51 protein-coding genes and 1 riboswitch (2 of these 52 cut by a window edge) are annotated in these 57,671 nt (G+C 61.8%); of the genes, 14 read left to right on the forward strand and 37 right to left on the reverse strand.

The window, feature by feature from the left end; genetic code table 11:
• From LPA34_RS06860 to LPA34_RS06875, 4 genes are all read right to left on the reverse strand, one after another.
• Positions 1-126 carry the 5' end (the start) of an ABC transporter permease subunit gene (locus LPA34_RS06860; protein WP_228976318.1) on the reverse strand. The gene continues 693 nt to the left of window position 1, outside the view, so only the first 126 of its 819 coding nucleotides appear in the window; its start codon is at positions 124-126; the stop codon falls past the left edge of the window.
• Positions 126-1,055 carry an ABC transporter permease subunit gene (locus LPA34_RS06865; RefSeq protein ID WP_228976320.1) on the reverse strand — a complete coding sequence of 310 codons (930 nt, stop codon included), beginning with the start codon at positions 1,053-1,055 and terminating at the stop codon, positions 126-128. Before LPA34_RS06865 ends, LPA34_RS06860 begins: the two co-directional genes overlap by 1 nt.
• Positions 1,052-2,215: an ABC transporter ATP-binding protein gene (locus LPA34_RS06870; protein WP_228976322.1), complete on the reverse strand. Its 1,164-nt coding sequence runs from the start codon at positions 2,213-2,215 to the stop codon at positions 1,052-1,054. The genes LPA34_RS06865 and LPA34_RS06870 overlap by 4 nt, the downstream gene beginning before the upstream one ends.
• 94 nt (positions 2,216-2,309) lie before the next feature.
• Positions 2,310-3,410 carry a polyamine ABC transporter substrate-binding protein gene (locus LPA34_RS06875; RefSeq protein WP_228976324.1) on the reverse strand — a complete coding sequence of 367 codons (1,101 nt, stop codon included), beginning with the start codon at positions 3,408-3,410 and terminating at the stop codon, positions 2,310-2,312.
• Between the two features lie 564 nt (positions 3,411-3,974).
• Between LPA34_RS06875 and LPA34_RS06880 the strand changes: the two genes are divergently transcribed.
• The 3 genes from LPA34_RS06880 (at position 3,975) to LPA34_RS06890 (ending at position 7,244) form a co-directional block, all read left to right on the forward strand.
• A complete protein-coding gene (locus LPA34_RS06880; RefSeq protein ID WP_228976326.1) occupies positions 3,975-5,300 on the forward strand; it encodes an Nramp family divalent metal transporter in 1,326 nt (441 codons plus the stop codon).
• Between the two features lie 195 nt (positions 5,301-5,495).
• Positions 5,496-6,863, forward strand: a complete 1,368-nt coding sequence (locus tag LPA34_RS06885; protein ID WP_411178835.1) for a phospholipase A — start codon at positions 5,496-5,498, stop codon at positions 6,861-6,863.
• A 177-nt stretch (positions 6,864-7,040) separates the two neighbouring features.
• Positions 7,041-7,244 (forward strand): DUF1289 domain-containing protein, encoded by a 204-nt coding sequence (locus LPA34_RS06890; protein WP_228882784.1) that lies wholly within the window; start codon positions 7,041-7,043, stop codon positions 7,242-7,244.
• Positions 7,245-7,322: 78 nt separating this feature from the next.
• Here the strand turns inward: LPA34_RS06890 and LPA34_RS06895 are convergent, their stop codons facing one another.
• The 4 genes from LPA34_RS06895 to LPA34_RS06910 all read right to left on the reverse strand — a co-directional run bounded on the left by LPA34_RS06895 (position 7,323) and on the right by LPA34_RS06910 (position 12,114).
• Positions 7,323-7,979 (reverse strand): OmpW/AlkL family protein, encoded by a 657-nt coding sequence (locus LPA34_RS06895; protein ID WP_267478028.1) that lies wholly within the window; start codon positions 7,977-7,979, stop codon positions 7,323-7,325.
• Between the two features lie 69 nt (positions 7,980-8,048).
• On the reverse strand, positions 8,049-9,239 hold the full coding sequence (locus LPA34_RS06900) for an NAD(P)H-dependent flavin oxidoreductase (RefSeq protein WP_228976329.1): 1,191 nt from the start codon (positions 9,237-9,239) through the stop codon (positions 8,049-8,051).
• Positions 9,240-9,487: 248 nt separating this feature from the next.
• Positions 9,488-11,080, reverse strand: a complete 1,593-nt coding sequence (locus LPA34_RS06905; RefSeq protein WP_228976332.1) for an ABC-F family ATPase — start codon at positions 11,078-11,080, stop codon at positions 9,488-9,490.
• 92 nt (positions 11,081-11,172) lie between these two features.
• On the reverse strand, positions 11,173-12,114 hold the full coding sequence (locus LPA34_RS06910; RefSeq protein ID WP_228976334.1) for an NAD(P)-dependent oxidoreductase: 942 nt from the start codon (positions 12,112-12,114) through the stop codon (positions 11,173-11,175).
• A gap of 151 nt (positions 12,115-12,265) precedes the next feature.
• Between LPA34_RS06910 and LPA34_RS06915 the strand changes: the two genes are divergently transcribed.
• Positions 12,266-12,475 carry a dodecin gene (locus LPA34_RS06915; protein WP_228976336.1) on the forward strand — a complete coding sequence of 70 codons (210 nt, stop codon included), beginning with the start codon at positions 12,266-12,268 and terminating at the stop codon, positions 12,473-12,475.
• Positions 12,476-12,636: 161 nt separating this feature from the next.
• Here the strand turns inward: LPA34_RS06915 and LPA34_RS06920 are convergent, their stop codons facing one another.
• From LPA34_RS06920 to LPA34_RS06935, 4 genes are all read right to left on the reverse strand, one after another.
• Positions 12,637-13,728 (reverse strand): BMP family ABC transporter substrate-binding protein, encoded by a 1,092-nt coding sequence (locus LPA34_RS06920; protein WP_228976338.1) that lies wholly within the window; start codon positions 13,726-13,728, stop codon positions 12,637-12,639.
• Between the two features lie 68 nt (positions 13,729-13,796).
• Entirely contained in the window at positions 13,797-14,726 is a 930-nt protein-coding gene (locus tag LPA34_RS06925; RefSeq protein WP_228976340.1) for an ABC transporter permease, read from the reverse strand.
• Between the two features lie 26 nt (positions 14,727-14,752).
• Positions 14,753-15,859 carry an ABC transporter permease gene (locus tag LPA34_RS06930; protein ID WP_228976342.1) on the reverse strand — a complete coding sequence of 369 codons (1,107 nt, stop codon included), beginning with the start codon at positions 15,857-15,859 and terminating at the stop codon, positions 14,753-14,755.
• A gap of 70 nt (positions 15,860-15,929) precedes the next feature.
• Positions 15,930-17,558 carry an ABC transporter ATP-binding protein gene (locus tag LPA34_RS06935; protein ID WP_228976344.1) on the reverse strand — a complete coding sequence of 543 codons (1,629 nt, stop codon included), beginning with the start codon at positions 17,556-17,558 and terminating at the stop codon, positions 15,930-15,932.
• A 255-nt stretch (positions 17,559-17,813) separates the two neighbouring features.
• Here LPA34_RS06935 and LPA34_RS06940 point away from each other — a divergent pair, with 255 nt between their 5' ends.
• Positions 17,814-18,746, forward strand: a complete 933-nt coding sequence (locus LPA34_RS06940; RefSeq protein ID WP_228976346.1) for a LysR substrate-binding domain-containing protein — start codon at positions 17,814-17,816, stop codon at positions 18,744-18,746.
• Positions 18,747-18,833: 87 nt separating this feature from the next.
• Here LPA34_RS06940 and LPA34_RS06945 read toward each other — a convergent pair whose 3' ends face one another.
• Positions 18,834-20,240: an 8-oxoguanine deaminase gene (locus tag LPA34_RS06945; RefSeq protein ID WP_228976347.1), complete on the reverse strand. Its 1,407-nt coding sequence runs from the start codon at positions 20,238-20,240 to the stop codon at positions 18,834-18,836.
• 497 nt (positions 20,241-20,737) lie between these two features.
• Between LPA34_RS06945 and uraH the strand changes: the two genes are divergently transcribed.
• The 4 genes from uraH to LPA34_RS06965 all read left to right on the forward strand — a co-directional run bounded on the left by uraH (position 20,738) and on the right by LPA34_RS06965 (position 24,399).
• Positions 20,738-21,091 carry a hydroxyisourate hydrolase gene (gene uraH / locus LPA34_RS06950; RefSeq protein ID WP_228976350.1) on the forward strand — a complete coding sequence of 118 codons (354 nt, stop codon included), beginning with the start codon at positions 20,738-20,740 and terminating at the stop codon, positions 21,089-21,091.
• 235 nt (positions 21,092-21,326) lie between these two features.
• Positions 21,327-22,520, forward strand: coding sequence for a urate hydroxylase PuuD (locus LPA34_RS06955; protein WP_228976352.1), 1,194 nt, complete (start codon positions 21,327-21,329; stop codon positions 22,518-22,520).
• 254 nt (positions 22,521-22,774) lie between these two features.
• Positions 22,775-23,044 (forward strand): helix-turn-helix domain-containing protein, encoded by a 270-nt coding sequence (locus tag LPA34_RS06960; RefSeq protein WP_228976356.1) that lies wholly within the window; start codon positions 22,775-22,777, stop codon positions 23,042-23,044.
• Complete coding sequence (locus LPA34_RS06965) at positions 23,041-24,399, forward strand: type II toxin-antitoxin system HipA family toxin (RefSeq protein ID WP_228976358.1); 1,359 nt, start codon at positions 23,041-23,043, stop codon at positions 24,397-24,399. Before LPA34_RS06960 ends, LPA34_RS06965 begins: the two co-directional genes overlap by 4 nt.
• 72 nt (positions 24,400-24,471) lie before the next feature.
• Here the strand turns inward: LPA34_RS06965 and LPA34_RS06970 are convergent, their stop codons facing one another.
• The 10 genes from LPA34_RS06970 to LPA34_RS07015 form a co-directional block, all read right to left on the reverse strand.
• A complete protein-coding gene (locus LPA34_RS06970) occupies positions 24,472-24,984 on the reverse strand; it encodes an ureidoglycolate lyase (protein WP_228976363.1) in 513 nt (170 codons plus the stop codon).
• On the reverse strand, positions 24,981-25,994 hold the full coding sequence (alc, locus tag LPA34_RS06975; RefSeq protein ID WP_228976365.1) for an allantoicase: 1,014 nt from the start codon (positions 25,992-25,994) through the stop codon (positions 24,981-24,983). The genes LPA34_RS06970 and alc overlap by 4 nt, the downstream gene beginning before the upstream one ends.
• A gap of 85 nt (positions 25,995-26,079) precedes the next feature.
• Positions 26,080-26,601, reverse strand: coding sequence for a 2-oxo-4-hydroxy-4-carboxy-5-ureidoimidazoline decarboxylase (gene uraD / locus LPA34_RS06980; protein WP_228976367.1), 522 nt, complete (start codon positions 26,599-26,601; stop codon positions 26,080-26,082).
• Positions 26,598-27,548 carry an allantoinase PuuE gene (gene puuE / locus LPA34_RS06985; protein WP_228976369.1) on the reverse strand — a complete coding sequence of 317 codons (951 nt, stop codon included), beginning with the start codon at positions 27,546-27,548 and terminating at the stop codon, positions 26,598-26,600. The genes uraD and puuE overlap by 4 nt, the downstream gene beginning before the upstream one ends.
• Positions 27,549-27,705: 157 nt before the next feature.
• A complete protein-coding gene (locus LPA34_RS06990; RefSeq protein WP_228976372.1) occupies positions 27,706-28,533 on the reverse strand; it encodes an aspartate/glutamate racemase family protein in 828 nt (275 codons plus the stop codon).
• A 24-nt stretch (positions 28,534-28,557) separates the two neighbouring features.
• Complete coding sequence (locus tag LPA34_RS06995) at positions 28,558-30,042, reverse strand: NCS1 family nucleobase:cation symporter-1 (protein WP_228976374.1); 1,485 nt, start codon at positions 30,040-30,042, stop codon at positions 28,558-28,560.
• Positions 30,043-30,345: 303 nt separating this feature from the next.
• Positions 30,346-31,056, reverse strand: a complete 711-nt coding sequence (locus LPA34_RS07000; RefSeq protein ID WP_228976375.1) for a GntR family transcriptional regulator — start codon at positions 31,054-31,056, stop codon at positions 30,346-30,348.
• Between the two features lie 319 nt (positions 31,057-31,375).
• Entirely contained in the window at positions 31,376-32,302 is a 927-nt protein-coding gene (gene ldcA / locus LPA34_RS07005) for a muramoyltetrapeptide carboxypeptidase (RefSeq protein ID WP_228976377.1), read from the reverse strand.
• A gap of 39 nt (positions 32,303-32,341) precedes the next feature.
• On the reverse strand, positions 32,342-32,911 hold the full coding sequence (gene tadA, locus LPA34_RS07010) for a tRNA adenosine(34) deaminase TadA (RefSeq protein ID WP_267478865.1): 570 nt from the start codon (positions 32,909-32,911) through the stop codon (positions 32,342-32,344).
• Positions 32,908-33,309, reverse strand: a complete 402-nt coding sequence (locus LPA34_RS07015; RefSeq protein WP_228976380.1) for a DnaJ family domain-containing protein — start codon at positions 33,307-33,309, stop codon at positions 32,908-32,910. Before LPA34_RS07015 ends, tadA begins: the two co-directional genes overlap by 4 nt.
• Positions 33,310-33,589: 280 nt before the next feature.
• Between LPA34_RS07015 and LPA34_RS07020 the strand changes: the two genes are divergently transcribed.
• Positions 33,590-33,748, forward strand: coding sequence for a hypothetical protein (locus LPA34_RS07020; RefSeq protein WP_228976382.1), 159 nt, complete (start codon positions 33,590-33,592; stop codon positions 33,746-33,748).
• Positions 33,749-34,031: 283 nt separating this feature from the next.
• On the opposite strand, the gene LPA34_RS07025 is transcribed toward LPA34_RS07020, so the two are convergent.
• Entirely contained in the window at positions 34,032-34,856 is an 825-nt protein-coding gene (locus LPA34_RS07025) for an isocitrate lyase/PEP mutase family protein (protein WP_228976384.1), read from the reverse strand.
• A 510-nt stretch (positions 34,857-35,366) separates the two neighbouring features.
• On the opposite strand from LPA34_RS07025, the gene LPA34_RS07030 reads away from it, so the two are divergent.
• The 4 genes from LPA34_RS07030 to LPA34_RS07045 all read left to right on the forward strand — a co-directional run bounded on the left by LPA34_RS07030 (position 35,367) and on the right by LPA34_RS07045 (position 39,839).
• The gene (locus tag LPA34_RS07030) at positions 35,367-36,395 is read left to right on the forward strand and encodes an ABC transporter permease (RefSeq protein ID WP_228976386.1); all 1,029 of its coding nucleotides are present in this window, start codon (positions 35,367-35,369) and stop codon (positions 36,393-36,395) included.
• A gap of 109 nt (positions 36,396-36,504) precedes the next feature.
• Positions 36,505-37,503 carry an ABC transporter substrate-binding protein gene (locus tag LPA34_RS07035; protein ID WP_228976388.1) on the forward strand — a complete coding sequence of 333 codons (999 nt, stop codon included), beginning with the start codon at positions 36,505-36,507 and terminating at the stop codon, positions 37,501-37,503.
• 10 nt (positions 37,504-37,513) lie between these two features.
• Positions 37,514-38,293, forward strand: coding sequence for an ABC transporter ATP-binding protein (locus LPA34_RS07040; protein WP_228976390.1), 780 nt, complete (start codon positions 37,514-37,516; stop codon positions 38,291-38,293).
• Positions 38,294-38,538: 245 nt separating this feature from the next.
• Positions 38,539-38,725, forward strand: a riboswitch (cobalamin riboswitch).
• Positions 38,726-38,777: 52 nt separating this feature from the next.
• Positions 38,778-39,839 (forward strand): HoxN/HupN/NixA family nickel/cobalt transporter, encoded by a 1,062-nt coding sequence (locus LPA34_RS07045; protein WP_228976391.1) that lies wholly within the window; start codon positions 38,778-38,780, stop codon positions 39,837-39,839.
• Between the two features lie 357 nt (positions 39,840-40,196).
• Here LPA34_RS07045 and LPA34_RS07050 read toward each other — a convergent pair whose 3' ends face one another.
• The 13 genes from LPA34_RS07050 to LPA34_RS07110 form a co-directional block, all read right to left on the reverse strand.
• Positions 40,197-41,444, reverse strand: coding sequence for a Wadjet anti-phage system protein JetD domain-containing protein (locus LPA34_RS07050; protein ID WP_228976393.1), 1,248 nt, complete (start codon positions 41,442-41,444; stop codon positions 40,197-40,199).
• Positions 41,441-44,818: an ATP-binding protein gene (locus tag LPA34_RS07055; protein WP_228976395.1), complete on the reverse strand. Its 3,378-nt coding sequence runs from the start codon at positions 44,816-44,818 to the stop codon at positions 41,441-41,443. Before LPA34_RS07055 ends, LPA34_RS07050 begins: the two co-directional genes overlap by 4 nt.
• On the reverse strand, positions 44,811-45,452 hold the full coding sequence (locus LPA34_RS07060; protein WP_228976397.1) for a DUF4194 domain-containing protein: 642 nt from the start codon (positions 45,450-45,452) through the stop codon (positions 44,811-44,813). The genes LPA34_RS07055 and LPA34_RS07060 overlap by 8 nt, the downstream gene beginning before the upstream one ends.
• A gap of 2 nt (positions 45,453-45,454) precedes the next feature.
• Positions 45,455-46,909: a DUF3375 domain-containing protein gene (locus LPA34_RS07065; protein WP_228976398.1), complete on the reverse strand. Its 1,455-nt coding sequence runs from the start codon at positions 46,907-46,909 to the stop codon at positions 45,455-45,457.
• A 743-nt stretch (positions 46,910-47,652) separates the two neighbouring features.
• Complete coding sequence (locus LPA34_RS07070) at positions 47,653-47,910, reverse strand: hypothetical protein (RefSeq protein ID WP_228976400.1); 258 nt, start codon at positions 47,908-47,910, stop codon at positions 47,653-47,655.
• 68 nt (positions 47,911-47,978) lie between these two features.
• A complete protein-coding gene (gene qatD / locus LPA34_RS07075) occupies positions 47,979-48,773 on the reverse strand; it encodes a Qat anti-phage system TatD family nuclease QatD (RefSeq protein WP_228976402.1) in 795 nt (264 codons plus the stop codon).
• On the reverse strand, positions 48,773-50,140 hold the full coding sequence (gene qatC, locus LPA34_RS07080; RefSeq protein ID WP_228976403.1) for a Qat anti-phage system QueC-like protein QatC: 1,368 nt from the start codon (positions 50,138-50,140) through the stop codon (positions 48,773-48,775). Before qatC ends, qatD begins: the two co-directional genes overlap by 1 nt.
• On the reverse strand, positions 50,137-51,027 hold the full coding sequence (gene qatB, locus LPA34_RS26950; RefSeq protein ID WP_324251712.1) for a Qat anti-phage system associated protein QatB: 891 nt from the start codon (positions 51,025-51,027) through the stop codon (positions 50,137-50,139). The genes qatC and qatB overlap by 4 nt, the downstream gene beginning before the upstream one ends.
• Positions 51,027-52,988, reverse strand: a complete 1,962-nt coding sequence (qatA, locus tag LPA34_RS07090) for a Qat anti-phage system ATPase QatA (protein ID WP_228976408.1) — start codon at positions 52,986-52,988, stop codon at positions 51,027-51,029. Before qatA ends, qatB begins: the two co-directional genes overlap by 1 nt.
• A gap of 48 nt (positions 52,989-53,036) precedes the next feature.
• Positions 53,037-55,079 (reverse strand): helicase HerA-like domain-containing protein, encoded by a 2,043-nt coding sequence (locus tag LPA34_RS07095; RefSeq protein ID WP_228976410.1) that lies wholly within the window; start codon positions 55,077-55,079, stop codon positions 53,037-53,039.
• Positions 55,076-56,368, reverse strand: coding sequence for an SIR2 family NAD-dependent protein deacylase (locus LPA34_RS07100; RefSeq protein WP_228976412.1), 1,293 nt, complete (start codon positions 56,366-56,368; stop codon positions 55,076-55,078). The genes LPA34_RS07095 and LPA34_RS07100 overlap by 4 nt, the downstream gene beginning before the upstream one ends.
• A 516-nt stretch (positions 56,369-56,884) precedes the next feature.
• A complete protein-coding gene (locus LPA34_RS07105; RefSeq protein WP_228976413.1) occupies positions 56,885-57,148 on the reverse strand; it encodes a DUF2274 domain-containing protein in 264 nt (87 codons plus the stop codon).
• On the reverse strand, positions 57,145-57,671 hold the end of the coding sequence (locus LPA34_RS07110; RefSeq protein ID WP_228976416.1) for a TraB/TrbI/VirB10 family type IV secretion system protein. The gene runs 766 nt beyond the window's last position; only the last 527 of its 1,293 coding nucleotides appear in the window; the start codon falls outside the window, past its right edge; it ends in the stop codon at positions 57,145-57,147. Before LPA34_RS07110 ends, LPA34_RS07105 begins: the two co-directional genes overlap by 4 nt.

Here is a 57,671-nt window from a genome sequence, read left to right on the forward strand (position 1 = left end):
CTTCGTCCACACGGTCACCAGCTGCGATTCGTTGAACGAATACACCACCAGGCTCACAATCGGTATGTACAGAAACAGAAATCCGATACCCAGCGCGACGATCTGCAAAAAACGATTCGGCTTCATCAGTGGCTGTCCTCCAGCTCCTTCGCCTGCGCATACTGAAAGAGCGCCATCGGCACCAGCAGCAGCACAACCATCGCACACGTCACCGCGGACGCCATCGGCCAGTCGGCATTGTCGAAGAACTCATTCCACATCACGCGACCGATCATCAGCGTATTCGCCCCACCCAGCAGTTCCGGAATCACATACTCGCCAACCGCCGGAATGAACACCAGCAGGCAGCCCGCAATAATCCCGTTCTTCGACAGTGGCAGTGTGATCTGCACAAACGCTTTCCACGGCTTTGCGCCAAGATCATATGCGGCCTCTAGCAGCGTCAGATCCATCTTCACCAGATGCGCGTACAGCGGCATCACGAGGAACGGCAGGTACGAATACACCATGCCGATATATACGGCCGTGTTCGTGTGATAAAGCTCGATCGGCGCGTGAATCACGCCAATCGACATCAGAAAATTATTGAGCAACCCGTTGTTCTTCAGAATCCCGATCCACGCGTACACGCGAATCAGAAACGACGTCCAGAACGGCAGCATCACAGCCATCAACAGGATATTGCGCGTCGACGGATTCGATCGCGCAATGTAATACGCCATCGGATAACCCAGCAGCAGGCACAACAGTGTCGAAATCGCCGCCACCACCACCGAATTCACGTAAGTCGCGAAATACAGGCTGTCGGTGACGAGAAACACGTAGTGCGACAGATCCAGCGCGATATGAAGCACGCCGTCCTTCATCGACGTCAGTTCGGTATACGGTGGAATGCCCATCCGAAGATCCGCAAAGCTGATCTTCACCACCAGCACGAACGGCACGAGGAAAAACAGCAGCAGCCACAGGAACGGCCCGGCCACGACCGCGGTGCGCCCGGTCAGGCCAAAGCGGCGCACGGGCCACGAGGCGAACGAACTCATCGACCGCTTCATGACGTCAGCACCACGCCGGCGGACGCGCTCCAGCGCACATAGATCTCGTCGCCCCACGTCGGTGTCTCGATCTCGGAGATCGCGAGGCTCGACACGTTTGCAATCACAGTCTTGCCGCCGTCGAGTTTGACGTGATAAAGCGAGTAGCCGCCCATGTACGCAATGTTCGTGATGACGCCCTTGCCCCAGTTGTACGCGCCCTCAGGCGGCTTGCGCGTAAGCGCGATGCGCTCGGGCCGCACGGAAATGGTCACCGGCATCCCGAGCGGACCGGTAATGCCGTGGTTCACGTACATACGGCACGGCAGATCCGGCGTTTCGATGAACACGTGATCCGGCTCGTCCTCGACGACGTTGCCATCGAACAGGTTCGTCGAGCCGATGAATTCCGCCGAGAACCGGCTGTTCGGATATTCGTAGACTTCATGCGGCGTGCCGAGCTGCACGATCTCGCCTTCGCTCATCACGGCGAGACGCCCCGCCATCGTCATCGCTTCTTCCTGATCGTGCGTCACCATGATGCACGTCACGCCGACCGTGTCGAGAATGTTGACGAGTTCGATCTGCGTGCGCTGCCGGATCTGCTTGTCGAGCGCCGACATCGGTTCGTCGAGCAGCAGAAGTTTCGGCCGTTTGACGAGGCTGCGTGCCAGTGCGACACGCTGCTGCTGGCCACCCGATAGCTGATGCGGCTTGCGCTTCGCAAAGCGGCCCATCTGCACGAGCTCGAGCACGGTCTGCACACGATCGCGCAGTTCGGCCTTCGGCACGCCTTCCTGCTTCAGACCAAACGCGATGTTCGATTCAACGTTCATGTGCGGAAAAAGCGCATACGACTGGAACATCATGTTCACCGGCCGGCGATACGGCGGCATCTGCGCGAGGTCTTCGCCGTCGATCAGAATCCTGCCCGACGTCACGGTCTCGAGACCCGCCAGCATGCGCAGGAGCGTTGACTTTCCGCAGCCGGAACTACCGAGCAACGCAAACAGCTCGCCTTTTTCGACGTTCAGGTTCACGCCCTTGACCGCGACGGTTTCGCCGAACTTCTTGACGACGTCGACGATCTGCACGAAGTTTTCCGTTGCATCGTTTGCGACGAAGGAATTGCCTTGGGGCAGCGTGCCGGCCCCTGCCGACACGCCTGACTGGTCACTCATGATCTGCTGCTTCGCTCCTGCGTTTGACGAACAAAGCCCCCGGTGAACACCGGGGGCTTCTTGTTGATGCACTACCGCATGTGTCGGCCCGGCATCAGCGGCCGGACTTGAACTCGGTCCACAATCGCGTCTGCAGACGCTGGATTTCCGGCGGCAGCGGCTTCAGCAGGAACAGCGTCTTGATGACGTCAGCCGGCGGGTACACGGCGGGATCGTTCGCGACGTCCTTGTCCACGTACTTGCGCGCCTCGAGGTTCGCGCTCGGATAGTAGACCTCGTTCGTAATCGCGGCGTGGACCTGCGGCGTCTCGATATAGTTGATCCATTCGAGCGCGGCTTCCTGGTTTTTCGCATCTTTGGGAATCACCATCACGTCGAACCAGACCGGTGCACCACCCTTCGGAATGTAATACTCGATCTTGTACGGCTTCTTCGCTTCGACAGCGCGATGCTTCGCAATCACGACGTCGCCGGACCAGCCATACGCGAAGCACACGTCACCGCCCACCAGGTCGTTGATATAGCCCGACGAATTGAACTGCGTGATGTACGGACGGATCTTCTTCATCATCGCGAGCGCGGCGCGGTAGTCGTCCGGGTTCGTGCTCATCGGATCCTTGCCGATGTAATGCAGCGCGGCGGCGAACATCTGGTCGGGCGCGTCGAGCACCGAGACGCCGCACGCTTTCAGCTTCGAGATGTTCCCGGGCTTGAAGAGTACGTCCCAGCTGTCGAGCGGCACGGACTTGCCGAGAATCTGCTGGGCCTTCGTGACGTTGTAGGCAAGGCCGGTCGTGCCGTATGCCCAGGGTACCGCGTACTTGTTGCCCGGATCGGCGCCGGCGACGAGCGCCATCAGTGCCGGGTCGAGATACTTGAGATTGGGGAGCTTCGATTTGTCGAGCGGCGCGAAGATGCCTGCGGCAATCTGCTTGCCCGCGTAGTTGCTGGTCGGCACGACGATGTCATAGCCCGAATTGCCCGTGAGGAGCTTGGCCTGAAGCGTGTCGTCGCTGTCGTAGTTGTCGTATCTGACCTTGATGCCGGTCTGTTTCGTGAAATTCGGGATCGTATCCTTGGCAATGTAATCCGACCAGTTATACACATTCAACTGCGTATCCTTCGCCGCGGCCGCGACCCACGGCGCCGCGCACAGCACAAGCGCCGCCAGCCGGCCCATTACCCGTTTATTCATCCCGTTCTCCGATCCTGACCGGCTCTGTCCGGCCTTTGCCCCGCTCACACCGCAACGCGTCGCGCGCGGCTCCCCTGAAAAACCCGAAAACTACCACTAAATACTGCACGCTCCAAAAAAAACGGCGCGCTGTCGTGCAAAGGGTACAACCAGAAAACCACCCTGCAACCGGCCCCGCCTTCGTGGGGGCGATGCCAGCATTGCAAAATTGGGCGCAATTTTATCGGGTTATCGGCGCATGTCCACCCGAAAAAAACCCCATCGTCTATGTTTTGACGAAGGACGCTCATTTCGGAACATGACGGCCCGCGGCCTGGCGGCGAAGCACGCAAGGCGATTGACAGGAAAGGCGGAGCGCGCTGCCCACCGGCATAAGGCGACCATATTCGCTTCGCGCGAGTTGCCCGCCCCCGATACTGGCCGCCCTCGCCCGGGCCTGTGCGATGGGCCCCGGGCACGACGTTTGCGCCCTGCTTGCCCTTCGTGGGCGATTGATGCGTCGTTTGCCTGTCCTGTCGGTGGCAATGTGCGTGCGCACCCTGCGCTGATTTTTTGATGATCGCGATGAACCCAAACCTGTTCGCCATGCGTCACCACCGACGCCGCCCGCGCACCGCCGCCGGCGGCGGACCGCAACGCCCCGCGCCCGGACGGCCCGCGCACTGGTCCTCGTTCGTCGGTCCCGGCGCGCTGATCGCGGTCGGCTATATGGATCCCGGTAACTGGGCAACAGCGCTCGCGGGCGGCGCAAGCTTCGGCTACCGGTTGCTCAGCGTCGTGCTCATGTCGAGTCTGATGGCGATGTTGCTGCAATGGATTTCGTCGCGGCTTGGCGTCGTCACGGGACGCGACCTCGCGCAGCTGTGCCGCGAGCGCTTCAGCAGGCGCACTGCGTACTTCCTGTGGCTCACGAGCGAGGTTGCCATCATTGCCTGCGACGTCGCGGAGGTCGTTGGCAGTGCGGTCGCGCTGCAATTGCTGCTCGGTGTATCGCTGACGGTCGGCGTGCTGCTCTCAGCGGTCGGCACGCTGGCGATACTCGCGCTCCAGCGACGCGGGCGACGCACGCTCGAAGCGAGCGTCGTCGGGCTGATCGTGTTCGTGGGATTGTGCTTCGTCATCGAACTGGCGCTCGCGCGGCCCGACTGGCATGCGGCCCTCGCCGGCGTCGCGCCAGGCGCCGACCTGCTGCGCAATGCGGGCATGGTGTGGCTCGCGGCCGGCATCCTCGGCGCGACGGTGATGCCGCACAACCTGTATCTGCACTCGGCGCTCGTCAGAAACCACGCACCCGACCACGACGACGCAGCTATCGCGAACGCGTTACGCGGCGTCAATTACGACACGTTCGGCTCGCTGTCGTTTGCGTTCGTCATCAACGCGGCGCTTCTGATCCTGGCAGCGGCTGTGTTTCACGCGAGCGGTCATCGCGACATCACCGATCTCGCCGATGCCCATCGTCTGATCGCGCCGATCGTCGGCACGCACTGGGCCGCCATCCTTTTCGCGGCGGCCCTGCTCGCCTGCGGCCTGAGCGCAACCGTGACGGGCACGCTCGCCGGCCAGGCGGTCATGGAAGGTTTCCTTGCGCTGCGCCTGCCGCGCTGGCAACGCGCGCTCCTGACGCGCTCGCTGGCGATGGGTCCGGCGCTTCTTGCCGTCTCGATGTTCGGGCAGCACGGTTCCAACCAGTTGCTCGTTGCAAGCCAGGTTGTGCTCAGCCTGCAGTTGCCGCTCGCCGTCGTGCCGTTGATCCGTTTCGCGTCGTGCCGGTCGCTGATGGGCCACTGGCGCGTGCACGGCTTGCCGCTCGCGCTGGCGTGGCTGTCAGCGACAGCCATTCTGACGCTCAACGGCGCGCTGCTATGGCAACTTGCGTCCACGCTCTGAGGTGATCCGCGGCACAGTGAAATGCCGTGCGGCGCCCGTCGCCTGCCTTACGGTTTATCAAGCTGTCTTTTACAATGTGGATGCACTTTGCCTGGTGCGCCTGAAAACCGGCGCGGTGTGACTGTGTCGTGTGTCTGTGTCTCGTGGCCCCGTATCCAAGCTCCTTATCCCGGCCTTTTATCTGGACGACCGCCCATGCGCTTCGATGCCTCGCCTGTCTGTCACGCTTCTCCCCGCCATACCGCTTTTGCCGATGATCCGCAGCCGCTGCCCCGTTTCTGTCTGCTTCTGTTGCTATCACGTGCCGCCCTTCGGCTGCGGGCGTCGCGTACGGGGTGGCTGGCCCTCCTTGCCGTCGCGGGTCAGGCACACGCGGCCGTCGCGATGCTGCAGCCACCGCGCGAGGCCGCGGTGCGCGATCCGCTGCAGATCACACTCCTCTATTCCGACGACGACACCACGCCGCTCACTGTCACGGTGCCATCGACTCTCCGCGTCACGCTGACGAATGGCGACCTCGCACCGCAGCCGGTCGATCTCGTGCGCGATCCCGGCGTACAGGACACGTTGAAGCTGCAGCCCGGCCAGTATCGCAAGGTGACGTTTTCGGCGCCGTGGCCGAAATCGGCACGCGGCGTGATGCGGATCGATCCGGTCGGGTTCGACGCTTCGCCGGCGCTTGTCGCCATCAACCGCGGTGCGGATCAGGAGACGATCGCCACGGCCGAACGCAGCGAAGCGCAGGCGACGACACCCGCCCAGGTCGCGGCGGCATCTTCGGCCGTCAACAACCCGGAAGACGCGATCGACGCGCCGCTCGATTCGCTTGCCACGACAGGCCGCAGCGCGCTCGCGAGGCTCTCGTATTTCGAGCCGATGTATATCGGTTTCGGCAAGAACGGCGATGCGTCGGCGCGCTTCCAGCTGAGTTTCAAGTACCGCATCATGATGCCCGACGACCTGCGCTCGAAGGCCTTTCTCGACAACCTGTATTTCGCCTACACGCAGACCGTGCTGTGGGACCTGAGCGCCGATTCGCGGCCATTCCGCGATTCGAGCTACATGCCGCAGCTGTTCTACTACGTCGCCGACACGGGCTGGCGCAGTTCGTGGTTCACGCGCATGGGATTCTCGGGCGGTATCGGACACGAATCGAACGGCAAGAGCGGCGACGATTCGCGCGCGATCAACATCGCGTTCGTGCGCCCGACGTGGGAATTCGGCAACCTGGACGGCAACCACCTGACGGTATCGCCGAAAATCTACTACTACCTCAGCAAGAGCGGCAACGAAGATATCGCCGACTATCGCGGCTACGTCGATCTGCTCGTGAAGTACGGCAGTCCCGACGGCTGGCAACTCGCCACCACGCTGCGCAAGGGCACGAAGCACTGGTACGGCAGTATCGATTCGCAGCTGACTTACCCGCTGTCGAAACTGTTCGGCAGCGCGTGGGGCGGTTACGTGTGGGTGGGCTACTTCAACGGCTACGGCGAAGACATTCTCGATTACAACAATCGCCAGCACTGGGTCGCGCGCATCGGCTACAGCATCGCGCGATGAAAGGCACATTCGCATGCGCACGGCGAGGTTGACGTTCGCATGCGGGTGACGCGGTCATGACTGCCATCGCATCCGGCCAGGTCGATCGACCTGGCGCGTCACCCGGATCGGGAATCCGGCGGATCGGTTAACATGTCGAACGGTTTCCGTTCACCCTTCCTTCGCCCGGGCGTTTTCATGGCTTCAAATCTTCACGATCTTCCCGACAGCCCCTGCATCGGTGTCTGCTCGACGCTTTTCGATGAAGTCTGCAAGGGCTGCGGTCGCACCGCCGGCGAAGTGTCGAACTGGGTGTTCCTGAGCGACGACGAAAAGCTCGCGATCTGGGAGCGCATCAAACGCGAAGGCACCGCGATGCGATTCCAGAACGATCACCTCTGAGCAGCCACGTCCGCGCGCGGACGTCAGCAGCGCAACCTGACACGCGGCACCAGGTGCGCCCGGGAACGAAAGCAAACGCTAGAACTTCATCCCGACGCCGATGCCGACCACCAGCGGATCGATATGCAGCGTGCCGAGCGAGGCACCGCCAAGCGACGCATCAGTGTGCATCCAGATCTTCTTGATGTCCGCGTTGACGAAGAGATTTTTCGCCACCTGCACGTCGACGCCTGCCTGTAACGCCGGTCCGAAACTGTGATTGCTGATTGAGACCGGCTGGCCGCCTGCACTCAGGCCATTGTTGTAGAACAACGTGTAGTTGAGGCCGGCACCGACATAAGGCCGCACCGTCCCCTGATGGTTGAAGTGATATTGCAGCAGCAACGTGGGCGGCAACACGTTCACACCACCCAGACCGCCCAGATTCGATGTCAACTGATGCCGTGACGTACCCAGGATCAGCTCAACGCCGATGTTGTCGCGGATCATGTACGTGAAGTCGAGTTCCGGCACCGTGGCGTTGTTGACGTCGACATTGAGCGCCGACAACGTATTGCTCGTGCTGACTTGCGGCAAGATGCTGATGGCGCGCAGACGCACGAGTACATCACCTGCGTGAATCCCGCCCATGGCTGCCGCCTGAACAGCTTCCTCTGCCGCAGCAGCCTGGCTTGCCGGCATGCACATGCTCAGCGCGCATACCGCCGCGCCTACCCCGTTGGTCCATCTGTTCATCTTTCTTTCCTCGTTGTCGTAAAGCCCCTACATTTTCCAGGGACTTACGACCGGTCGTGTTGACCGGTATCAACGAAGCGAAAACGCACCGTGACGTGCAACCGCCGGTCGCGCTGTGCCTGTCAGCAGCAGCTCAAGCAGATCGCGCACGCTGCGGATCGCGTGGCCGAACGGCAGCGCTTCACGACCGCGAAAGAACAGGCCGTTCGCGACATCGCCGCGCAGCGCGGCCGCGAGGCGCGTGTCGATGCAGAAGTGACCGAACTTCTCGATGCCGTCACGCAATCCGCATGCACTCAGACACTCAAGCGCTGTCGGACACGCCTGCCTGAGCGCGCCGATTTTTGTACGGATACGTTCCTCGTGACGCAGATAGCGTGTGAGCCATGGCGTGCGGACGGCACGCGCCGGCAGCCCCGTCACGCTGACGAATTCAACGATGTCCTCGGGCGTCGCCTCGGCCAGTACGCGCTTGAAATCCGGATGCGCATCGCCCTCCTCGGTGACGGCGAACGGCGTACCGAGCTGCACGCCGCTCGCACCCGCTGCAAGGCACATGCGCACCGCGTCGTGACTGTTGATGCCGCCCGCGACGATCAACGGCACGTCGTTACGACCTAAGCCTAGCGACGCGAACACCGCCTGCATCTCGTCGAGCACGCGCGCGAATTCGAAGCGGCCGTCGTGCATTTCAGTGAGGTTCGTCACGCCAAGGTGGCCGCCCGCGTGCGCGGGATGCTCGATCACGATAGCGTCCGGCAGGCGCCCCTTCTTCATCCACTTCTTCAGTACAAGCGTCGCGCCGCGGCTATCCGACAGGATGGGAATGAGTGCGACATCGAACGCATGCGTCATGTCAGGCAGGTCGAGCGGCAGGCCCGCGCCCATGACGATCGCGTCGGCGCCGTTTTCGCAGGCAACCCGCACGTAATCGGCATGTGCGCTGACGGCTTTCATCACGTTGACGGCGATCATGCCGCGTCCTTCCGAGAGCACACGCGCAGCCCTGATTTCGCGGGCGAGCGCCGTGAGGTTCGCGCGTTCGAGCGTCTCGCGATCAGGATGCGTGCGACATGTCTCGACGAGATCCGCGTGGTGATGCCGCAGGTCGATGCTGGCGATCGTGCCCATCGCGCCTTCGCGGGCGACACTGCCGGCAAGCCGGTGCGCCGATATGCCGACGCCCATCCCACCCTGCACGACCGGCAACAGCGAGCGGCCACGAATCACGAGTGGGGGAAAAGAATGCGCTGGAAACATGAGAGGCCCGCTTCGTCGACATGAAACGTCCATGGTCGCGAATGGGCCAGACCTCGCATTGCGTGAGGTCAAACAAAAGGCGCGTGGACCGGTATCGGCACACCGCTTCCTGATTCAGATCAGCGGCGATGCAAATAGCTTCGCCTGTATTGCGCCCAACGCTGCATCACCGTGGCCGCGTCGCGCGATGAAAAAACCCGCTTCGAGTGAGGAAGCGGGCTCTTGTACCTCGGACCTGCATTGAAACGTTACTGCACGCCCTGGCTCAGCAGGAAGTCTTCGTAATTGCCGCCGAAGTCGTTCAGCGTGCCGTCCGTGCGCACTTCGACGATGCGGTTCGCCAGACCGCTCACGAACTCACGGTCGTGCGAGACGAAAATCAGCGTGCCTTCGTACTTCTCCAGCGCGATCTGCAGCGATTCGATCGATTCCATGTCCATGTGGTTCGTCGGCTCGTCCATCAGCAGCACGTTGTGGCGGCCGAGCATCAGCTTGCCCCAGATCATGCGGCCTTTCTCGCCGCCCGAAAGCACCTTCACCGACTTGCGGATATCGTCCGCGTTGAAAAGCAGCCGGCCCAGCGTGCCGCGCACCGACTGCTCGTCGTCACCTTCCTGACGATAGTTGTCGATCCAGTCCATCAGCGTGATGTCGTCCGGAAACTCTTCGTACGTGTCCTGCGGCATGTAACCGATGTTCGCGTTTTCCGCCCACTTCACCGTGCCGTGATCGAGTTTGATATTGCCGCGCAGCGAACGCAGCAGCGTGGTCTTGCCCGCGCCGTTCTCGCCGATGATCGCAATACGCTCGCCCGGCTGCACGCTCAGGTTGAAGTTCTGGAAGATCGTACGGTCGTACTTCTTCGTAATCGTGTCCGCCACCACCGCGATGTTGTGCAGCTTCTTTTCGTACTCGAAGCGAATGAACGGATTCTGCCGCGACGACGGCTTGAATTCCTCGATCTTGATCTTCTCGATCTGCTTCGCGCGGCTCGTGGCCTGACGCGCCTTCGACTTGTTCGCCGAGAAGCGGCGCACGAAGTCCTGCAGATCGGCGACACGTTCCTTCGCCTTCGCGTTGGCGGTCTGCTGACGCTCGCGTGCCTGCGTGCTGGCGAGCATGTAGTCGTCGTAGTTGCCCGGATAGACCTTCAGCGTGCCGTAATCCATGTCGGCCATGTGCGTGCAGACCTGGTTCAGGAAATGTCGATCGTGCGAGATGATGATCATCGTCGAGTTGTACTGGTTGAGCACGTCTTCCAGCCAGCGGATCGAGTTGATATCCAGGTTGTTGGTCGGTTCGTCCAGCAGCAGCACGTCCGGCTTCGAGAACAGTGCCTGCGCGAGCAGCACGCGCAGCTTCCAGCCCGGCGCCACGTTGCTCATCGGGCCGTTGTGGTCGGCGATCGCGATGCCGATGCCAAGCAGCAGTTCGCCCGCACGTGCTTCGGCCGTGTAGCCGTCGTACTCCGCGAATTTCGCTTCGAGTTCGGCGGCGTGCATGTAGTCGTCGTCGGTGGCGTCGGGGTTCGCGTAGATCGCGTCGCGCTCGGTCATCGCGCCCCACATCTCCGTGTGACCCATCATGACGACGTCGAGCACGCGCACGTCTTCGTACGCAAACTGGTCCTGACGCAATTTACCGAGGCGCACATTCGGTTCGAGCATCACGGTGCCCGAACTCGATTCGAGGTCGCCGCCGAGGATTTTCATGAACGTCGACTTGCCGCAACCGTTCGCTCCGATCAGGCCATAGCGGTTGCCTTCCCCGAATTTGACCGAAATGTTCTCGAAGAGGGGCTTCGGCCCGAATTGCATGGTGATGTTGGCGGTAGACAGCACGGTGCGTCCTTTGAATGTGTTGACTGCGAAAAACCCAACATTTTAGCAGGTTATTGAAACGGGACGCCCTGCCCGGCGCCCCCTCATCGCCGTTACGATCCGGCCCGCTTTGTTCCGCCGTCGCCGCGCGGCGCCTGACGGCGCTCTGGCTGCAATACGTCGATAAATGCCGTGAAATCGGCATCCGCGAGACCTGCCGCGACCGCCAGCCGCAGCAGTTGCTGGACGGTGCCCGAGACCGGCATCGGCGTGCCGGTCTCGACAGCCGTGGCGGCGACCGTCTCGACGTCTTTCTGGAACGTCCTGAAGGCGCCGAGCGGCGCGAAGCCGGTTTGCGTCATGCGCGGCACGAACGTCTGCAACAGCACGGAATCGGCCCAGCCGCCAGCAAGCGCTTCCGTCAGGCGCGAAGCGTCGATGCCGCTGCGTTCGGCAAGGGTGACCGCCTCGGCGATCGCCGCGATGGTCGACGTGACGATCGCCTGGTTGCACAGCTTGGTGGTCTGGCCCGCGCCGGCCGTGCCCATGTGCGTGACGCGCGACGCGTACGCCTTGATCAGCGGCGTGACGGCTTCGACATCGGCGGCCTCACCGCCCGCCATCACGGCCAGCGTGCCGGCTACGGCGCCCGTCGTGCCACCCGAAACCGGCGCGTCGATCCAGCCCACGCCGGCCGCCGCGGCGCGCGCCGCGAGGCTGCGTGTCACGCCCGGCGGAATGCTCGAATGATCGACGATCCAGCGCAATTTCCCTTTTGTGCGATCTCGACCATGAGCGTGCGCATCCGGACCCAGCACGCCGTGTTCGTCGAACACGACCGCTTCGACCGCCGCGGCGTCGGCGACGCATAGCACGATGGCTTCGGCGCACGCCGCGAGTTCACGCGGCGTATCGACGACCGTTGCACCGTCGCCCTGCAACGCCTCGGATTTCGCACGCGTGCGGTTCCAGACATGCACGACATGGCCCGCGCGCAGCAGATGCCTGATCATCGGCGCGCCCATCAGGCCGGGGCCACAGAATCCGGTTTCCACGTTGTTTTCCTTACTGGTCTGGTGTTGAAGTCCTGGCCATGATACCGCCCGCCAGTTGCTGCCGGACGTACCGCGCCGCGCCGGGCACGCTCCGCGCGGGCCGCTAACGGCCTTGTCATTGCCTATACTTTCTTCAACCCAAGGAGGGCTCATGAAAGACCACGTCTACAAGCACATCGAACTGACCGGATCGTCGACGAAATCGAGCGATGACGCCGTGCGTACAGCCATCGAAAAAGCGGCGAAGACGCTGCGAAACCTGCACTGGTTCCAGGTCACGGAGACACGCGGACAGATCGAGAACGACAAGGTCGTCCACTGGCAGGTAACGCTCAAGGTCGGCCTGCGTATCGACGACTAGTACATGCAGTTGCGCCACGAGCGCGCCCGCGATGGTGCGTGCGCGGCGCAACGGAAAAGGGCCATGCCGGTTCGGGCACAGCCCCTGAAAGCGGCGGCCCTGCAAGGTCGCCGTCTGGTCGAAAGTGAACAGCCCGCGGGTGCCGCGGGCTGTTGTCTGCATTACTTCGGCAGCGAGCCGTCGACGCCTTCCACATACCAGTTGAGGCGTTGCAGTTCCGGATCGGACAGCGTCTTGCCGGCAGGCACCTTCACGCTGCCTGACTGGTCCTTGATCGGGCCGGTAAACACGTCCCACTTGCCGCCAGCAAGTTGGGTGCGTTTCGCTTCGACGTCCTTCTGTGCGTCAGCCGGAATCGCGCCCGTGTTCAGGTCCTCGAGGTTGACGGCCTTTTGCGGGATGCCCCACCACACCGGATCGTTCTTCCACTTGCCGTCCAGCACCTGCTGGATCGCCGCGTTGTAATACACGCCCCAGTGCGCGACCACCGAACCGAGGTGCGCGTCAGGACCGAACTTCTTCATGTCCGAATCCCAGCCGAACGCGTGCACGTGCTTTTCCGAAGCCGTCGCGAGCGTCGCGCTCGAATCGGTGTTCTGCAGCAGCACGTCGGCGCCCTGCCCGATCAGCGTTTCCGCCGCCTGCTTTTCCTTGCCCGGATCGAACCAGCTGTTGATCCAGATAACCTTCGTGTGGATCTTCGGATTCACCGAACGCGCACCAAGTGTGTACGCGTTGATGTTGCGCACCACTTCCGGAATCGGTACCGACGCTACGAAGCCCAGCGTGTTCGTCTTCGTCACGTGGCCCGCGACGACGCCCGCCAGATACGCACCCTGGTACATCCGCACGTCGTACGTGCCGAAGTTCGCGGCCTTCTTGTAGCCTGTCGCGTGCAGGAACACGGTGTCCGGGAAGTCTTTGGCGACCTTCAGTTCGAAGTCCTGGAAGCCGAAGCTCGAACCGATGATGATCTTGTTGCCCTTGTTCGCCAGATCGCGGAACACGCGTTCCGAGTCGGCCGATTCAGGCACGTTTTCGACGCGCGTGATCTTGATCCGGTTGCCGAACTTCGCCTCGACTTCCTTCGAACCCTGATCGTGCGCGAACGTCCAGCCTGCGTCGCCCGGGTTGCCGAGATAGACAAACGCGACGCCCGGCGCATCGGCCGCGCGCGCGGTCTGGGTCAGCGCGGCACCGAGACCCAGCGCGGCGGCGGTCAGCGCGAGCGCGCCCAGTAGTTTTCTTTTCATCGTGGTTTCTCCTGTCGTGTGATTGAAATACTCGAAACAGTTTTGTAATGCGCGGGCTCGCGTCGCCGTCAGCCCGCGGCGAAGAACGGCTTGCCAAGCGAAGCCGGCGCGTTCAGCCGGATCGTGTTCGGATTGCGCGAAATCAGCACCAGCACGACGACGGTCGCGATATAAGGCGTCATCGCGAGGAATTGTGTCGGCACCGGCACGCCGATCGCCTGCGCGTAGAACTGCAGGCCCGTCACCGCGCCGAACAGCAGCGCGCCGATCAGGAGGCGCCCCGGACGCCACGTCGAGAACACGACGAGCGCAAGCGCGATCCAGCCGCGGCCGGACGTCAGCTGCTCCTGCCACAGGTGCAGGTTGACGATCGAGTAGTAGCCGCCCGCGAGACCCGCCATGCCGCCGCCGAACAGCGTCGCGCCGTAGCGCACGCCGATCACTGGAAAGCCGACCGAGTGCGCGACCGCGGGCGATTCGCCGACCGAGCGCAGCACGAGCCCGGCGCGCGTGCGATACAGAAACCAGCCGATCACGGCGAACATCGCGAACGCGAGGTAATCGAGCGGCGTGAGGCTGAAAAACGCAGGCCCGATGACGGGAATCTTCGACAGACCGGGGATCGTCCATGTGTCGATCGTCGCGCGCACGGCGGCCGATGTATACGGCTTGCCGACATAGGCCGACAGGCCGATGCCGAAGATCGTCAGCGAGAGGCCGGTGGCAACCTGGTTGGCGAGCATCGTCAGCGTGAGGAACGCGAACAGCAGCGCCATCGCAAGACCCGCGCCTATCGCCGCCACGACGCCGAGCCACGGGCTGCCAGTGACGGCGGTCACGGCGTAGCCGGTGACGGCGCCCATCAGCATCATGCCTTCGACGCCCAGGTTGAGTACGCCCGACTTCTCGGTGACGAGTTCGCCCGCGCCCGCGAACATCAGCGGAATGGCGGCGGTGACGGCGCTCGAGGTCAGCGCGCTGGCTTGTTGAATGTCCATGGGGATCGCCGGGAAATCAGTGGGTCTTAATGCGTCTGGGAGGCCACGGTGTGGCGGCGCACGCGGTAGTTCACAAACACGTCGGCACCCAGCAGGCAGAACAGCAGCAGCCCCTGGAACACGCCGGAGAGCGCCTGCGGCAACTGCATCGAGGTCTGCACCGCTTCGCCGCCGAGGTACAGCAGCGCCATCAGCAGGCTCGCGAGCACAATGCCGACCGGATGCAGCCGTCCGACGAACACGACGATGATCGCGGTGAAGCCGTAGCCCGGCGACCACGTCGCCTGCAACTGGCCGATCGGGCCGGCGATCTCACCCATACCGGCGAGACCGGCAAGCGCGCCGCCGATCAGAAGCGACGTCCAGATGGCCTTCTTTTCGGAGAAGCCCGCGTAGCGCGCGGCAAGCGGCGCGAGACCGCCGACGTTCATCCGGTAGCCCGCGAAGCTCTTCTTCATGAACACCCACACCAGCGGAATCGCGATCAGCGTAACGATGACCGACGCGTTCAAACGCGTGCCGTGCAGGAATTTCCAGTGCCAGTCGCCGGCGAACGTCGGATAGAGCGCGTCGCCGCTGAACATCTCCGAAAGCGGGAAATTCATGCCCTGCGGATCGCGCCACGGGCCGCTCACGAGCCAGATCAGCAACTGCGTCGCGACGTAGGTGAACATCAGGCTCGTCAGGATTTCGTTGGTGTTGAAGCGGCTTTTCAGGAGCGCGGGAATCGCCGCCCACGCCATGCCGGCCAGCATGCCGGCGATCATCATCAGGAACAGGATCCACCAGCCCGACGCCTGATCGAAATAAATCGCGACGCCGCTCGCGCCGATGCCGCCGAGAATCATCTGCCCTTCGGCGCCGATGTTCCACACGTTCGCGCGATATCCGACCGCGAGCCCAAGGCCGATCAGGCACAGCGGCGAGGCTTTCAGCAGCAGTTCAGACCAGCCGTTGACGCTCGACAGCGGTTCGATGAAGAACGCGTGCATCGCCTCCAGCGGATCACGGCCGACGAGGCCGAAAATGAGAAAGCCGATCGCGAGCGTGAGTAGCGCGGCGATCAATGGCACAGCGAGCCGCATCGTGCGGGAGGGCATCGTGCGCGCTTCGAGTCGGTACGGAAAAATCATGGGTAGCCGTGGTTAGCGTGTTGTTATGTATTCGATCGCAGGGGTTCGGTCTCAGGCTGCGGCCGTGCGTTCAGGCGTGCGCCGGCTCGCCCGCCGGTGGTGGCGGCGTGCCGCCGGCGCCGCCGTTGCGCTCGCCGAAGAGGCCCGCCATCCAGCGGCCGATTTCCTCCGCGTTCGTATCGCCCGTCGCCCGAACCGGCGACAGGCGGCCGCGCGCGAGCACCGCGAGGCGGTCGCAGATGTCGAACAGCTCTTCGAGCTCCTCGGAGATCACCAGGATCGCGACGCCGCTCGCCGACAGGTCGAGCAGCTGCTGACGGATGAACGCCGCCGCGCCGACATCGACGCCCCACGTGGGTTGCGCGACCACCAGCACCTTCGGCGCCTGGAGAATTTCCCGGCCGACGATGTACTTCTGCAGATTGCCGCCCGACAGGCTTTGCGCGATCGCGTCGGGGCCGCCGCAGCGTACGTCGAACGATGCGATGCAACGGTCCGCGAACGCGCGCATCGCCTTCGTGCTGATCCAGCCGGAACTCACCATCTTCTGCCGGTGCGCGGTCAGGAGTGCGTTGTCGGAGAGCGACATCGCCGGCACCGCGCCCCGCCCGAGCCGCTCTTCCGGCACGAACGCAAAGCCGAGCGAACGCCGGCCGCCCGCGCCGAGCCTGCCCGCGGCCTTGCCGCAGATCGTGACCGCTTCGGCCCGGTTGCCGCGCTGCTCGCCGGAGAGGGCCGCCAGCAGTTCTGCCTGACCGTTGCCCGAGACACCCGCAATGCCGAACACTTCGCCCGCGTGAACCGAGAACGACACATCGTCGAGCGATGTGCCGAACGGATCCTCGCTCGCCACGGAGAGATGCTTCACGTCGAGTAGCACATTGCCCGGCGTGTGCGTGCGGCGCTCGTAGTCCGGCAGCGAATGCCCGACCATCAGCTGCGCGAGCGACGCGTGCGTTTCCTCGCGCGGCTTCACGTGGCCCGTCACGCGGCCGCCGCGCATCACCGTCGCGGTGTCGCAGAGTTCCTGGATTTCGTCGAGTTTGTGGCTGATGTAGAGAATGCTGCAGCCTTCGGACGCGAGGCGCTTCAGCGTCGCGAAGAGCTTGCGCACGGCCTGCGGCGTGAGCACCGAGGTCGGCTCGTCCATGATGAGCAGACGCGGATTCTGCAGCAGGCAACGCACGATCTCGACGCGTTGCCGCTCGCCCACCGTCAGGCTGTGCACGTGGCGCTGCGGATCGATGTCGAGGCCGTAATCGGCCGATACTTCGCGGATGCGCCGGGAGAGTGTCTTGAGGTCGAACGGATCGTCGAGCGCGAGCGCGATGTTTTCGCCGACGGTCAGCGTCTCGAAGAGCGAAAAGTGCTGGAACACCATGCCGATACCGAGCTTGCGCGCGGCCGCCGGGCTCGCGATCTCGACGGCTTGCCCTTCCCAGCGGATCTCGCCCGCGTCGGGCCGCACCGAGCCGTAGATGATCTTCATCAGCGTGCTCTTGCCCGCGCCGTTTTCGCCGAGGACCGCGTGGATTTCGCCGGGCTCGACGACAAGCGTCACGTCGTCGTTGGCGCGCACGGCCGGATATTGTTTGCTGATGCCCGACAGTGCGAGACGTGGCGCGGCCGCGGCTTTCGCCGGCGATGTACCCGCGGGCCGTTCGGCGGCGTCGCCGCCAGAGGTGGAAATGTCGACCATGTAATTCCGTTGTTCGCAGTGACTGCCCTTTCGCAACGTGGCCGTCCGAAGCCGTGCGAAGCGCGCTGGACGACGTTGCAGCCGGGTGACAATACCTAATTCGACACAGCCCGTCGAGCCATCAAAATTCCCGGAAACCCGCGTCGCAACAAGGCGTTGCGGGTAAGCCTCCCTTGACGGCTCTTTCTGTCCATACTAAAACGCATATACCCCAAAGCCCATTCGATCAGCCAGAACATATATTCCGGAGAAGTCATGAGTCAGCAACGCGAGGCGATCGATACTTACTTACTACGCGTCTTGCACACGCTGTTGATGGAACGCAGCGTGACCCGCGCGGCGGTCAAGCTCAACCAGTCACAACCCGCCATCAGCGCGGCACTGCGTCGCCTGCGCGACATCACCGGCGACCCGCTGCTGGTGCGCGGCAAGTCGGGCATGGTGCCGACCGAGTATGGGCTGCGTCTGCTCGAACCCGTGCAGAACGCACTGCGCGAAATCGAGCGCATCAAGTTCCAGCAGCACAATTTCGATCCTGCCACGTCCATTCGCTGCTACCGCATCGGTTGCCCGGATTACCTCAACGTGCTGTTCGTGCCGACGGTCGTCGAACGCTTCCGTCAGGCTGCGCCGAACGCGACGCTCGAGTTTCATTCGCTCGGCCCCTCCTTCGACTACGAGCTCGCGCTCGAGGACGGCAAGCTCGATACCGTCGTCGGCAACTGGCCGGAACCGCCTGAGCAACTGCATCTGTCGAATCTGTTCGTCGACCAGATCGTATGCCTGATGAGCAACACGCATCCGTTCGCCAAACGCGGCGGCCTGACGCTCGACCAGTACCTGAACGCCCCGCATCTCGCACCGACGCCGTATTCGGTGGGCCAGCGCGGCGCGATCGACGTTCACCTCGCGCGTGAACGTCTCAAACGCCATGTCGTCGTGACACTGCCTTACTTCAACCTCGCGCCGTATGTGCTGGTCAAGTCCGATCTGATCTTCACCACGACGCGTCTTTTCGCCGATCACTACGCGAAGTTCCTGCCGCTCACCGTCGTGCCCGCGCCGCTCGATTTTCCGCCGATGCAGTACTACCAGTTGTGGCACGAGCGCTGCCATTACTCCGATGAAGTGCGCTGGCTCAGAAGCCTCGTCTCCGAAGCGACCCGCACGCTGATCGACAAGCCTTAAGCGTTCTCTTCGACGTTCACACCAGCGCGCGGAACGCGTGGCCGGTGCGAATGTCTTTCTTCTTGCGTCCTTCGTCCTGCGTGCAGCTCAGGCCGCGGCTTCGTACAGACTTTTCGCCAGACGGTTGTGCTGCTCGATCACCGTGCCCAGCTCGACCGTCGTCAAAACGCCGTCCTTCACCACGATCTTTCCGCCAATCACGCTGTGCGCAACCTGTGACGGCGCGCAGAACACAAGCGCGGCAACCGGGTCGTGCAACGCGCCGGCGAACAACGGCTGACGCAGGTCGAACGCGACAAAATCCGCTGCCATGCCGGGCGCCAGCGCGCCGATATCGTCGCGATTGAGCACCTTCGCGCCACCGAGCGTCGCGATTTCGAGCGCTTCGCGCGCAGTCATCGCCTCGGGACCGAACCCGACGCGCTGAAGCAGCAGCGCCTGACGCACTTCGGCGACCATCTGCGCGCCGTCGTTCGACGCGGAACCATCGACACCGAGACCCACCGGCACGCCCGCGAGCCGCATCTTTTTCACCGGCGCGATTCCGGACGCAAGCCGCATGTTCGAACACGGACAATGCGCGACGCCGGTTCCGGTCCGTGCGAAGAGTGCGATGCCTTCGTCGTCGAGCTGCACACAGTGCGCGTGCCACACGTCATGCCCGACCCAGCCGAGATCTTCCGCGTACTGCGCCGGCGTCATGCCGAACTTCTCGCGGCTGTACGCGATGTCGTTGACGTTCTCCGCCAGATGCGTGTGCAGCGACACGCCATACTGCCGCGCGAGCGCCGCCGATTCGCGCATCAGGTCGCGGCTCACCGAAAACGGCGAGCAGGGCGCGACGACCATCCGCAGCATCGCGTAGCGACCGTCGTCGTGATACGTCTCGATCAGCCGCTGCGTGTCCTTCAGGATGTCCGCTTCCTTTTCGACGACCGGATCCGGCGGCAATCCGCCATCCTTCTGCCCGACGCTCATGCTGCCGCGGCTCGCATGAAAACGCATGCCGATGCGCTGCGCGGCCACGATGCTGTCGTCGAGCCGGCTGCCGTTCAGATAGATGTACAGATGGTCGCTCGACGTCGTGCAGCCGGAAAGCAGCAGTTCGGCCATCGCGGTCAGCGTCGACACTTCGATCATCTCCGGCGTGAGGTTCGCCCACACCTTGTACAGATTCGTCAGCCAGCCGAAAAGCTCCGCATCCTGCGCGGCGGGAATGGCCCGCGTCAGGCTTTGATACATGTGGTGATGGGTGTTGACGAGCCCCGGAATCACGAGGTGTCCGCGCATGTCGAGCACTTCGTCGGCGCTTTCTGGCAGTTCGTGGGTCGGGCCCGCCGCGACGATCCGGTTGTCTTCGATATAGAGGCCGCCGTCGCGTATTTCGCGCCGCGTGGCATCCATGGTGACCAGCACGTCGGCGTGCTTCACCAGCATCGTCCGGCCGCGCCTTGGTGTCTGTGATATCTGCGATGTTTGTGTCTGCATCGTCATTCGTGTCTCCCGGTTCCCGCGAGGTTGATACCGTCCGAACGCGATGCGGCGAGCACGCTCCGGCGCCGCCGCGTCCATTCGAACGCCGTTGGCCCGGTTACCCAGCGTACAGCGCCGTCTTCGGGATGCACAGCACGCTGCGCATTGGCGTAACCTTCAGCGGCCAAAATTGCGCTGGCAATTCACCCAGTCGCCATACTTGTCTTCACAAACCCGATATACCGGTCCTTTTCTGACGTCGGCAGGATCGGTCCAGGTTTCGGCGTGCCTGGGAAAACCCGTATCCAGCGGACGTGAAACGCGTATATATATGCGCCAGGTATTATCTTTCCTATCGGGCACGCGCGGACGCAACATCCTTTTTACAATGGCTCCCACGGCGCTCGCTTCAATTCGCCGACGGGTATGTAGCCACTGACGTGGAGCCTCGATCCGCCGCAACGTATTCTGGATCGGGCCGCCGCTGAAACTCGCAATTTACACAAGGAAAACTGCGAATGGGCAAGCTCACTACCCACGTGCTCGACACCGCGAACGGCCGTCCCGGCGCCGGCATCAAGGTCGAACTCTTCGCGCTCTCCGGCGACACGCGCCGCGCGATCAAAACCACCACCACCAATCACGACGGCCGTTGCGATGCGCCCCTGCTCGAAGGCGACGCACTCGTTACCGGCGAATACGAACTCGTGTTCCATGCAGGCGACTACTTTGCCGGGACCGGCACGCAAGCACCCGAACCGCGCTTCGTCGATCGTGTCGTGCTGCGTTTTGGCGTCGCCGATGCGGGCGCGCACTGGCATGTGCCGCTGCTGGTGTCGCCGTGGTCATGGAGCACGTATCGCGGCAGTTAGGGCGGCAGCGGTTGTCTCGATGCATGCAAGGAACAGACGGTCAGCGGATATGAACCGGCAGCCCTGGTGAAAACCGCACACCCGCGCACCGCGCTCACTCCGACACAACCCGACTGGATAGCAACGACCCGCAATACCGCCGCGTTTTGCAGATGCCAGGAGACGCACCTGCAAAACGCCGTCGAATCGAATAGCAAGGCGCTACGCGCCAACGAATGAGAAGTGGAGGCGTTTCATGGAAGGCTTTATCACCGACTGGCTGAATCTCGCGATTCGCTGGTTTCACGTTATCGCTGCGATCGCCTGGATCGGCGAATCGTTTTATTTCGTCGCGCTCGACAACAGCCTGAAACCACCGACTGACCCGAACCAGCGTCGCCGGGGGGTCTTCGGCGAGCTGTGGCATGTGCACGGCGGCGGCTTCTACAACATGCAGAAGTACACCGTCGCGCCGCCGGAAATGCCGGAAGACCTGCACTGGTCCAAGTGGCCGTCGTACACGACGTGGCTCTCGGGCTTCGGCCTTTTCACCGTGCTGTATCTGTTTGCACCGAACACCTACCTGATCGACAAGAACGTGCTCGACATGGGCCCCGTCGTCGCGATCTTTTCGGCGCTTGGGTTCCTGATGGCCGGCTGGATTGTCTATGACTCGCTGTGCCGTCTGCTGGGCAACAAGGACCGCGTGCTCGGCATCTGCGTCGGCATCTATGTGCTGATCGCGGCATGGCTTGCCTGCCACATCTTCGCGGGCCGCGCCGCGTATCTGATCATGGGCGCGATGCTCGCGACGATCATGTCGGCGAACGTGTTCTTCGTGATCATCCCGGGTCAGCGCAAGATGGTCGACGCAATGCTCAAGGGCGAAGTGCCGAATCCGGTCTACGGCAAGCGCGGCAAGCAGCGCTCGGTACACAACACGTATTTCACGCTGCCGGTCGTGTTCGCGATGCTCTCGAACCACTACGCGATGACGTACACGCATCCGTACAACTGGGCCGTGCTCGTCGTGATCATGCTGGCGGGCGCGCTGATCCGCCAGTTCTTCGTGATGCGCCATCGCGGCCAGGTGCTGTGGTATCTGCCGCTGGTCGGGATTGCGTTGATGTTCGTCGCCGTGGCCTCTACGATGCCCAAGCCTGTGGTCGCGCAGGCACAGGCCGCGAACGCGCCCGTCCTCAAGATCGCCGACATCCAGCCGGTGTTGCAGCAGCGGTGCGTCGCCTGCCACTCCGCGCACCCGACGATGATGGGTAGCGCGCCGGCCGGCGTGCTGTTCGATACGCCCGACGAAATTTCGCGGAACGCGCAGCGGATTTATCAGCAGGCGGTGACGCTGAAAGCAATGCCGCTTGGCAACGTCACGCACATGACCGACGACGAGCGGCAGAAAATCGCCGCGTGGTTCCAGGGCGGTGCGATCAAATAGCGCTACTTATCGGGTGCTACGGGACATCGGGCTTCCAGTTTCCCTGTTACGGTGCATCAGAACGGGCCTTTGCGGAAGCAAAGGCCCGTTTTCATCTGAAGCCCGGAATAGTTATGTCTGTATCTCTTGGGCTACATTTTTGGCGCTATTAGCTATTTATGCAGCCTTTGGGCTACAAGTTAGCGTGGAAAGTTTGTATCCTGTGGGCTACAATAAATTGCATAAACCCGCCTATTGATGCCCAAGGGCTACATATGACCACGCTCGCAGACGTCTCGGACATGCTAAAGGATGTCCGCCATGAAACCGCCCTTTCACAGGGCGAACTGGCTCGACGCGCCGGTGTCGCGCGCACGACAGTCGCCCGTATGGAAACGCTGGCGAGAGGCGACATGAGCGTGTCGGTTCTTGTCCGCCTGCTGGAGGCCGCCGGTTACGATCTGAAAGTTGTTGCTCACGGGCACGGTCGCACGCTTGAGGACATCCTCGCCGAGCAGCGTGCATCGAACGGGCCGGCGCAATGAGGCTTGATGTTCATGTGCAAGGCCGCAAGGTCGCCTCGCTGTTTCGTGAGCGCGACGACTACGTGCTCAAGTATGGGCGTGACGTCGCGGCAACCGATTTCATCAGCCTCGCGATGCCGGTGCGCGAAGAAGCGTGGCGCTGGCCGCGCGACCTGCATCCTTTCTTTCGCCAGAACCTCCCCGAAGGTTATCTGCTGGGCCTGATCCGCGAGCAGTTCGGGCCTTTGCTCGACGGCACCGACCTGTCGCTCCTTGCCGTGGTCGGCGCTATGGGAATTGGCCGTGTCACGGTGACCCCGGAAGGCGTCGCGCCCGGAACGGAACTGCAGGCGCTCGACGTCAAGGAAATTCTTCAGGGCGACAACACGGCCGATCACTTCGCCCAGCTGGTTCGCCAATACGCGCGGGCGGCTATCTCCGGCGCTGTTCCGAAGTTCATCGCGCCGGAAAGCGATACCGCCAGCCAGGCAACGCCGCCACTGCCGCTCGGCAAATCGACGATCAAGACGAGCCGGTATATCGTCAAAGGCTCGGACGAGAACACGCCGTTTCTCGGCTTCAACGAGTTCTACTCGATGCGCGTACTAGACAAGCTCGACGTCGCGCCTGTTGCACGCACGCAGATGTCCGACGATGGCCGCGCGCTCGTTGTCGAACGTTTCGACGTGAACGAAGCAGGATTGCCGGTGCATGGCGTCGAGGACATGTGCGGCCTGCTCGGTCTGCCGCCGCACGAAAAGTACAACTCGACGACCGAGAAAATGGTCAACGCAGCAAAAGCGTATCTGCTTCAGCGGGACAGTCTGCGCCTGCAGCTCGAACAGCTCGCGTGGCACCTGCTGACGAACTACGTTGTCCGCAACGCCGACTGTCACACGAAGAACGTGGCGCTCTTCTACACGTCCGTCGACGATATCGCGTTCACGCCCGCGTACGACATCGTAACGACCCAGGCTTATCCGCGCTTCGCGGCGAACCCGCCGGGGCTACCCGTCGATGGCCGCAAGACATGGGCGGCCGGAAAGACACTCGAACGTTTCTTCAACACGCGAGCCGGTATTGCGCCGCGTGTTTATGCGACGATGGTCGAAGCACTCTGCGACTCAGCGGTATCCGTGGGTCACGAGGTGATCGCGGCGGCCAATAACGAGCCGCAGTGGCGCACCGTGGCCAAACAGATGCTGCACGCGTGGAACGAAGGAATGGAATCGTTGCGCAGCCCCAGAAAGAGCGTGCACTTCAAGGGGCTGACATCTGCGATAGAAGCCGCTGGATTCTCGGATCCGGAGCCGGCCGAACCCCCGCGAAAAGTCGTCGGACGCTCGCCGCTACTGGGCAAACGCGGCGGAATTTAGGCCCCGACTGCCCCGGCAAACAAAAAACCCACGGATGCCGTGGGTTTTTTTCGCATCGAACCGTCCATGCAGTCAGGCCGACACTGCGCTCAATGCATCTTCGGTAAGCCAGAGCGATTCGGCCAGATCCTGCTCGTTGAGATTCAGCCCGTCGCCGCCACGATCGACGACGACAAAATCGCTTACCTCGCCGAGCGCGATCAACGGATGGTGCCAGACGCCCTTCGCGTAGTTCACGCCCTGCCAGCCACTCGTGACGAACGCGCGAATCTCCGCCGCATCCAGATCGCCCGTCGGTGCCACGACCACCAGATACGGCTTGTCGTTGAGCGGCACGAACGACTGGCTTCCCAACGGATGCCGCTCGAGCATTTTCACCTCGAACGGCAGCACGCGCGGCTGTCCGCGAAACAGGTTGACGAGCGTGCGGCCGCCCTCGTCCGTCACATCGACTTTCGCGAGATCGTGAAAGCGGATCGTCGTGCCGAGATTGATCGGAATCTGCTTCGCGCCTTCGAGTTCGATCACGTCGCCGAACGGGGCGAACGCTTCGCGCGTCAACGGTTCGATGGCGAGCGTTTTCATGATGCGAGCGTGCCCCACAGACGCAGACGCGACACACCACCGTCCGGAATGATGTTAAAGCGCACGTGCGTGACCGGCCCGAGCGCCGCAAGCTCGCTTTCGAAGTCATGCTGCTTGTCCATCTGCAGTTTCTGTTCGCCGAGCAGCACCGGCCAGAACATCGCCTGCGTGACGAGCGAGCTGTCCGTGCCGCCCGTCACGTACGCAGCCTGGATCGAGCAGCGGTCCGGGAAGTTGCCCTTGAAATGGGCCGTGTCGACTTCGATCTTCCTGATGACGCCCGGTTGCGCCAGCGCCACGATCGCCCAGTCGTTACCCGGCTCGCGACGACGGCGCGTTTCCCAGCCGTCACCCATGTTCACACCGCGGCCCGGCATCAGGATCGTCGATGCGGCACCGAAGTGCTGGTTGTTCGCAGCCACGAGATACGCACCGTTTTCCATCGCGGCCAGATCGAACTGTTCGGTGCGGCTCGCGCCCGCCCAGTCGACCTGCGGCTGACCATACACGCGCAGGCGCGCAATGCCGCCGTCCGGATAGATATTGACGCGCAGATGCGTGAACGCGTTCGCATCTGCGACGTCGACGTAGTGATGGCTGTTGCCCTGCAACGTCATCGAAGGAACGATTTCGGTCCATTGCGTCGACGGGTTCGGCGCGCCATCCACTACACGCGCCGCTTCAACCGAAGCCGCCGGCGGAAAATTGCCGGTGAAGTGGCTCGTGTCGATATCGAGACCCTTGATCACACCCGGGCGCGCGAGCTTCACGATGCACCAGTCGTAGCCGCTGACGCGCTTGCGACGCGTCTCCCAGCCGTCCATCCACTTGCCGTGTTCGTCGTATTTGCCCGGAATGAAGACCGCCGGCTCGGGATTCAGCATGCGTTCTTTCGGCGCGAAGAAATCGTCGCTGGTTTCGAGCGCCTGTGCGCCCAGACGCGGATCCGCCAGGTTCACATAACGGCGCGTGAAGTCGGGGGCGTTGGGATCGAGAGTCGGGAGTGCCATCGTTGTCTTCCTTTGTGTCTGTTAATGCAAAAAGCGCTTCGATTTCGGTTCGGCCTGCGTGATGCGTCCGGCGCACCGGACGCACTTACGCGTCGATCAGGTCGTCGAGTCTGAAGCGTGCGATGCGATAGATCTGGTCGAGGCTCGCGCGCAACTCGTCCGCACGGCTATTGTTCACGCGCGCCTCGAAGTTCGCGATGATGCCGTGGCGGTCATAGCCGCGCACCGCGAGAACGAACGGGAAGCCGAACTTCTCGCGATAAGCCTGGTTCAGGTGCAGCAGCCTGTCGAACTCTTCCTGCGTGCACTGCGAGAGGCCCGCGCCGCTCTGCTCGCGCGTCGACTCGGCGGTCAGTTCGCCGCGCACCGCGGCTTTCCCGGCGAGCTCCGGGTGAGCGTTGATGAGCGCCAGCTGTTTCGCTTCACCGGCTGTTTCGACCGCGTGCGACATCGTGCGATGCAACGCGTCGATATCGACGTAAGGCCGTTGCGAAGCGGCGATTTCCGCGACCCACGGCGAGTGCTCGAAAATGCCTGACAACGCCGCGACGAACGCGTCGGTCGAGGTGTGATTGAGCTGGTCGAGGGTATATTGCATGGCCTTCATACCGCTGCCCCGTGGTGATTGTTCTGGTAAGGATGATGTTCGCGCCAGTGACGCGCGATATCGACGCGCCGTGTTACCCAGACGCGATCGTGCTGCTCGATATGATCGAGAAAACGCTGCAATGCCCGGAAGCGGCCCGGACGGCCCAGCAGCCGGCAATGCATGCCGATCGACAGCATCTTCGGTGCTTCGCCGCCCTCTTCGTAAAGCACGTCGAACGCATCGCGCAGATACGTGAAAAAGTGATCGGCGGTGTTAAAGCCCTGCGGGCTTGCGAAACGCATGTCGTTGGTGTCGAGCGTGTAGGGCACGATCAGTTGCGGTTTCGTTTCGCCGCCCGTCACTTCGACGTCCATCCAGAACGGCAGGTCGTCGCCGTAATAATCCGAGTCGTACAGAAAGCCGCCGTATTCGGCGACGAGACGATGGGTGTTCGGACTGTCGCGACCGGTGTACCAGCCGAGCGGACGCTCGCCCGTGATGCGTTCGATCGCTTCCATACCAAGACGCATGTGCTCTGCTTCTTTCTCCGGCGACATGTCCTGATAGTGAATCCAGCGATACCCGTGGCATGCGATCTCATGACCGAGCTCGACAAATGCGCGCGCGAGGTCCGGATTACGTTCGACCGCCATGCCCACGCCAAACACGGTCAGCGGCAGCCGGCGCTTTTCGAATTCGCGCAGGATGCGCCACACGCCGGCGCGCGAGCCATATTCGTAGATCGACTCCATGCTCATGTGTCGGGACGGATAGGCCGCCGCACCGACGATTTCCGACAGGAACTGCTCCGAGCCCGGATCGCCATGCAGCACGCAATTCTCGCCGCCTTCTTCGTAGTTGAGCACGAACTGCACGGCGACGCGGGCGCGACCGGGCCAGTTCGCCTGCACCGGATGCCGGCCGTAGCCGATCAGATCGCGTGGGTAGTTCGAATCGAATGACATGATTTTGACGAAAACAGGGTAATGACGTTGCGACGGGAATTCGCGGGGGCGACAGGCGCGAAACGGCGAAAAGCCGTATCGCTATCCTGCCACCAGGACGAAGTCAGTGTAGCGAAAACACCCGGATGCGCCCATACATCCGGACAGATAGTGCGGGTCAGACGGAATGTATGTGCGTCGGCGCCGTGGGCGCGGCTTCGCCCGCCGAACCGCTCGTGTTTACCCCTGGTGCAGCTGCATCTGTCGCATCGCCCGTCGGGCTGAAGCGCGCGAACTCGCCGTCGTAGCGCTTTGCCAGCGGCCGCGCATAATCGCCGCGCTTGGCTGTACCCAGACGCAGCGACACCAGGGCCTCCACCCATTTGACCGCCGCCGTGACGCCTTCGATAACCGGCGCACCCAGCGCATCCTCGATTTCCGCGCACAGTTCGGCCATGCCCGCGCAACCGAGCACGATCGCGTCCGAACCGTCTTCGTCGAGCGCCCGGCGGCATTCGTCGAGGATGATGCGACGCGCCGCCGACCCCGGACGGTCGAGTTCGAGCACGGCGACGTCTGTCGCGCGCACGTTGCGGCAGAAACGCTTCATGCCGTAGCGCTCAGCGAGATGCCATGCCATGCCGCAGGTGCGCGACAGCGTCGTCACGACGGAGAAGCCCGGTGCCAGCACGCTCGCCGCGTGCATCGCGGCTTCGGCAATGCCGATCACCGGTCCACGCGCCAGTTCGCGTGCCGCGTACAACCCCGGATCGCCGAAACACGCGATCACGTAGCCGTCGAAGCCCTCCCGCTCGCCCGCCGCGATCTCGGCCAGCAGGCCCGGCGTGGCCAGCGCTTCGTCGTAATAGCCTTCGATGGACGGCGGTCCCATCTTCGGGCTGACCGCAACGAGCTCGGTGCCGGGCGCGACGACATCACGGGCACAGCGGCCCATCGCGTCCGTCATCCGTTGCGTTGTGTTGGGATTGATGAGCTTGATACGCATGTCGACTCCTTGCGGCAACGTCACTTACTTGCGCGCGAGTGCGCGATAGAACACGGCGCCGAGCAGCGCCCCGATGAACCACGAGAAATTCGCCATGCCATTGATGCCCGGTACGAGCACGCAGGCAACCGCGATTGCAGCTGCCGGCAGTAACGCAAGGACAGCGGTGTAGTTCACGCCGTTGCGATACCAGTACGCGCCCTTTTCCGACATCGAGTACAGATCGTGCAGTTCGATCTTCTGACGCTTCACGAGATAGAAGTCGACGATCAGCACGCCGTACAAAGGGCCAATAAAACTGCCCAGGACGTCGAGCGTGTAGTGGATTACCGTCGGGTTGTTGAAGAGATTCCACGGCGTGATGAAAATCGACGCTACCGCCGCCAGCATCCCACCCGCGCGCCAGCTGATAAGACGCGGCGCCACGTTCGAGAAGTCGAACGCCGGCGAGACAAAATTCGCCACGATGTTGATGCCGATCGTCGCGATCGTGAAGGTCAGCGCGCCAAGCACGACTGCCATCGGATAGTCGATGCGGCCCACCGTTTCGACCGGATCGGTAATCAGTTGGCCGAACACCGGCAGCGTGGCGGCCGTCGTGATCACCGTGACCAGCGAGAACGCAAGGAAGTTGACCGGCAAGCCCCAGAAATTGCCGCGTTTCACGCTGCGAAAGCTCTTGCCGTAGCGCGAGAAGTCGCCGAAGTTCAGCATCGGTCCGGAGAAGTACGACACCACCAGCGAGATTGCCGTGATCATTACCGGCACGACTTCCATGCCGTGATACTTCACGCCGCCCAGGTTGATGCCGATGTTCTGCCAGCCCGCGCGCCACACCATGTAGCCGGCCAGAATGAACATCACGATATACACGGCCGGGCCGGCGAAGTCGATGAACTTCTTGATCGTTTCCATGCCGTTCCAGAACACGAATGCCTGAAGTACCCAGAGCACCATGAAGCCGGCCCAACCCACCGTCGACAGGCCCATGAAACCGTGATGGTGCACGTCGGCATAAGGCAGCATTTGCGGGAAGAACTTGAGCACGACGATCACGAGCGCGCTCGACGCGAGATACGTCTGGATGCCATACCACGCCACCGCGATCAGGCCGCGAATCACAGCCGGCACGTTCGCGCCGAGCACGCCGAACGTCGAACGACACGCGACCGGATACGGCACACCGTTCAGCTGGCTTGGCTTCGCGATCAGGTTGCACAGCAGGTTGACGATCGCGATGCCGACCAGCAGCGCGATCAGCACCTGCCAGCTTGTCAGACCGAGTGCGAAGAGACTTCCCGCGAACACATAACCGCCGACGCTATGCACGTCCGACATCCAGAACGCGAAGATGTTGTATGCGCTCCACGTCTGATGTTTCAGCGGCGCAAGATCTTCGTTGTACAGACGTTCGCTGTAGCCCGCGGGCATGGATGGATTGCCGTCGCCGGCGCCCTCTTCGAACGTGGGAATGGCGGGATTACCCGGTGCTGCACTGAACTGAACCATGACTCCTCCTTGGAATGAGATCAGCTGAACACTGATCGTGGGGCACTCTCGTCCGCCTGCGTCGCGCGCCGTTTTTCATTCCGGCAAGTTGCGTTTGCATGCGGGCGCCGCGGTTGTGTCCGTACTTACGTACTTGTTTTTATGGTTTGAAACGGGCCGCGAACCCGTCCTCAAACGTCTCCTGGAGCACGACACACGTTGCGTACCAGCGCAGCGCGGTCACCGTGCATTTATTCGATTCGCTTCAGTTCACATTCAGTGCAGCGCAGCCGCTCCCGGGCGCGCCGTGGTCATGCCAGTGGCTTACAGATGCCGGCCTGCGCGCGGGCCAAATATTTCGTGCAGATCCGCCGCGCTGTTCGCCGGGCGGTCGAGCATCTTCAGTTCCACGCTCTGCAGATGGCGCGACATCAGGGCCGCGGCTTCCGTTGCATTGCCGGCGTCGAGCGCGACGAGAATCGCTTCGTGATCTTCGAACGAACACGGGCTGCGACCCAGCGATTCGTACAGTGCCGAGATCAGTGTCGAACGCGCGACGAGGCCGTTCAGACAGTCACACAGCACCGTGTTGCCTGTCAGCGACGCAAGCTCGGTATGGAACTCGCCGGACAGACGGATCCACGCGGGAAAATCACGCGTTTCGAACGCCTTGCGTTCGCGGCCGATCATGCCGCCGATGCCTTTCAACCGGCGCGCCCCGTGCCCGGTGCAAATTTTCTCGACTACCGCGAGTTCGACGATGCGACGCATCTCGAAGACCTCGTGGACCTCCTGCAGCGAAGGGCTTGCGACGAACGCACCGCGATTCGGTTCGAGATCGACGAGGTGGTCGGTCGCGAGGAGCGCAAGCGCCTGACGGATCGGTCCACGCTTCACGTTAAACACTTCGCAGAGCTGCGCCTCGGTCAGCTTGGCGCCTGGCGAAAGCCGATGCTCGAGGATCGCAGCGCGAATGCGCTCGGCGATCACTTCGGGTTTCGTGCCTGCGGAAGCTGCGGATATGTTTTCAGACATGATGTGCGTCTCGGTATGTTGGGTATCTTAGGATGGACATTAAGATTGTCAACAATTTTTAGATAAAATTAGCGACAATCCCCGGGTCAAATAATCACTGCCAGATTACTCCGCGCGGGCAAATGCATTGTATCAAGGCGCCTACGCCGATTTAACGGTGAAACGGACGAACGTTTTCTGGCTGACTTTTTGTCAACAAACCTTTCTTTTCCCGGCATCATCTGTGCATGTGGGAACGTTGGAATAACTGACGGTTAGTTGCGTTTCTGCGTGAAAATAAAGCGGGCAGCGCCCGCTTTCCCCTGCTGCAAAACGAACCTCAGGTGAGATAGGGGTATCCGGAGACCGTCAACGTAAAGCCATGGGTGTCCGCCTTGAGTTGCGCGTCGGCACCGACAGGCAGCGTCAACATATCCTCGACGTGGCCAAACTGAAGGCCCGTAATCACCGGAATACCAATCACTGAGCGGATCTGCCCGACCATCGCATTCAGGTCGTAACCATTGTCATAATCGAACGGCCGGCCGCCGGAAAAATCGCCGAGCACGAGCGCCTGCTGCTGCGCAAGAATTCCCGATAGATGCAACTGGTAGATCATCCGTTCGATCCGGAACGGCTGCTCGTTGACGTCTTCGAGAAAAAGAATGCCGTGCTCGACGGGCGGCATATACGGCGTGCCGACGAGCGACGTCAGCACCGCCAGATTGCCCCCCCACAGCGTGCCGCTGACTTCGACAGGCTGAACCTGCGGAACGTGGCTCGTGACCGTGAAGGACGGTTTCGACAGCGTTTCCCAGAAATGCTGCATCGTGAAGTTGCTGACTTTCTCGGCCCCGAAATCGCTCATCAGCATCGGGCCGCCGAAGGTCGTCAGGCCGGCGCGCGCCAGCAGCGCCATCTGGATGGCCGTGAAATCGCTGTGACCGACGAATGCAACGGGCTGATCCGTGAGGCGTCGCTGCAGGCCTTCATAGTCGAGGCCGTGCAGAATGCGCACCGCGCCGTAGCCGCCACGCACGGCCAGCACGATGTCGGGCAGCTTGCGCGACGCATCCGCGAGGCGGTTGAGTTCCGCGGCGCGCTCGCCGTCCGTTCCCGCGAACCGCTGAAAGCGGCGCTCGGTTGCCTGCACACCCACGACGTGATGCCCTTGATGACGAAGCCGGCCGAGGGCGCGATGAACGACCGCCGGATCATGTGGATAGCCCGAGGGCGCGATTAGTTCGATGGTGCGAGGCGCGATCATAGGTGAAATGGGTAAACGCTCTGATGGGGACGATTCAGATTAACGCGTTTCGGCCGGCGTGGATGCGTTGCTGGCTACAGATGCGGATTCTGTCGCGCGGGCCGAACGGGCTTCACGGCTCGCGCACCGCCGGTCCGCGAAGAAGGATTTGAGCGCCGCACCACACGCGTCCTCGAGCACGCCGCCGACGACTGTCGTGTGATGATTGAGCTGCGGATTCGCGAATGCATCGACGACGCTGCCGCATGCACCTGTTTTCGGATCGCGCGCACCGAATACGACGCGCGCGATGCGCGCATGCATGATGGCACCGGCGCACATCAGGCAGGGTTCAAGCGTGACAAACAGCTCGCAGCCCGGCAGCCGGTAGTTCTGGAGCGCTGCCGCCGCCGCGCGCAGCGCGGCCATTTCGGCATGCGCGGACGGATCGTGTCCGCCGATCGGATGATTGAAGCCCGTCGCGATGACTTCGTCGCCCCGCACGAGGACCGCGCCGACCGGCACCTCACCGGCCGCCCGAGCCGCTTCGGCCGCTGCCTGGGCGAGCGACATGAAATGGCGGTCACGTTCGTTCGACGCGCAATCCGAAGCCGGCGCATCGTCGCTCACGATGAAACCACCTCGCCGGACTCGTCGATCAGGACACGTTCCGACAACCTTTCGGCGATACGCCGGCAGTATTCGTGCGGCACGACCATAGGGCCGCCGCGCAGGGATTCGAGCGCCATGTCGAGCGCGAGCATTTTTGCCTGGAGACGGCCATGCATGGCGCCGTCGCCGACCGCATTCAGTTCGTTCCGGAGATCACACAGCGCCCGCAACTGTTCGACAGCCGGCGGCGCGAAGCCCGCGTTCTTCAGAATCCGGTTCGCCATGCGCACTTCCGTGGGGACGAGGGCGTCGTCATCGAGCGTCGGCGGAAGGCCGGCGTCGGGCAAGTCGTCGAACTCGCCACGCGCGGCCGCGGCGGCAATACGTTGTTCGACCAGTGCATCAAGCAATCTCATCAGCAATCCAGCACGTTGAGGCTCTGGCATTCTATCAGGGTGCTCAAAGGAAGTTCTGGCGCCGCGCTGGCGACCGCCAGACCGGCTCGCGGCGATTCGACTCCAACGGTCGGTCACCCCCGATCGCGACGCTGATGATAGCCGCCCCGGCCACCATCAAACGACCTGCGGCGGATGACCACGCCGGCCGCGCGATTTTCTTCTGGCCTTTGATTAGGGAAAACCCTATAATTACATCCAAGGGAAAACCCTCTCACCAGCATTCAACAAAGGAATCGTCATGAGCTATCTTTTCGCACTCTTTCAAAAGGTTAGCGATCTTTTTGCGTCGCACCATCTGCCCCTGGATTCGGACTACTCGTACGCCGCGCGTCACCGCGAAGCGGAGCGCATTCGCCAGTCGCAGGCCACGCTGTTCGGCATTCGTCTGACAGACTAATCCGCTTCACGTTATATCGCCGGTACCGTTTGTGCTTTTCTCCTGACGGGGTAACGCACTGAACGGGACGACTGACATTCACCGGTCTGAGTTCGCGACGGCGATGTGCGCATCTCGCCGCCGCTCTATTTCGCGGCTGCCGCGACAAGCCCGGTCGCAATGGCTCCCGGCGACGCCAGTTCGTTTCCGCGGCCTAATGGAATGACTCCATCGGCGTCGGCTGCGCCGTCACTCTCCTCTCCGATCTTCATCTGCTTGCCTGCCCTGAGGACGTTCAGTGTCCTCACGCGTCGTCGCGAAACAGCCCGTTGAGCGTCGCGCCCGGCGCAGCGTTCGCAAAACCATCAAAACGCCCTTCGGCCAGCCGCTGCGCGGCATGCATGAGTCCACCCCAGGCGGCGCGAGCCAGTCCACCGCCCACGCTGATGCGTCGCACGCCAAGGCGGGCGACATCCTGCACGGTCAGATCCGAGGTCGATCCAATCAACAGGTTCACCGGCTTCGGTGCGACTGCCGCCACCACCGCTTCGATCTGTTCCCGCGTTTGAATGCCCGGTGCGTAGAGGCAGTCCGCGCCGGCCGCCGCGTATGCCTTGAGACGCGCGATCGCGTCGTCGAGATCCGGCACGCCCGCGACGAAATTTTCCGCACGGCCGACGAGCAGCGTATCGCCGCCACGCGCGTCGATGGCGCGACGCGCGGCCTTGATCCGCTTCACGGCGACATCGATGGCGAATAGCGGCGCATCGGCGTCGCCAGTCGAGTCTTCGACCGAGAGGCCCGCGACGCCTGTTTCAACCGCCAGCCCGACGCTCTGCGCAACCTCCTCCTCATTCATGCCGAAGCCGTTCTCGAAGTCGGCGTTGACGGGCAAGTCGGTCGCATCGACGAGCGCGCGCAGATGAGCGAGGATCGCCTCGCGCGGCGAACTGTTGTCCGCCTTGCCCATCGACCACGCGAATCCGGAACTGGTCGTCGCCAGCGCCTTGAAGCCGAGGCTTTGCAGATAGCGGGCACTTCCGATATCCCACGGATTGGGTAGCACGAAGCAACCCGATGTGTGCAGATCACGAAAAATTGCGCGTTTTTCGGCGGCGGTGCGAGGCATGGCGTATCTCCTGAATCGGGAAGCCGGGGGCTCCTGAGGGTGTTATGCGGGTAGACGGTGCGTCAGGCGTGGGGTTCAGCGACGGGCAAGCGCAACGACATTACGCCGGGCGTGACGGTTAGTCAAAGTGAGTCAAAGTGGCAGCTGGCGGCGCCATCGCCAACCTTCGGAGTCTGAGCGAAAGGATGGATCGACGCCGACGCCCCGGATACAAAGCACTACTGAGGTTATCTGCAATTCCATCAAACCCGGATGAACCCGGAACGGATACACCAGATCGAACAGCAAGTTCGCGATGCTGCCGCGCAGCGCCCTTCCCGGCTTCTGCGTATCCAACAAACAACCTGGGCCCTGCGGGCCGGCAGCGCGTGGCCAGCCTTCCCCGCAATAGCCGCGACGCCCGAATGCGCTTTGAGGACTACCTCGAATATCGGCAAGTGTTTAGACCATATTGCGCTAAGCACTTTTAGGCCTGTTCTATCAAGAATTCAATCTATCACGGCGTGATGGTTGTTCGGTAAAGTTGCGGTGCTGCGCATCCATGGCAAGTGCATGGAAGGCAACAGCACGTTCAATCCCGGGCACCCCAATACGACCGGAATCGCTGCATGGCGTGAATTGCCTGATACGGGCACGCCGGATGGCACATCCACGTACACGTCGTTAGATCATCTGGAGGATCGCATGGCCGAAAGGCAGCTGGAGCAGACAGGCCATTTTGCTACGAGGCCCGCTTTCAACGCGTTTGATTCTGGAATCGAGAAGGTCCGCCATCTGAAGATATGGGCCTTTCTCAATCGATACGGTGTGCTGATCCTGTTCTTCGCGCTATGGCAGACTGGCAGTTCTCGCGGATGGCTCAATCCAGCGGTGATTCCGCCTGTCGACGCTATCGTGCGCGCACTGTTTGCCGCGCTGGTCAATGGCGTGCTGCTCGGCGACCTGTTCATCAGCCTGCAGCGGGCTGGCATCGCGTTCGGCGCAGCCGTCGTCGTGTCGATCCCACTGGGTCTCGTCATGGGTACGTTCTCGCGGTTCGAGAACGCGATTGATCCGATCTTGCAGATGTTCCGCCAGACGTCCGCGCTCGCCGTCTACCCGATTTTCATTCTGCTGATGGGTCTTGGGGAAACGTCGAAGGTGTTCGTGATTTTCTGGGCAACGGTGTTTCCGCTGCTGATGAATACGATGACGGGCGTCAAGCAGGTCGACCGGCGTCTGATCGAGATGGCGAGCATGTTTGGTGCGTCGAAACTGCAGACTTTCCGCCGCGTGACCCTGCCCGGCGCGATTCCGTCGATTTTCGTCGGGCTGCGCCTGAGCGCCGGGACGGCTTTGCTGATGCTGGTGGCGTCGGAAATGATCGGGGCCAATCAGGGGCTCGGTTTCAAGGTCATGCAGGCCCAGTACAACTTTCAGATCCCGCTCATGTTTGGCGCGATCGTTCTTCTCGCCGGCCTCGGTTTGCTCAGTAACTACTCGTTGATCTTCCTGCAAAGAAAAATATGCAAATGGGTCGATCCGAGAGATATCGGATGAATCCGGCTCCAGCAGCCGCACCGTTGTCCCCTCGCGTTTCTCTTGACTTCATCCGCACAAAAAATACTGGAGTGGCAAACCGATGGTCCATGGGTTCAGAAATCTGGTTTTGAATAAGCTCGGACTACTGGCGGCGGGACTCGTCCTTCTCGCCAGTGCTCACGCTGCAGAATCGGTACCGCCCGCGGCGGGCACGCAGAAAGTCACCGTGATCCGCTATCTGAGCAATGCCGGTTCGATCAATGCCAGCGAGATTGCCGCCGCGAAGGGGTGGTTGCAGGCCGACGGTGTCGTGCTGGAATCGAAAGGCTTTTCGCAAGGCGGCCCGGAGAGTCTCTTCGCGATAGCGTCGGGTTCGGTCGATGTGGCGGGTGCCGCGACCGCGGCGGTGCTCAACGCGATCTCCAACGGCAACGACATCATTGCGGTCAAGCCGGGCGGCGGCCTCAGCAAGACGGTGAAGAGCAACTTCTACGTACTCTCCAAAAGCCCGATTACCAAACCGGCTGACCTGATCGGCAAAACCATCGCCGTGAATACGCTGGGCGCGCATCTCGACTATACGGTGCGCGAGTATCTGCGGATTCACAACATCCCGCAGAATGCGGTGAGGCTCATCGTGGTCCCCGGGCCGCAACTGGAACAGACGCTTCGATCGGGTCAGGTCGACGTGGCGGCTGTCGGAGCGTGGCAGGCAGTATTTGCCGGCAAGCTCGAGGCCGATGGCGGAGTGCGCGTGCTGTTCGACGACTATCAGGTCCTCGGCGACATCACATTGGGCTACGACGTCATGCGTAAAACGTTTCTCGAAGCCCACCCCGCCGCCGCGCGCGCCTTCGTGACCGATTCCGCGAGAGCGGCGGACTGGGCCGCCGAACATCCGGACGACGCGAGGAAACTGATCGCGCAACTGCTTGCGAAACGCGGTGAAAATCCGGCGCTCGCCGGCTATTGGCCTGGTTTCGGACTCAGGCAGCATGCGCTTTTCACCGATCACGATGCGCAGTTCTGGCTCGACGTTTTTGAACGGGAAGGAAAGTTGCGCAAGGGACAGCTGCCGGTCAATGCCGTGCAGACGAACCGGTTTAACAGTTACGCGTCTCAATAGGAGAGCCGGTATGGTGTCGGTTAGCGGGTCACCGCACAAGCTGCAGATCAACCGTCTGAGCAAGTCGTTCAGGATCAACGGATCCGTCGTGCCTGTTCTCAAGGACGTCGAACTCGATATCGCGGCGGGTGAATTCGTCGTCATCGTCGGCGCTAGCGGTTCCGGCAAGACAACGCTGTTGCGCATTCTCGCCGGACTGGAAAAAGGCGATCGCGGAACCGTGAAGGTGGATGGCGAGATCGTGACCGGCGTCAGCAGCGAGCGGGCGATGGTCTTTCAGGAGCCGCGCCTGCTGCCGTGGCTGACGGTCGAAGCGAATATCGCTTTCGGGCTGGAATTGCAGAAATACACCGGTGAGGAACTGCGCCAGAGGATTGGCGAATATCTGCACCTCGTGGGACTGGAGAATTTCCGTACCGCTTACCCGAGCCAGTTATCCGGCGGCATGGCGCAGCGCGTGGGCATCGCGCGGGCGCTCGCCATCAACCCTGACATTCTGCTGCTCGACGAACCGCTCGGCGCGCTGGATGCGATGAAGAAGATGGCCATGCAGCAGGAACTGGAGCGCATCTGGCTGGAAGAACAGGTCACCATGGTGATGGTGACGCACGATATCGAAGAAGCGGTCTACCTGGCGGACAAGATCGTGGTGATGTCGGGCGCCGGAGCGGATACGCCGTTCAGGATCGTTCCGGTGGATTTGCCGCGTCCGCGGGATCGGGGCAGTCCGGCGTTCGTTCGCTTGCGGGAATCGTTGCTGCAGGAGTTCCAGTTCGATATTCGCAATTGACGGGATGTCGCCCGGCGGGCGCAACCCGCGGCTGCCGGGCGCACGCGCCCTTCTGAAGACAATGGGTCATGCCCCGGCCTCTACGGCCCCCCCTGTTCCCCAGACCCGCGTTCAGCGAAGTCTTTTTATCGCCGCTGCCGTTGCCGATACCGTCGGCGACCTTCCCCGCAGGCGCCTCGATGCGCGCCATTACGCGCCTGATTCCCGGACTTCCAGATCGAAAGCCATCCGCTCGGTTTGTACGCGATAATTGCCCTCGCGACGGCTGCCGCAAGGCATTAATAGGGAATATGGTGAGGCAAACGCCAGGACCATAGCTGTGCCCGCAACTGTAAGCGCGAAGTCCGATGTCATCAGGCCACTGGGCAACCGGGAAGGCGGCGTCGGGCGCTAACGCGCAAGCCAGGAGACCTGCCGCGCCCGGACGCAATCGCGTCCGGCACACCCGCCCATGCGGGCGCTTCACCAGCATGCGAGGACATTCATGCGACAGTCTTACCTTTCCCATCTGTTCGACGACGGCCCGCAGGCGCTGCGCGGCAAGATCATCGGCATTTTTTCATTGCTCATCGTGGCCAACGTCGGCGTCTGGATCTGGGCGCTCACTGCCCTCCATGGACACCCCGCGTTGATCGGCACCGCACTGCTCGCTTACACGTTCGGCTTGCGCCACGCGGTCGATGCCGATCACATCGCCGCAATCGACAACACCACACGGAAGCTGATGCAAGGCGGCAAACGCCCGGTTGCAGTGGGCTTTTTCTTTTCGCTGGGGCATTCGACGATCGTGATCGCGCTCTCGGTTGCGGTCGCGTTCGCGGCCGTCACGCTGAAAGCGCGCTTCGAAGACATGAGGTCGATCGGCGGCGTGATCAGCACCTCGGTGTCGGCGGGTTTTCTGCTCGTGCTGGCCATCGTCAACGTAATGATTCTGGTGTCGGTGGTGAAGACTTTCCGGCGCGTGCAGCGTGGCGAGCGCCTCGTCGAGGAAGACCTCGACATGCTGCTCAACAGGCGCGGTTTCCTGTCGCGCATTTTCCGTCCGCTGTTCCGCCTTGTTTCACGTAGCTGGCACATGTACCCGATCGGCTTCCTGTTCGGCCTGGGCTTCGATACGGCGACGGAGGTGGCGCTGTTCGGCATTTCCGCCGCTCAGGCCGCTGACGGCATGTCTCTCGCGACCATCCTGATCTTCCCCGCGCTGTTTACCGCCGGCATGTGCCTCGTCGATACCATCGATGGCGTGCTGATGCTCGGCGCGTATGGCTGGGCGTTCATGAAGCCGGTCCGCAAGCTGTACTACAACATCACGATCACGTTCGTGTCGGTGGTGGTGGCGGTGCTGATCGGCGGCATCGAGGCGCTGGCGCTGATCGCGGACAAGCTCGAGCTCAAAGGCGGCTTCTGGGATCTGATCGGCACGGCATCGGACAACTTTGGCCTGCTCGGCTACATGGTGATCGGCCTCTTCGCCGTCAGCTGGCTGGTGTCCGTGTTGTTCTACAAGCTCAAGCGCTACGACGACATGCCCGTCAACCTGGGCTGACTCGAAAGCCAGCGGTCGCGGTGGGGGGCACGTTCATGGAACCCGCCACGCGCGACCCGCACAGCGCGTCAAGGAGCCCCGCTTCGCAATCCTGTCAGCACTGTTTCCATCAGCGGCTGCGAAGCATCCAGCGCTTGCGGTGTGAACGGAAAGCGCGACCACGCCTTGTGTGCATAAGCGCGGGTCCCGGCGCGGTAATACGGCGACGCGGCACTCGCGCAGCCAGTATCGCGGATCCACGCGTTCGGCTGGATCGGGCGCGACGGCTGGATCATCGCCCGTTGAAGACGGCCCAGGCGGACGGGATTGCGGCGGCACATTCCCGGTGTATTCGCCCTGCACGGCAAAGAGGCTATTTCACTGTCCTGCAAGCGCGGCGAGCGCGGTTTCAACCCACTGGAAGCCAATACGCTCCTGCTCAAGCCTCAGATTCCCGCGAAGCCGGTTATCGCGCAGGTCGTTGAACAGCGCCTGCTCCGCATCGGCGAGCCGTGGCAAGTCGCGGAGTACCTGATCATGCTCCTCGCCCCATTGAGCTTCGTGGGCGATCAGCGTCGCCCGGTCCATCAGGAAAGACGCGACGTGGTCGAAGCGGCTGCGCAACTGATCGAGGATGGCGAAGCCGTGAGTGTCGATATCTCCCCAGTAGTGGATGCTGCAGCGGGAAAGCCATGCCGCTTTTGACAGCGCGTCCCATCCGTAGCCTGCGCCGAAGACGACGATCGTATCGGCCAGAGGCGGGAACGCGAGGAAGTTTGTCTCGTTCTCGGTGATGAAAACCCGGCGGATCGGCACGGCCAGCGCGGCAAAGCTGTCTGCATCGACTGCGATATCGGGAAGCGCGGAGCCGGGAAGCATGGGCAACCGTGCGTCGAGCACGCGAAACCGGATACGAACAGGCTTCTCGAGAAAACCGTAGCGGGCCGCGAAGTGCGCACCACCGTTTCTTTCTATCGCGACGGCCTCCAGCGGCAGTACGAGATCGAGCCATTCCGCCAGCACACCGCGCCAGTTTTCGATGAACTTGCTGTGCACACCGGCAATGTCCACCTGTCTCAGGTAAATGCCGGGACGTGGATGCCGTACGATCCAGCCGACCACCGCCAGTAAACGTTCACATTCGTCAGCCAGCTCGAGCGCCTGCAGCGGACGCCGGCGAAACCATGCCAGCAGCGCCGGCTGCCGCGAGCCCACGAGGACGAGCAGGCGGCCGAACTGTGCCGCGTCGCCGCGCTTGCCGATCATCGCCAGCGCACTGTCCAGATCGCCGATCCAGACCGCCTGCGGCACGCGCTGAACACCCAGGACACGATGCCTGAACTCGCGCCATTCGATCCGGATCTCCGCGACCGCGACAAGCCCGGCAATCCATTCACGAACGGCCTGGAAACGTTCGGTGAGTTCGGCCGAAGCCGGTCCCTTCAGGACGAGTCGCAGGGGGAACGCACAGCCGGCGCGCGGGCCAACCTTCGCTTCTTCGCGAGCGACAGGCACGGCATTCGGCGCCGCGTCCGCACCGTCGCTCATCATGCTGCGCAACAACTCGCCTCGCTCCCACAAGCGGCGCACCTGTGCTTTCAGGTCGCTGGCGGTCGTCCAGCTCACGCCGAGCCCTCCGCCTTGCGTGCAAGATGCTCCTCGATCGACAGATTGCGCAGCTTCGAAGCGCGCCCCTCATCGTTGTGCACGAAGCCGACGCTGGAAACGAACGGCTCGATGATATGGATCTTCTGCAGCGGCGTGACGATCAGCAGTTGCAGATTGAGCTGCCTGAACAACTTGAGCCCATATTGCGCGGACTCGTCCGAGCCGCGTCCAAACGCTTCGTCGATGACCACGAAGCGGAACGAGCGTGACCGTACCGCGCCCCACTCCAGACCGAACTGATACGCGAGACTGGCCGCGAGGATCGTGTAGGCCAGCTTTTCCTTCTGCCCGCCCGACTTACCGCCCGAATCCGAATAGTGCTCGTATTCCGTGTCGTCTTCACGCCAGCGCTCGCTTGCGGCGAACAGAAACCAGTTGCGCACGTCGGTGACCTTCGTCGTCCACCGGCGGTCCTGATCCGACAGGCCTTCGCGGCCGCGAAACCGGTCGACGATCGCCTTGACCTGCAAAAACCTGGCTTCCGAATACTGCGTGTCGTCCGAACCGGTCAGCGTACCCTCCGTGCAGGCTCGCAGTTCCGCCTGGAAATCGCGGATGTCCGCGTCGGGGCTTGCCTGGGATTCCAGCACGATATAACGGCCTGGGTCGTAGTCGATTTGCGCCAGCGATTCATTGATGCGGGCGATGCGCTCCTTGATCGTTTCACGTTCCCGCGCCAGTTGCCCGTTGAAGTTGGCAATCTCGTTGATCGTGTTGATGTTCAACAGCTCCTTGAAGCGAGCCTCGAAGCGGGGAAGATCGTCGGTATTCAGGCGAGCCAGCAGCTGGCGATACTCGAACGCGGCTTCGAGGCTGGCGTCGAAGTCGGCCGTATCGAGCTTGTATGTGTCCTTGAACGTCGACATGCTCTTGATGATGCGCTCGGTGAGGCGATCCAGGCGCCTGGCCTCGGCGTCCATATGGGCCTGCAACGCGTCACGCAGTTCGCGTTCACGGTTATCGCATGACTCGACCGAAAGCTGATGCTCGCCCAGAATCTGTGCGCGCAGCACGTCTAGCCGCGCGCGGATATCGGGGGCGATCGCGGCCAGCCATGCCGCGGTTTGCTCCCGCAATGCATCGGCCGCTTCGCGTCTGGCGTCGATACCACCCAACTCGCGGTTGACGTCCGACAATGCCTTCTCGCTCTCCTTCAGCGCCGTCTGCACCGACTCGAGCTGCGCGGCCAGTTCCAGCAGCGCATTGCTGGCCGCCTCCAGACGCGCCTTCTCATCCTGCAGGCGAGCGATCATGGCAGAGCAGTGCTGCCAGTCCAGCTCACGAAAATCGTTGAACTCGTTGAGCGCCGCCAACACCTCCAGCTGCCGCCGCAGCTTCGTCTGATCGCCCTGCGCTGTGGCGATCTGACTGGCGATGCCCCCGAGCCGCACCTCGAGCGCACGCACCTGCCCTTCCAGCGCGGCGATCTTCGCGGCGTTGCTCCAGCCGAGAACGTAGCGGCTGCGGTCGTCGAGACGATGGCGGTCGTCTTTCTCATGGCGTTCGCCGGGCGCCTTGACCTGCCCTGTGCGAGTCAGCGCACGGGACTCGCGACGAAACTGCTCCTGCGTCGCGCAGCACGCGTAATCGAAGCGCTGTGCCAGCATCCGCTCAAGCCAGCCGTAAAATGGCGAATCCGGTTTGAGCGCGACGTTGTGCACCAGCGAATCGCGATGCAGCCCGGCGATGTCCTGGTCGCGCATGGCCCGCACGCGGAAATAGACGAGCCGTCCCGCGAGATGCGTGCGATCCACCCACGCGGCGACATCGGCATAGTGCGCATCGGGCACGAGAAGCGAGAGGCCAAAGTTATGCAGCACCCGCTCGATCGCGCCTTCCCATTCGCGCGCCTCTTCGCGCACCTGGATCAGTTCGCCGGCGAACGGCATGCTGTCTTCGTCGAGACCGAGTGCCGCGCACAACGCCGCACGCATGGCGACCTGCTCCCTGGGAATATTGCTGCGCCGCGCCTTCAGGCTCGCGACTTCCTCGCCAAGCACGTCATGTTCGCGCTTGCCCTCGCGCAGCGACACGCCCCACTCGGTGATCTGGTTTTGCAGATCGGCTTCCCGCTGACTCACGCCCTCGCGCAGATCGGCCACCTGCTGCCGCTGCGCCATGAAGGCAGGCTCGTCGGCTGCAGCGGTTTCACCGATCGCAGCAAGCAATTGGGCGTGACGTTCGGCGCGCTGCTGGCGTCGATTGCGCTCACGTTCCTCGTCGCGAATAGCGGCTGCAAGCTGCTCCAGCCGGTCACCGCCCTGCTCGGCAATCGCACGCTTGAGGCGATCGGCCTGCGTTCGCTCATGGTCGCACTGCTCGATGCGCCGCTCCCTCTGCGCGGCCAGGCGTGCATGATCTTCGGCGAGCAACTGCAAGCGCCGATCCAGCAGGCCCAGCTTCAATTCGGCGAAGTACGGCTTCAGCGCATCACGGCACGCGCGCGACGCCTCCTGTTCCGCCGCCAGCGTGCCGTGCTGGTCGCAGTCCGCCACCAGCGGCCTGAGCAGTTCCACCTGGCGCTTCGCCTTGAGCACTGCCTCGTGCGCGCGGGTCAGATCGTCGAAGTGCGAGATCAGCGCGGCAATACGAGGCGCGACGTCGAATGGCTCGAGCATGTGGCTACGCACGAAATCGGTCAGGTTGCCGACCGACTTCATCGACACCGTCTGATGAAACAGCTCGAGCGCCTGCTCATTGTCGATGCCGAAGCGCCGGCGAAACCACGCGCTGTATTTCGGAAAGGTGTCCTCGATTTGCGCGCCGAGGCCGCGCAGCTTTTTGCGCAATTGCGCGATATCGGAGCCGAAGTGGACAAAATCCGTCGCTATCGACAAATTCCGCTCGGCGCCCACGTAAAAGCGCTCGGGTTGGCTCTGCGCCTCTTTCATCCAGAAGACCTGCGCGAGCGAGATCGTCTGGTCATACCCGGCGTTGTGGAACACGCCGAGGATCACCGAGTAGCTGTTGCGGTCCCGCAAGGACACGGGCCTCGCTGTACCGGTCACCTCGTTGCGCTCGGACTTGTAATGCCCGAGTACGTACGAGCGCAGCGTCCGTTCCTTGCTGTCCGCGCCTGCCGCCTTGTTGTAGGCGATGCGCTGCGAGGGGACCATGAGCGTCGTGATCGCGTCGACCAGCGTCGACTTGCCCGAACCGATGTCGCCCGTCAGCAGACCGTTCTTGCCGTCCAGCTGAAGCGTCCATACGCGCCCATCGAATGTGCCCCAGTTGAAAACTTCCAGGCGGATCAGGCGAAAACCGGAGAGCGTGTCGTCGGCAAGAAAATCCAGCTCCAGCAGTTGTGGAATCGCCTCGTTCGGCTCATTCATCGACGTCCCCTCCCGACCCTGCCGTCGTGCCCGCCAGCTGCGCCTGGTACGCAGCGAGGCGGGTGTCGAAGTCCGACAGCCATTGCGCGTCGACGAACGCCTTCAGGATGCGCCGCACCTCGAAACTGGCCGGGCCGCTCGCAACCTTCAACCGGCGCAGGAAGCCCAGTTCAACGATCTTGTTGATGTGCGTCTCGATCTGATCGATCAGCTTCGCTTCATTGCTGCTGTCCGGAAGGAAGACCCTGACAAGCTCGACGATGTCGTCGCGCGATAGTACGAGGCGCGTATCGCCACCGCCGGCATCGAATTCGGCAAGCTTCTTGCGCAGCAACGCCAGCAGCAGGCTGACCGGAAAAGAGATCGGCCGGCGTGCAATCAGACGCGGCAGCTTTGGCGCCGCGCCATCTTCGGCCTGCTCGGGAAGGCTGCGCAGGAACGCGTAGCCTTCGGCCTCGTCCAGCACGAGTTCCAGGCCCAGTACCGACACGTAGTCCCGCACGCGCGCCTGCAGGTCGAGCAACGCGCCCCACAGACGTTCATCACCCTCACGATAGATCACGCCTTTGAGCAGCGTGATCGCCAGTGTCGACAGATCGGTGTTCGCCGCCACCTCTTGCCGTTCGTCTTCCATCCTCACCTCACAAAGATCACGCGTGGCAGCCGGGCGCGCCGTGCCTTCGGCATCTCGTCGCGACGGGTTGTTTGCCACGCGATGACTTCGTGCGCGTCTTCGTCCACCACCGTCTTGAATGCGTCGCTGCCCAGTTGCAGATACGCGACGAGTTCCGCAAGACCCTGCTGCAGCGGATGCGATTCGATCAGCTCGCGCAGCGTCACTTGCGACCGGTCCTGCAACGCCTGGCGGATGTGACCCGCAAGCTGCGCCCGGTCGACCACCACCTGCGAATACAGCGCCGCAGCGTCGAGATCGACGTCGCCCGTTTCCAGCGCGATATCCGTGATAACCGGCTTCTGCACGGGCGTGTGCAGCGGACGTTCCATCGGAAGCTCGACGTCGGATGACGACCCGGCAAGAGTCATTATCTCGCCGACCGGCGGCGTGTCGCGTACGGCCAGCGCTCTCGCCTCGATGCCGCGCAGGATGTCCATGATGCGGCGGTTCTCCAGCCACGCCTGGTCATCGAGAAACCGGCGCAGTTGCTGCGACAGCTGCGCGACCGTGCGCTGCGTATGTTCACCCGCCTCCAGCCAGTCGTAGTGCACGCGACCGGTCCGCGCGTCGGGTTTCAGGTTGGCCACCGCGGGCAATGCGAGTACTCGCGCGAGCCGTTCGGTGAGCTCTTCCTGGCGCGTGCTGGACATCAGGAAATCCCAGAATGCGCGGAAGCTTTTGCCCTGGTCGGAGTCACCGATCGCGTCGCGCTCGCCCATGATCTCCTCCAGTAGCGCGCCCTTCGATCCCTCCCATAGCGCGATGCGCTCGCGCACGCGACGATCGAGCATGCGAAAGTTCTGCTCGACCTCGCGAAAGTCGGTCAGCAGGTCACGCGCCAGCTGCATGAATTGCTGGAAGCGATCCTTGAGGGCCGTGTCGTCCAGCAGTGGAAGATCGCCGGCATTCACCCGTGCGATCTCGGCATCGATCTCGTCTCGACGGCTGTGTAATTCGGCCACGCGCTTTTGCGGATCGGATTCGCTGCCTTCGCTCATCTGCCGCAGTAACTCGAACAACGTCAGCAGGCGTGATTCCGTGCCGACGAAACTGCGTTCCGTGAGTGCGTCCAGCCAGACGATCGCTTTTTCCGTCGCTGGCGTAAGGTCGAAGTGCGGTTCGTCCGAGTCCTGGCGGTAGAACTTGCGCAACCAGCCTTTTTCCGCGCTTGCCCAGTCGTTGAGGTAGTCGAGCGCGCGTTTTGGATAAGCATCCTCACCCAGGCGATCGCGCAGGGCATAAAGTTCGTCTTCCAGCGCTTCGGCCAGGTCGGCGGCGGACATCGCGCGCACGTTCGGCACCACGAAAACGCGATGCAGGAAGCTCGCCACCAGCGCGACGTGGTCGGAACGTAATAGCCGCCACGCTGGATGGTGCGTGCGAAGGGCGTCGAGGGTTAAGTAGTCGAGGGGCATGGCTTTGCTCTCGGGCCGGATCGGATCATTGAGTACGAGCCGCCCGCGCGCTCATGTTAACCCGACGATTGTAACTGCATGCCGTTTGCGCGCGCATTGAAACCTGTCGTCGCACACCCTCTGCCGCTTCCGTCTTCGATATCCTTGCGCGGCAAAGCGTGTGAAACGCGGTCCTCGATACAGGTCACAACCGCGATGCAGCGCGAAGATCGTCGTGCTCGAAGGCACTCGCCATGCGTGCGATCCCTGCCCGCCTGCAACCAGCCTCCCCGGCAACCACGTGCGACGTTCGGGTGACGTGGCTCACCTCCCGGGTCGTCGCCCGAGCCTGTCTCAGCGACAAGCCAGAAAACTCCGCGGCATTTTCCTGGAGTCCACGGGCGTGTGGAATTCGTCCTCTGCGCTCCAGCGGAATCGCAGCGCGCCCGGGCGAGTTCCATCAGCTACGCCCCGAAGGACGTCAATTCATTCCCACTCGATCATCAACGAGGCTCGCAAGTCCACATGGTTAAAGGGATTTGCAGTGATCGACATGGGTCTTTACCGTCGCTTTTACCGTCAGGAAAACATGCTCTTTTGCTGGCGCGGGAGATGGAGCGATTTGCGGGGCGACGACTCTTGCGACACCATCATCAATCAGGCAGTAGCATACCGAAGATGCACTCTCAAGTCAGGCCCGGCTTTCGGCAAGGTCCTCTCACAGATCACACAGTGACCAATTCTCAGGAGCGAAGCTGAATCACTCACAACTTCTCCGCAAGGGCCTTTAACTGCTTGCTCGCCCGCGCTACCTTAATCTGCGCCTTCCCATCCTTGCTCACTCGCACCGAGGTGGCGTATTGAATGATCGCGTCATATGCCTCCTTGCTGGTTGCCTCGTACCAGCCTGACTTGCGAGTGAGCTTTCCCGCGGCAACCATGCCTTCAAGGTCGGGGTAGTTATCCACTTGATCTCTGATCAGCTTCTTGAGGTCCGCTATGTCTTTTTCTGTGAGTTGCATGGTTGCCCTTGTTTTTGGGTCAGTGAGTCGGTGACAAAAATACTTGCGTAGCTGAAAGCTCGACCACTTTACTGATCCCGCGGGGAAACCTGTGCATCATGCTCTAGCAAGCTGCGTAGGTTACTCCGCACGATCGCTGCGACCGTGGCCGCCGAAACATTGTGCAGGCTGCCCAGCCTCTCAATAACCGCAGCCACGTCTGCAGGCTTCGAAGGCCGTGTCCCGGTCTTGGTGAAAGGACCATCCGTCTCGGTCAGCAGCCGTTCGAACGGAATGGCTGCGACCATGGCCGAGTGTCGTTGGTTGTCCAGCATCGCAGCATTGATCGAGAAGTAACAACCTAACTCTAGGGCACGCGTCGCCTCCGCCTTGGTACCAGTAAACCAATGAAGCACGACTTTGCCTCGCGCGGGTGGAAGATAAGACTCGATGTGATCAAGCACAATTCTGGCAGCGCGGATGCTGTGGACGGTAACCACTTTGTCCCCTGCTTCCGCACAACGCTGCAGAACATGTTGAAAGACTCGCTTCTGCAGATCAATTGACTTGTAGAACCGCGGCCCAGCGTCGAGTCCCACTTCCCCAACATAGCGCGTTTCTGGCAGATGCCGATCCCACAGATCGAGTTCGTCCGCCCTTTCCGCGACCAGTTGAGGATGCAGTCCGAGCGCCGCCCGGACGTGCCGCGTACGTTGGGCCAACTCATGATTACGGGGCCATGCCCTTGGAGTCGTCGTGACAGCCAGTGTAAAGACTCCCGCGTCCTCCGATTCTTGAACCGCAGCCTGATGATCAGGGTACAGATCCAGATGACAATGGAAGTCCACGAGGCCTGCCGTGGTAAGCATATTCGGTTCCGACATCAACTCGGTCTCGTCTCGACGCCATCGATCAAGCGTGCAACTTCATTTAGGCCGCGCCGGTAGACGTCGGCGAGCTGACCGAGATGAGCAACCTCGTCGGCGAGCGAGCCAGGTTTATGGATCAGAAGGTTGGCAAGCTGCGGCCGATCACGCAGACGCTCGATCGCGTATTGAAAGGATCGCACCTGCTTACCCATAGATTCCCGGGTATCCAATGCCCTGGCGCGAAGATCCGGCACCGTATAGGTTGTCTTGTCGCCTCCAGTACCCCATGCACGCTCCAATGCTGCGCGCCGGATCAGGCACGGCAAGCAGTACCCGCAATGCTCGATGCCCAGCCCCTGCCATCGCCCCTTCGTCGGGGACGAGCACGACAAAGAATCCGGTGCAAGCTTGGTCAGCAGCGCCGGGTTACCACAATTTGATGCCATCTCCCCTTTGGTCTGATCCCAATATGGGTTCGCAATGCGTCCGTTGATGCCGAGTTCTGCAAGGAGTTCGTTCCAGCGAGCCATATAGTATGGGTGCGTGGTACGTGTGCTATTCGAACCGAGTCGCAATGGGTCCAGCGGAACGTTCAACGCGATCAGCCCATTCTCTGGCACCCGCAAGGTGAAGGCCTTTCCCATCCCGGTCCCTGTAAACACGCCGAGCGCGAAGAACAAGAACGAGCGGCCACGCGTGCTGTTCTCCGATCCAACGTCCTCGACCAGACCGTCAACGAATGTCATGCCCACGCGCAAGCGCTCGAATGACGACTTGTCGTAGTGCTTCTTCAAGGTGGCGAAGAGCTTGCCTTGGGCATCGCTGGTCGCCCCTTCCCCAAAGTGACTGACCAGCAGTGGCGTCGATCCGGCCTGCAGCAAATCGATAGCACCGATCAAGCTGTCCAAGCCACCCGAAAACAGGCTCACGGCATCGAAAGGAAGAGCAATCAAGGTTGGTGGTGCATCTTGGGCTATGCCCGCGAACCTTGGCGGCCGCGCCCGAAACCCAATCGTCCATCGGTCGCCTGTGAGGAAATCTAAGGCCTTCGTCAGCGTTGATACGGCGCCTGTCCAGCGCCCCGGGTCACTGACTGGAACGACCAGGCGGATCTCCCGCGTCCAAGAGTCCTGCGACTGTTCTGCGCGAGAAATGCGGGTGTCTGCCGCGTGGACATGCGCAGCGACAACCAACAAGTCAATACCGATTTCCGATGGGAAAATGCCCAGCTTTTTCAAGCTCGTCAACGCACCGCCAATGCCGTGGTCAAGTGACGTTTCACCAGCGACCATCTGAAGCGAGGTGCACTGTTCGTCGGCCGCCGTGGGAACGCTCACTTGATCGTCAGGGCCGAAGCGGCCTACCAGGAGTTGCCGTTTCATTGGTCGGCCTCCGCTTGACCCAGCGATTGGAGGATCGAGAAGGCGGATTCGTACACCGTGTCGACGAACGACTGAATGCGCTCCGGGGTCAGTTCCGGCGATTCGGCACGCGCCCTCGTTAGCGCATCGCTTACACCACCACGGATGAAATCACGCAGCTGCGCCTCCGCCCGGTGCGCAGCCTGCGCGTCCGTTGGCATCGTCACAGCCTTGGCGCCAATGTCGTTGCAGATCCGCGCTTCGATCGCATGCGTCGCATACAACTCGAACACGGTTTGCATCTGGTCAGGCGTGAACGTCGAAAGGTCGGTCAACCCCTCGGAGGTCAGTTCGATTATGGTCTCGATATAGGCCTCTCGCGCGATACCTTCGTCGACAGTGCCTGCACCAGGACAGATGTAGTCCGCCAAACCGACGAAAATCTCTATGATCGGACGTCCCGCAAGCGACTCAAGGTCCAATGAGCGCAGTGCTTCGCGCACGCCGCGGGCCTGTGCATCCGCCAGAAAGCCGAGCAATCTCGCACCAGAGCCGCGTGAGGCTCCCATGCGTTGGGCCGCTTGGCGTGCGCCCCCTGCGGAAGTGGAGACGTACCGTGAAACGGCGCGCCCGAGGCTGGCCCGGTCACTGCCGCCCGAGCCAGCAAATCGCGTGAAGCTATTGCGGGCACCGGAAAAGCGCTGGGAATCTGCTGCAGCGGGAATAGCCGGCCGGTTAGGTGCGGCAGGTGGCGCCGTGCCGTTACCCGGTGCAACGCCGTCGCCGTCCGCCCCATTGCCTGCGGCGGGCAATGCCGGCGGTGAGCCACCGCCATCCGCTTCTCCCAACCATGAAGGCACCAACGGCGTCCCCCCACCCGGACCGCCATATGCTGTAGACGTTCCCATCAGCGCGTCCCCTTCGTGTCTTTCAGTGCCAGCTCGGAAGCAGTCTTGAGTGCGAGGTTGTTAGTCACCTTGCTCCATTCCGTGAGTAGTTTCGTCAGGCGCCCGACGCATTCAGTGTCCTTGACGACACCCTGCCACCCACGGACCGCCCAAGGCCCACATTTACTACTTGGCAAAGCCTCTAGGAAGTCCAGCAGTTTGCTTTGCAGGCCGGGTTGCGCCTTCACCAACACAATGAGCCCCTCAACACCGGGCGGCATGGTCTCGAAGGCACCGGCTCCCATGATCCTGGTGCGCATCGCCTCAAACACCTTGTCTGCTTCCGGCTGCACAAGCTGCTTCAGCTCGGTGTCATAGCCCTGAACGGTCATCTTTCCGCCAAACAGCTTCTCCACCACACTGGCTAGGTGTCCCAAAACCGACACTGGGCCGAAGTAGTCCTTCTTGTCTTTCGTCACGAAGAGATACGGGCGAAGATCGATGCCAGACAGCAAGGGCTGGACACGCGCCCAGTCGCAAACCGTGTCCGATGATTTCCACTCTGCCAGGACGACGCTCTCCGTTGCGGGCGAAGTGACTTCTGTCACCTTGTGTCCTTTGTTAGCATCCCCCGCCGCTTTGCCGTCGCTCTTGGCATCGACGCCATCGGTTGCGAGGCTCTTCTCAAGTGTCTCAAGGTCCTCGCAGATGCCCTTCGAGTGAACAGCCGCGACATAAGCGATCTGCTCGAAAAGCCGTGGGATGAAGCGCTCGGCGAGCATCAGTTTCGCTAGCACGGGCAAGGTGATGTCAGCGCCGAATCCACGCGCGGTCGCCGTGCGCTCCCGCAACAGTAAGGTATTCAAGAACCGCTTTATCTGGCGCGGGTTGCCCTTGGTACCGCTCGCCAGGATCGGACCAATCTGATCACTGAGTGCAAGCGCGTTATTGGCCTTGTCCGCCTTCGTCCCGAGCGCGGCTCTGACGGTTGCAGCATCGAGGCCGACGTTTGCCCAAGGCCGTTTGAGGCGTTCTCTTGCTGCTGTAATGAGCTTCGCGTATTCAGCGTCCGAATCGCCGATCTCTGCGCCCGCCAACAGCAGTGTCACGTAGATGCGCGTCTCGGACTCGCCCAGAGCTGGGATGCGAAACGGCACCTGAATCAGTTTTTCCAAGTAGTTTCGGGCGTAGTCACGCGGGCCCGTGGTTTCCGGCAGATCAGGAAAGTGCTTGCGCACCGCGTATTCGATCATCGCCTCATCGGCGGCAACCACGAAAGCAGTGCGGGCGGTAAACACGAACAGCCGAATTGCTTCGAGCGTCTCTATGGCTGTATCCGGCAAACAGCGGTCAAGGTCATCAATCAACACAATGAGCTGCTTGACGCCCGCATCTTTCAGAAGCTTGTCGAATGCCCTCCGAAAGGCCTCAACCTCCTCAGGGACGTTCCTGGTTTCTGCCGGCTTTAATATCGACTTCACGCCATCGATTGCGGACGTGAGATTTTCTTTGGTCGCCAGCTTGCCGGGGTCCGCGAACATCCCTTCGAGCATCCCCACAACAGCGCCGATCTGGTCCGGCGTCGGCATGCCAGTGAATGCAGTAACAGCCAAGCCCCCCGCGCGCTTCGCAACCTTTAGCCAATCAATGCGATTGAAGACATCCTTGACCGCGCCTGCAGCTTTTGTCATTGCTGGGCGCTTGTCCACGAGGCCAGTGACGATACCCTCAATCAGTGCGATCTTGGCGTCTTCGAAACCTTGGAAGCGCCAGCCGTTGAACTTCAGGCAAAGCACGTCGTCCTTGCCCGAGAATCCCGCTTCGATCATCTCCAGGACACTGGATTTCCCGGCGCCCCAATCGCCGTGGACTCCGATCGTGACGGGGTGGTCTGGCTTCTCCCTCAACAGTTCAATGATCGTCGTCGCGATCGCTTCGTTGTTAAGGAGGTCAACCTTAGTTTCGTTGTCGGTCAGGATCACCCGTTTCTCCTCATCGCCACGGCGCATTCATTCCGCTCTACTCTGAAATTACACGCGCGAGCTGGGATACGAGCTCTTGATGTAGACGTGCAGGAACTTCCCCTTCGAATCCGAGGCCATGAAATCCTGATAGACCGATTCCGGTACGTTGTAGTACTGGTAAAGACCACCGCTTTTGAATTCGACTTCCAATGTCTCTGACGCGGCCTCATAGCCCACAGACAAGACCGTGGACGAAGCTACCATTTCGCGTTCCATATCAGCAATCTCCCCAGGTTTGAGTTTTTCCCGCTTCAAGTGAGCCGCGGCCCATAATGGATTTTGGGCTCGCCACGATGCAGCAAGCCTGGTGTAGTCCTCACTGATACGAGAACCCTTCCAGCGTTTCGCAACTGCGGGATCTTCGCTCTGCGGACGATGCTCTTCATTCGGCAACGCGATGCGACAGCGTAACGGAAGACGTGCGGCTTCGCCTGTAATGATCGCTTCGCCAGTTCGCAAAACGGGAAGGCTCTCGACAATGCCGGACAGGTTGTCCGGCAAAGCGCCCTGGACTTTACTGCGGTCTGCCGCGTTGGAAAGCCGCAAGGCAATGAATGTGCCGCACTGCGATAGGATCGTTTCGTCGACCTCGGAAGGACGTTGACTGACGATCATTGCACCAATACCGAACTTGCGTCCTTCCTTGACGATTCTCTGCACGATGTCGCGCGCCGGACCACCGCCCTCCTTTGAGAGATAGCGATGCGCCTCTTCCATGACAACAAGCATGGGGCGGTGAATGCCGCCCTCGCTTTTTTCGCGCCCCCAGAATAAGCCCTCGTAGATGATCTTCAAGATGGCCGCGATCAATTGGGCGAGTACAGCACTCGGAATGCCGGAGAGGTCCAGAATGGTTATTGGCTTCCCATGGCCGAGCCAGGTACTTAGCAAATCCGGAAGGTCTTTCTCGGTACTGCCATCGATCTCAGGCTCCCACGCGCCTGGGTGCAACAGGAAGTCATAGCGTCGATCAAGAAGACGCGACCGCATTTGATCCAAGGGCCGCCGGATGCTGAGCACGCCGATGTTGTTGATGAAGGGTGCCGTCGATCCCAAGCCGTTTGGCTTGTACTTCGGCGCCCTCAGTGTTTCCGCATCACCAGCTTCCATGAGCGCAGGCTTGGTCTTGGCCGAGTCCTCCCAGGTCTTGATCTCCGGGTCAACCAGTTCAAACCACAGCTTCTTCAGATTGAACGGAATGGGGCTGTCCGCCGTCATCGACGTGACGTCCAGCCCTGCGAATGACACTGCATTGGCGAGCGTCATCTTATATTCCAGAACCTTGTCCAGGATCTGACTCATGGCTTTGTCGTCGAGTTTCCCCATCAGGAAAGTCAACAGGTCAGCAGGATCAAGTGCCCAGAACGGGATGTGCAACGGTTCCTCGCCGTCACTGGGGTTGACCCGAAAGACCGTAGCGATGGATTGCAAGGCGCGGCTGTACTCACCATGGACGTCAAGCAGGAGAACGCTCGCGCTGGGGAACCCGCCCTGCTCATCTCCGGCGTCGCCCATGACGATCGACCGCAGCAGACTTGCCACCGTCGTCGATTTCCCTGCACCCGTCGAACCAAGCACGGCACTGTGCCGTGTGACGAGTTTGTCGAGATCGATTCGGACTGAAATTCCTTCAGCGTTGGCCAAGCGGCCAATGACGACCTGGCCACCATCAGCCGAACCGTAAATCACAGCCAGATCTTCCTCGGTGACCAAGTGCACTTCATCGTTGACGCTGGGGTACTGGCTGATTCCGCGCTCGAAGGACGAGCCGACAATCTCACCAACCAATTGAATCGTCATCCACCGGTCGCCGCGATCATTGGGTTCGCGCACTGCCTCCGGCGTCGCGTTTGCACCGACCTCGGCGACGATGCCGTACAGGTCGTGATACCCCTGTGGGATGCGCACGAAACTGCCGACCTGGCCTATGCGATAGCTCTTGCCCCCAATGATGGCGATGCCTGAAGCCACACTCGGCGATTGACGGATACTCACCGTCGCGCCTGTCACGGCGCCAACGTATCCCAATAGCGTCGGCTTCGAGTTCATGCCGGGCCGGCGGTGGAGCCCGCTGCAGGCAATGGCCCGTCGCCTCGCGGAGCAGGTTCGACAGCTGCGGCCACGGGGTCTACTACCGGTGCAGCGGGAGGAAAATGCTGCGCAGCGCGCGAGGACGCGAAGAACCGCGCGAGCCGATCAAAGCGCCCGAGTTGAAATTGCGCGGCCCCGCTCTTCTCGTCGATGGCCCAGTAGGTGGCTCGAATCGCACCCCAATCGCGTGTCGGCATGTCACCCGGCATCCACGGAGCGGCGATGCCGTTGATCATGGCTTTATCCGGGGAATACAAACTCATGTTGGCGCGGCGCCCCGCGATGTCGCAGGCATAGACTTCCTGGTCAAGCGGCTTGAATTGAAACGCGAACACGCTGGCCGAAGGATTGGCCGCCAGGCATTCATCGATTCGTGCGGAGATGTGCGCATCGGCAAAGGAAAACCCAGTGGCGATCAGCAGCGTGTCGGGTGTCATCAGGAATGCTCGCAGCCTGTCGAAGAGTGCGGCATACGGCGCCTTCTGCGTCTGGTCGTACTTGAGGTGTTCTGGGAACACCAGATGCGTCGCGTCGGCTCGCCCGGTGCGGATCACCTCACCCCTTGCATTGGCTGCCCAACCGAGCGAACCATGCAGTTTCCACAAGCGCGTCCAGCGTGCTGGCAAATCATTGCTAGCAACCGAAGAGGGGTCGAAGAATGGCTCACTGGCACCGCTAAAACCGTCGAAGAATGGGACGCGCGTGCGTTCCAACGCTTGCTCAAACAGCAGGTCGTAGTTGGTGGTGAAAATTTCAACTGGGTGTTCGCGACCTGTACCACTGATCCACGTCACAAACTCGGTGTATGGCGAAGGGCCCTCGTGAAGGGGCCTGTTGACGATGGCGCCGATCTGCTCGCAGATCGCCTCGCTCAGCTGCTTGTACCCCTCCCCATCCAGGTCATGAACCTTCGTCTTTCCGATGACGCCAGCCAGACTACGCACGCGCGACAGGATCGTTTCGATGTTGGGAGTATCGAGTTCAGCCCGCACGGAATCCAAGGTTTTGCCGTAGTCGGGTTTCAAAACCTCCATCACCATATTGGTGAGGCCCGCCACAGCAGGAATCAAAGGCTTGTCGCTGCCGGGAGGGAAGATGCCGGCCGGCGCGCCGGCGCCGACCAGAAGGCCGATCCGCTTACGTCCCTGTGCAATGATCTGCCGCAGACTCGCCATGTACTGGTCTGGATTGTGGACACTGACCGTCATCGGGTACTTCCCCTGTTTTTTGAACAGCTTAGGAGGCATTTCGCTGTTTCAGTTCTTATTATCACATTTTCGAAGACTAACGATTTTCATGGAACCCGGACTTCACGCTGAATCCTCAATCCCCATCATGAACGCTTCCGGCAGGCGTGGAGTATCGGCTGACGCCGCTCTGGCAATCCGTGCTCGATCCGCTTACAAACCTGATGAATTGGTCAACTCGGCAGTACGCCGAGATCAGCGCTGTGCGGGCGCGCTACACGCTGTTGCATCCCAGTTTGTATGCGTGATAGTTGCCCGCATGAAGCAATACTTGCTAATCGCGCCAATGCAACGATGTCATCGACCCTTCCATACAACTCATTCGCTTTAGCCGCGAGACGCTGACGGAATCGTCGCGGCGGCCGGCTACGGGTAACTTTATTCGACCGAAAGCCCAGGCCACTTTCAAAGATGCAACGACATTCCCGAGCCACACAGAGTCGCAGTGATGTTTTGCCCTATGCGTCGTTCAATAAGTGACCTTTAAGGCATTAAGCTGAAACATCAGCATTTTTTTCATTCTGACGAGAAATCCGTGGGAGAAGAACTTCGGCTGCGATCTACCCTGCCCTGTCGGAAGCCCCGATCCCGGGCCATAAACGCTTCCAGCATATGTGGAATCAGCGCCACAGCATTGGCCGTCTCGCCATAGATTTGCGCATGCAGCGCTGCGTAACATTCCAGTTCGGCCTTGAGTTTCGCGGTGCAGGCGAAGGTAATCTTTACGCTCTCGTTTTTTGGCAACGGCCCTAGTCGTAACTTTCTCCTGGATACGCTCATGGCATTAACCCTCGCTGGACAAAGAGCGGCTGGTACAGCCGCAGCACCATATCCTTGTTCACCATCACGTTGACTTGAAACCCCGGCCGTACCGTCAGCGTCGGCTGGATACTCAAGTCGCGGCGTGTGATTTCCTGACCGACCTGATTGGCCGTGTCCTGCGAGCTGTCGCGCAGCGCGATCACCGTATTACCGTTGGCGCTGCCCTGATTCGAGACGGCCAACTCGGAACCGACGCCGAGCATCGTGGACAGCACAGCACCCGTCAGAATGCGGCCCCAATGCCAGTCCACGCCATCCTCCAGGCCGGCATAACCGGCTGGGTCGATGCCGGGCAACTTGTCGAGCGCGATCGACGAGGTATCCGGCAATACCAGCCGCAACCAGACCAGCAGCACCCGCTGCTGCCCGAAGGCAACCTGACTGTCATAGCGCCCGATCAGGCGCGAACCCTGCGGAATCAGCAGGTAGTGGCCAGTCGCGGTGTCGTACACGGGCTGCGTCACCTCGGCAATGATCTGCC

Origin of the sequence: Paraburkholderia gardini, assembly GCF_907164575.1 — a bacterium.
Lineage (GTDB): Bacteria > Pseudomonadota > Gammaproteobacteria > Burkholderiales > Burkholderiaceae > Paraburkholderia > Paraburkholderia gardini.

What these genes read in the sequence shown, in the direction of transcription:
- uraD (WP_228976367.1), bottom strand. Translation starts at nt 26,601, where the DNA reads ATGAAGGCCATGCAATATACCCTCGACCAGCTCAATCACACCTCGACC.
- LPA34_RS07100 (WP_228976412.1), bottom strand. Translation starts at nt 56,368, where the DNA reads ATGCCTCCTAAGCTGTTCAAAAAACAGGGGAAGTACCCGATGACGGTC.
- LPA34_RS07015 (WP_228976380.1), bottom strand. Translation starts at nt 33,309, where the DNA reads ATGAGATTGCTTGATGCACTGGTCGAACAACGTATTGCCGCCGCGGCC.
- LPA34_RS06895 (WP_267478028.1), bottom strand. Translation starts at nt 7,979, where the DNA reads ATGAACAGATGGACCAACGGGGTAGGCGCGGCGGTATGCGCGCTGAGC.
- qatD (WP_228976402.1), bottom strand. Translation starts at nt 48,773, where the DNA reads ATGTCGGAACCGAATATGCTTACCACGGCAGGCCTCGTGGACTTCCAT.
- qatB (WP_324251712.1), bottom strand. Translation starts at nt 51,027, where the DNA reads ATGGGAACGTCTACAGCATATGGCGGTCCGGGTGGGGGGACGCCGTTG.
- LPA34_RS06880 (WP_228976326.1), top strand. Translation starts at nt 3,975, where the DNA reads ATGAACCCAAACCTGTTCGCCATGCGTCACCACCGACGCCGCCCGCGC.
- LPA34_RS07025 (WP_228976384.1), bottom strand. Translation starts at nt 34,856, where the DNA reads ATGCCTCGCACCGCCGCCGAAAAACGCGCAATTTTTCGTGATCTGCAC.
- puuE (WP_228976369.1), bottom strand. Translation starts at nt 27,548, where the DNA reads ATGTCATTCGATTCGAACTACCCACGCGATCTGATCGGCTACGGCCGG.
- LPA34_RS07040 (WP_228976390.1), top strand. Translation starts at nt 37,514, where the DNA reads ATGGTGTCGGTTAGCGGGTCACCGCACAAGCTGCAGATCAACCGTCTG.
- LPA34_RS07065 (WP_228976398.1), bottom strand. Translation starts at nt 46,909, where the DNA reads ATGCCCCTCGACTACTTAACCCTCGACGCCCTTCGCACGCACCATCCA.
- LPA34_RS06890 (WP_228882784.1), top strand. Translation starts at nt 7,041, where the DNA reads ATGGCTTCAAATCTTCACGATCTTCCCGACAGCCCCTGCATCGGTGTC.
- LPA34_RS06900 (WP_228976329.1), bottom strand. Translation starts at nt 9,239, where the DNA reads ATGTTTCCAGCGCATTCTTTTCCCCCACTCGTGATTCGTGGCCGCTCG.
- LPA34_RS06865 (WP_228976320.1), bottom strand. Translation starts at nt 1,055, where the DNA reads ATGAAGCGGTCGATGAGTTCGTTCGCCTCGTGGCCCGTGCGCCGCTTT.
- LPA34_RS07045 (WP_228976391.1), top strand. Translation starts at nt 38,778, where the DNA reads ATGCGACAGTCTTACCTTTCCCATCTGTTCGACGACGGCCCGCAGGCG.
- LPA34_RS07060 (WP_228976397.1), bottom strand. Translation starts at nt 45,452, where the DNA reads ATGGAAGACGAACGGCAAGAGGTGGCGGCGAACACCGATCTGTCGACA.
- LPA34_RS06940 (WP_228976346.1), top strand. Translation starts at nt 17,814, where the DNA reads ATGAGTCAGCAACGCGAGGCGATCGATACTTACTTACTACGCGTCTTG.
- LPA34_RS06945 (WP_228976347.1), bottom strand. Translation starts at nt 20,240, where the DNA reads ATGACGATGCAGACACAAACATCGCAGATATCACAGACACCAAGGCGC.
- uraH (WP_228976350.1), top strand. Translation starts at nt 20,738, where the DNA reads ATGGGCAAGCTCACTACCCACGTGCTCGACACCGCGAACGGCCGTCCC.
- LPA34_RS07070 (WP_228976400.1), bottom strand. Translation starts at nt 47,910, where the DNA reads ATGCAACTCACAGAAAAAGACATAGCGGACCTCAAGAAGCTGATCAGA.
- qatC (WP_228976403.1), bottom strand. Translation starts at nt 50,140, where the DNA reads ATGAAACGGCAACTCCTGGTAGGCCGCTTCGGCCCTGACGATCAAGTG.
- LPA34_RS06870 (WP_228976322.1), bottom strand. Translation starts at nt 2,215, where the DNA reads ATGAGTGACCAGTCAGGCGTGTCGGCAGGGGCCGGCACGCTGCCCCAA.
- LPA34_RS06920 (WP_228976338.1), bottom strand. Translation starts at nt 13,728, where the DNA reads ATGAAAAGAAAACTACTGGGCGCGCTCGCGCTGACCGCCGCCGCGCTG.
- LPA34_RS06885 (WP_411178835.1), top strand. Translation starts at nt 5,496, where the DNA reads ATGCGCTTCGATGCCTCGCCTGTCTGTCACGCTTCTCCCCGCCATACC.
- LPA34_RS06995 (WP_228976374.1), bottom strand. Translation starts at nt 30,042, where the DNA reads ATGGTTCAGTTCAGTGCAGCACCGGGTAATCCCGCCATTCCCACGTTC.
- LPA34_RS07105 (WP_228976413.1), bottom strand. Translation starts at nt 57,148, where the DNA reads ATGAGCGTATCCAGGAGAAAGTTACGACTAGGGCCGTTGCCAAAAAAC.
- LPA34_RS07095 (WP_228976410.1), bottom strand. Translation starts at nt 55,079, where the DNA reads ATGAACTCGAAGCCGACGCTATTGGGATACGTTGGCGCCGTGACAGGC.
- LPA34_RS06965 (WP_228976358.1), top strand. Translation starts at nt 23,041, where the DNA reads ATGAGGCTTGATGTTCATGTGCAAGGCCGCAAGGTCGCCTCGCTGTTT.
- LPA34_RS06935 (WP_228976344.1), bottom strand. Translation starts at nt 17,558, where the DNA reads ATGGTCGACATTTCCACCTCTGGCGGCGACGCCGCCGAACGGCCCGCG.
- LPA34_RS06915 (WP_228976336.1), top strand. Translation starts at nt 12,266, where the DNA reads ATGAAAGACCACGTCTACAAGCACATCGAACTGACCGGATCGTCGACG.
- LPA34_RS06960 (WP_228976356.1), top strand. Translation starts at nt 22,775, where the DNA reads ATGACCACGCTCGCAGACGTCTCGGACATGCTAAAGGATGTCCGCCAT.
- LPA34_RS06930 (WP_228976342.1), bottom strand. Translation starts at nt 15,859, where the DNA reads ATGATTTTTCCGTACCGACTCGAAGCGCGCACGATGCCCTCCCGCACG.
- LPA34_RS06925 (WP_228976340.1), bottom strand. Translation starts at nt 14,726, where the DNA reads ATGGACATTCAACAAGCCAGCGCGCTGACCTCGAGCGCCGTCACCGCC.
- LPA34_RS07055 (WP_228976395.1), bottom strand. Translation starts at nt 44,818, where the DNA reads ATGAATGAGCCGAACGAGGCGATTCCACAACTGCTGGAGCTGGATTTT.
- LPA34_RS07020 (WP_228976382.1), top strand. Translation starts at nt 33,590, where the DNA reads ATGAGCTATCTTTTCGCACTCTTTCAAAAGGTTAGCGATCTTTTTGCG.
- LPA34_RS07000 (WP_228976375.1), bottom strand. Translation starts at nt 31,056, where the DNA reads ATGTCTGAAAACATATCCGCAGCTTCCGCAGGCACGAAACCCGAAGTG.
- LPA34_RS06875 (WP_228976324.1), bottom strand. Translation starts at nt 3,410, where the DNA reads ATGAATAAACGGGTAATGGGCCGGCTGGCGGCGCTTGTGCTGTGCGCG.
- ldcA (WP_228976377.1), bottom strand. Translation starts at nt 32,302, where the DNA reads ATGATCGCGCCTCGCACCATCGAACTAATCGCGCCCTCGGGCTATCCA.
- LPA34_RS06990 (WP_228976372.1), bottom strand. Translation starts at nt 28,533, where the DNA reads ATGCGTATCAAGCTCATCAATCCCAACACAACGCAACGGATGACGGAC.
- LPA34_RS06970 (WP_228976363.1), bottom strand. Translation starts at nt 24,984, where the DNA reads ATGAAAACGCTCGCCATCGAACCGTTGACGCGCGAAGCGTTCGCCCCG.
- LPA34_RS06955 (WP_228976352.1), top strand. Translation starts at nt 21,327, where the DNA reads ATGGAAGGCTTTATCACCGACTGGCTGAATCTCGCGATTCGCTGGTTT.
- alc (WP_228976365.1), bottom strand. Translation starts at nt 25,994, where the DNA reads ATGGCACTCCCGACTCTCGATCCCAACGCCCCCGACTTCACGCGCCGT.